The sequence below is a fragment of the Faecalibacterium sp. OF03-6AC genome, from assembly GCF_003478175.1.
Lineage (GTDB): Bacteria > Bacillota > Clostridia > Oscillospirales > Ruminococcaceae > Faecalibacterium > Faecalibacterium taiwanense.
Genome location: NZ_QUEN01000009.1, coordinates 1 through 57,671 on the forward strand (window position 1 = coordinate 1; position 57,671 = coordinate 57,671).

The following is a 57,671-nucleotide window of genomic DNA, read 5'->3' on the forward strand; positions in this document are numbered from 1 at the left end:
TTCGCTGGAAACGGCGCGTGAAAATAGGTAGTCGCCGACTTAATCGTATCCCTGAGAGGTTTCCTTTCAGGGATTTTTTGTTGCGTTTTGGGGCAGAAAATAGTATGATAAAGAAAAACCTTATACTTTCTACAGAATTTCCTGCTACACTGAACGTATAGAGAAAGGAGATTCTGTATGGATAAACTGACGAAAAAAGGGCTGGATAGCACCCAGCTCAAGACCATTGCACTGGTACTGATGGTGCTGGATCACATTCATTATTTCTTTGAATTCACCGGCTGCATCCCGACGGTGCTCAGTATGCTGGGGCGGCTGAGTGCCCCGCTGTTTCTGTTCTGCACCGTGGAGGGCTTTGCCCATACCCATGACCGCAGGCGGTATTTTATCCGCATCTGGGCTATTGGCGCGGCGATGGCGGCGCTGGAATTCTTTATGATCTACGCCAAGGCCTTCCGGCGTGGAGACGGCTTCTACCCCCAGAATGCCATCTTCCAAGATCTGATGCTGCTGTGCGTCGTCTGGCAGGGCATCGACTGGCTGCGGGAGAAGAAGCTGGCAAAGGGTATTGCGGCCATTGCCGCCGTTTTGTTCTGGCCGTTTGTGGTGATAGTATTTCTGCTGCTCTTCCCGCAGGTGCAGGAGATGCCCATCGCTTCGACAGTCGTGGCATTTGTCATCACCAGCCCGCTGCCCATGTGGACAGCCATCACGGACGGCGGCTGGAGCTTTTTGCTGGGCGGCGTGCTGCTGTATGCCCTGCGTGGACGGCGCAAAGTGCAGCTGACGGTATGGGCGCTGACTGTTTTCCTGTGTGACTTTGCGCTGATCTTCGGGATGGCTTGCCGGCAGGCGGGTTTTGTCTGGACGCAGATGTTCACCGACTACTACGAGTGGTTCGGCGTGGCGGCGGTGCTGCTGATGCTGCTGTACAACGGGCAGCGCGGCAGCGGGCACAAGCAGCTGTTCTACTGGTTCTACCCCGCCCATGTGTATCTGCTGTATGGGGCATCCTGCCTTGTTTATAACGTGTTGAGGTGATTTTGTGGCGAATATTCTGGCGCTGGATGACAATCTGGAGCTCTGCAAGCTGATCCGCACCGCCTTGGAGCGGGACGGCCACCGGGTGGAGACGCGCAGCTCCGGACAGGAGCTGACTGAAGCACTCTGCCGCTGGGCGGACTGCATCCTGCTGGATGTGATGATGCCCGGAGAAGATGGCTTTGCGGTGTGCCGCTGCATCCGGGGCCTGACCGAAGCACCGATTCTGTTTCTGAGTGCCCGGACGGATGAAGCCGCTGTGCTGAAGGGGCTGGGCGCGCAGAACATCGGTGCCGGCAAGCACGACCGTGTGGATGCCATTCTGCGCTACGCCATCGGCATTGGCCTGACCTTTGGACTGATCGTGGCAGCAGCAGTGCAGTTCATTGCACCGTCAGTGGTGCGGCCCTTCACCTCGGACGAGGCTGTGGTGCTGGCCGGTGCATCTTACATCCGGGGTTATATTTTTGACTGCCTGTTTGCAGGCGTGCAGTTCAGCTTCAGCGGCTATTTCTGCGCCTATGGCAAGTCCGGGCTGTCCTTCCTGCATAACACGCTGTCCATTCTGCTGGTGCGCGTGCCGGGTGCCTACCTCGCATCCAAGTTTTTCCCGCAGACGCTGCTGCCTATGGGTCTTGCTTCGGCCTGCGGTTCGCTGTTCTCCATTCTGGTGTGCGTGATCACTTACCACTGGCTCAAGCGGCAGCAGAAAGCGGTGCTGTATGGCTGAGCGGGAACCGTTCCAAATCGGTGAGATGGCATAGATGTACCGCCCAAGTGCGGGCGCGCTGCGCCACTATGAGCTGCTGTCAAGCGTACAGCAGCTTTTTTGTTGCACAAAAACCGGCCCTGCGGTACAATAGACCTGTTATTTATTATGCAGGAAAGAGGAGAGAACAGATGCGAGACCACCATATCGACCTGTGCGGCCAGATCGATTTTACCCGTACCGAGGCAATGCCCCTGCTGGCGCGGGATGCACATTTCAGCTTTGCGTGCAATGGCTGCGGCGACTGCTGCCGTGGCAGAGAGGACATTGTACTTTCAGGCTTTGACCTGTGGCGCATTGCAGCCCGGCTGCGCCTGCCGCCGCAGATCGTGGCGCGGGGATATTGCCGGGCCAGCATTGGCACGGTGAGCCATTTGCCGGTGCTGCGTCTGGCCCCGGTGAAGGAGAACCGGAACAACTGTCCCTTCCTTGCGGGAGACCGCTGCGCCATCCACGATGCCGAACCGCTGGTGTGTGCTCTGTACCCGCTGGCGCAGGAGATCAGCAGGAAAGGACAGGTGAGCTATTTTCTGCAGCCCACCGGCTGCGGCGGGCAGGTGATCGAGGCAAGGGTGGAGGACTATCTTGCTCGTTACGATGTCCCGGCCCGGGAACAGACCGATGTACGCTGGGCGCAGACCTGCATGACACTGGAAGACACGGTGGAACAGCTGGAAGCGTTGCTCAGCCCGCTGCTGGTGCGCCGGATGCAGGACAAGCTCTGGCAGGCGCTGTATTTTAGCTACGACTATGCCGCACCGTTTTTGCCGCAGCTGGAGAAAAAACTGCACTGGCTGGATGCTGAATTTGCAAAACTGACGGAATATCAGAAAAAACGAAATAATACATCAAAATAATCGATCGATATATTTGATGCAATCGATAATAAAGGCCGTTTTAGGGCAAAAGTGAGTTGTTTTACCGTGAAAGGTGTGATATACTTCACGAGTGTAAAGCGAGACTGTACGAGCCTTGCATACAAAATATAGCTTTCCGGTGCGGTACCTGTAGGCCGCACACGCAAAGAGATAGAGGAGATAAACATTATGCGTAAAATCACTCGTCGTTCGTTTCTGGCTGCTGCCGCTGCCTGCGGCGCAACTGCTGCCCTGACTGCCTGCGGCGGTTCTTCTGCATCTTCTGCAGCTGCTTCTTCCGCTGCGCCTGCATCCTCCGCTGCTGCTTCTGCTGCAGCCGATGGCCAGAAGTTCACGATCGGCATCTGCCAGTTGGTGCAGCATGCCGCTCTGGATGCCGCTACGCAGGGCTTTGAGGATGCTCTGACTGCTTCCTTCGGCGAGAACGTCACCTTCGATTTCCAGAATGCACAGGGCGATTCCGCTACCTGCGCTACCATCACCAACGGCTTCGTTTCCTCTGGTGTGGATCTGATCATGGCCAATGCTACGCCCGCTCTGCAGGCTGCACAGTCTGCTACCAACAGCATTCCGGTGCTGGGCACCTCTGTTACCGAGTACGGTGTGGCTCTGGGCCTGACCGATTTCGACGGCACCGTGGGCGGCAACATTTCCGGCACCTCTGATTTGGCCCCGCTGGATCAGCAGGCTGAGATGATCGTGGAGTGGATGCCGGAGGCCAAGAAGGTTGGCCTGCTGTACTGCTCTGCTGAGGCAAACAGCCAGTATCAGGTGGATGAGGTCCAGAAGTATCTGGAGGAAAAGGGTGTCACCGCTACCCAGTACGCTTTCTCTGATTCCAATGACCTGTCCTCTGTCTGCCAGAAGGCTGCCGACGAGAACGACGCACTGTATGTGCCCACCGATAACACGGTTGCTGCAAACACCGGCATTGTGGACGGCATCTGCCGCCCGGCCAAGAAGCCCGTGTTCGCTGGCGAAGAGGGCATCTGCGCCGGCTGCGGTGTGGCTACCCTTTCCATCAGCTACTACGATCTGGGCTACACCACTGGTGAGATGGCAGTGAAGATCCTGAACGGCGAGGCTGATATCTCCACCATGCCCATCGAGTACACCGATGTGACCAAGAAGTACAACAAGACGATCTGCGACGATCTGGGCCTGACCGTTCCCGACGGTTACGAGGAGATCGAGGGCTAAAATACTCCGGGAAACCAAACAGAAAATCAGCGGAGAAGGGTAAAAAGTGCTCTTCTCCGCTTTCCCGTATCAAACGGGAAGTAAAAAAAGTGTAACGTTTAGGAGGAATTGTTTTGGAAATCATTGCAAGACTGGCAAACCTGCCGGGCGCTTTGCCGGGTGCCTGTGCACAGGGCCTTATCTGGGGTATCATGGCCATTGGCGTGTACCTGACCTACCGTATTCTGGATGTGGCCGATCTGACCGTGGACGGCTCCTTTGGCACCGGCGGTGCAGTGTGCGTCATGTGCCTGCTGTCCGGCCAGAACGTCTGGGTCTCCCTGCTCATGGCGCTGCTGGCAGGCCTGCTGTCCGGCCTCGTCACCGGTGTCCTGCACACATTTATGGGCATTCCGGCCATCCTTGCCGGCATCCTGACCCAGCTTTCGCTGTATTCCATTAACCTCAAAATCATGGGCAAGGCCAATCAGGCCATCAACGTGGACAAGTACAACCTGCTGATCTCCCTGCGCTGGGTCAAGGAGTTCGCTCTCCACAACCCTATCGTTATGATCATCATTGTCACAGCGGTGCTGATCGGCATTCTGTACTGGTTCTTCGGCACCGAGCTGGGCTGTGCCATCCGTGCCACCGGCTCTAACCCCGCCATGTCCCGTGCGCAGGGCATCAACACCAACTTCAATATCGTGCTGGGTCTGGCTGTGTCCAACGGTCTGGTGGCGCTGTCTGGCGCTCTGCTGAGCCAGTATCAGGGCTTTGCAGATGTCGGCATGGGCCGCGGTGCGATCGTCATTGGTCTGGCTGCTGTCATCATTGGCGAGGCTCTGTTCAGCCGCATCTTCCATAACTTTGCACTCAAGATGGTTTCTGTCTCTCTGGGTGCCATCATCTACTACATTGTTATCCAGCTGGTGCTGACTCTGGGTTTCGATGCCAACCTGCTCAAGCTGCTGAGCGCTTCTGTGGTGGCTGTTTTCCTTGCCGTGCCGTACTGGAAGGGCAAGTACTTCTCGAAGCCGGTGAAGAAGGCAAAGGAGGATGCAAAAAATGCTTGAGATCCAGAATGTTTCCAAGACCTTTAACGCTGGCACGGTCAACCAGAAAACTGCCCTGAACGGCCTGAACCTGAAGCTGAACGAGGGCGATTTCGTTACCGTGATCGGCGGCAACGGTGCAGGCAAATCCACCATGCTGAACGCAGTTGCCGGTGTGTGGCCGGTGGACGAAGGCAAGATCATTATTGACGGTGTGGATGTGACCCGCCTGAGCGAGCATCAGCGTGCCGCTTACATCGGCCGCGTGTTTCAGGACCCCATGACCGGCACTGCTGCCACCATGCAGATCGAAGAGAACCTTGCCCTGGCTGCACGCCGCGGCAAGCCCCGCACCCTGCGCATTGGCATTACCAAGGCAGAGCGCGAGCAGTACCGTGAACTGCTCAAAACGCTGGATCTGGGTCTGGAAGACCGCCTGACGGCCCGTGTGGGCCTGCTTTCCGGCGGCCAGCGTCAGGCACTGACCCTGCTGATGGCTACCATGAACAAGCCAAAGCTCCTGCTGCTGGACGAGCATACCGCTGCGCTGGACCCCAAGACCGCGCTCAAGGTGCTGACCCTCTCGGCCAAAATCGTGGAGGAAAACCACCTCACCACCATGATGATCACCCACAACATGAAGGATGCCATTAAGTATGGCAACCGCCTGATCATGATGTACGAAGGCCATATCATCTATGATGTTTCCGGTGAGGAAAAGAAGAACCTGCACGTCTCCGACCTGCTGGCAAAGTTCCAGATCGCCAGCGGCGGCGAGTTTGCAAATGACCGCATGATTCTGTCCTGATAAATTACAAGGTTAAAATGCAAAGCGCCTGTCCCGGAAAAAACCGGGACGGGCGCTTTTTATGTATGTTTACCAATTCAAGAGCAAGGCGGTTAACTGGAGTTTTTGAGAGATAATTTTCTTTACATCTTTTGAAGAATGCGGGGCACCGTCCTGAGTCGCAAAGAGGAACAGCGAGTAAAGTTCATTATATTTTGGAATAGCCATTTTTCAAACCTCACACCTTGGAAAGGCTCAGCACACATTCGCAATGCCGTGTTCTTGGAAATAGATCCACCGGCTGCACCTTCTCTGCGTGATATCCATTTTGTTCCAGCCATGCAGCATCTCTTGCGGCGGTGGCGGGGTTGCAGCTGACGTAGACCACCCGGCGGGGAGCCATGCGCACCACGGCGGAAAGGGTGGCTTCGTCGCAGCCCTTGCGGGGTGGATCCAGCATTACGATGTCCGGGTGAAGGCCCTCAGCGGCAAGGCGGGTGGCGGCCTGACCGGCATCTGCGCAGAAAAATCGGCTCTTTGAGGCCACATCTGTACCCATGCGGGCAGCGTTAGCCTTGGCACTTTCAATGGCTTCCGGTACGATCTCCACACCGATCAGCTCACGGCAGTGCGCTGCCATGGAAAGACCAATGGTGCCCATGCCGCAGTAGAGGTCCAGCAGCAGGTCGTCCGGGGTAAGCTGAGCATACTGGGCGGCAATGCCGTAAAGCTGCTCGGCAGCAAGGGTATTGACCTGATAGAAGGAAAGCGGGCCAAGCTGCACCGGAACGCCGCACAGGGTGTCCTCAATATAGCCCGGGCCGTACAGAGTGTGGGTCTCGGTGCCAAGGATCACGTTGGTGTTTTTTGCATTTACGTTCAGCAGGATCGTGGTGATCTCTGCAAATTGAGCTTTCAGCCGGGTACAAAGCTCCTCGGCGCAGGGCAGCTTGGCACAGGTGCAGACAAGGCAGACCATGATCTGACCACTGTGAGCGCCGCGCCGCAGAAAGATATGACGCACAAGGCCCCTGCCGGTCTCCTCGCTGTACGGCTGGATGCCCTTTTCTGCAAAAAAAGCGCACAATGCGTTGCCGATCTCATTCAGCACACCGGGCTGCAGGCGGCAGTCCGGGCAGGGGACGATACGATGGGTGCGCCCGGCGTAGAAGCCGATACAGGGCTTGCCGCTTTTGTCCACGCCCACCGGGAACTGCACCTTATTGCGGTAGCGGTTCACTTCCGGCGAACCCACAATGGGCAGAACAGGCACATCCAATCCTCCGATGCGGGCAAAGGCATCTGCAACATTCTCCTGCTTGGCGCGCAGCTCGGCAGCATAGTCCAGATGCCGCAGGCTGCAGCCGCCGCAGGGGCCTGCCACGGCACAATCCACCGGAATACGGTCCGGCGAAGGAGTGAGCACCTCGTCCAGAATACCGAAGGCGTAGCGCTTGCAGTCCTTAACGATGCGCACCCGGGCTTCGTCGCCGGGGGCGGCACCGGGAATAAACACGGTCTCACCGTCGGGGCTGTGTGCTACGCCGCTGCCATCGCTGGAAAGACGCTCTATGCGCAGGGTGAGAACTTGATTTTTCTGTAAGGGCATAAAGTGTCTCCTTTACTGGTGGCCGGGGTCGTCGGCGGGAGCATCAGCCTGCGCCGCAAAATACTTGCTGGGCGGCACGCCCTTGGCGCGCTTGAATACCCGCGAGAAATAGAACTGGTCAAAGAAGCCTACCGACACCGCGACCTCGGCAATGGAAAGGTTGCCTGCGCGCAGCAGCTTGCAGGCTTCGTTGATGCGGTATTCGGTAAGATAATCGATGGGGCTTTTGCCTACGTTCAGCATGAACACGCGGTACAGGTGACTGCGGGAGACACCTACGCTTTTTGCCACATCATCAATGGAAATATCGTGTGAATAATTGAACTGGATGTACTTGATGGCGTTGAGCACATACTGGCTGGAAGAGGAAGCTGTGTGCGGTTTGCCAGCGCTGGTCTCCTTCATCAGAGAAGCGATGAAGAGATAAAGGTAGCCCACCATGGTGGCTTCATCCTGCGGCTGCAGCCCGCGGGAGGAATAAATGTTGGCCAGAGCGGCACGCATCCCATCGGGGTCGTGGGTGTGATGCACCGGCGAGTCGTCGGTGAAGGGAAGCTGCGCGGCCAGTTTGTGGGCACACGCACCGTTGAAGCCTACCCAGCTGTACTCCCAAGGCTCCTGCTCATCGGCAGTATACCGGATCAGCTGGCTTGGCCGGGCAAAAAACAGCTGACCCTGGCTCACTTCCCAGGTGCGTCCGCCCACCTCGAACACGCCCTTGCCGGAAAGTACCAGATGGATCAGGTAATGGTCGCGGATACCCGGCCCCCATGTTTGGCCCGGAGCACAGCGTTCGATGCCGCAATTGAAGATGGAAAGCTCAATATTATTGGTATAATTTTGTTTGAAGGATTGCTTATATACATCTGCCATAGCCGCGTTTCCTCCGCTCTGTCACGTTGCGGGCAGCTTTGTGCCCGATCTTTGGTATAGTATACCACACATCTGCCCGCAAATTCAACAAAAGTACATCTTATTCTTTGAACTGGGTGCCAAAATTCGCGCTTTTTCAGCGTTGGAAATTGAAAAAAGCGGTTGGATGCATTACAATAGACGTAACATACCCATCTATCCCAAAGCAGCATATTGAGGGAGGAATCGTTATGGCAAACAGTGCGCAGCTCCGAAATGAGATCGCGGCGGGCAAATGGGACGATAAGCTCCGGGCACTGTATGGCGATGCGGCGCAGGAGATCTGTCGGCAGCGGGCACGCTACTGTGCTGCGCTGGAACAGTTTGAGCTGTACTTTGGGCCGGGCAGGCAGGTGCAGGTTTATTCGGCACCGGGCCGCGCAGAGCTGGGCGGCAACCACACCGACCACCAGCACGGTTATGGCCTTGCGGCGGCTGTCACGCTGGATCTTGTGGCCGTGGCTGCGCATAATACAGACGGCTACGTGCGGGTCAAATCCCGCGGGTTCAACAAGCTGGATGTGATCGACCTGACCGTGGAGGGGCCGCAGGAAGGGGAGAGCACCCACTCGGCCAGCCTGATCCGCGGCATTGCCGAGGGCTTCCGCGCGGCAGGCAAAGCGGTGGGTGGCTTTGATGCATACACGGCCAGTGATGTGCTGCGCGGCAGCGGCCTTTCCAGTTCTGCTGCCTTTGAAATGGGCATGGCTGCCATCTGGAACGGAGAATATGGCTGCGGTCTGGCCCCGGCGGAGCTGGCAAAGATCTGTCAGTATGCGGAGAATACCTATTTTGGCAAGCCCAGCGGCCTGCTGGATCAGCTGACCAGCGCAGTGGGCGGCATTATCTTTGCGGATTTTGCAGACCCCCAGCAGCCGGTTCTGGAAAAGATCCACGCCGACGGCCTGCTGCCGCCGGGCATGAGCCTGTGCGTTACCGATACGCGCGGTAGCCACAGCGAATTGACCGGTGAGTTTGCAGCCATCCGGCAGGAGATGGAGCAGATCGCAGCGTTTCTTGGCAAAAAGGTGCTGGGACAGGTGACGGAGAGCGCATTCTGGGCAGCACTGCCTGCACTGCGCAAAGCCTGCGGCGACCGCGCGGTGCTGCGCGCCATCCACTATTTTGAAGAGAACGCTCGCACCCTTGCCCAGAGGGACGCGCTGCAGGCCGGGCAGTTTGCTGCCTTTGCAGCGCTGGTGCTGGAAAGCGGACGCGCATCCTTTGCACTATGCCAGAATGTCTACTGCAGCACCGATGTGCGGCATCAGGGGCTTTCGGTGGCACTGGCGCTGAGCCAGAGTATCCTGCAGGGCAGCATGGGAGCCTGGCGGATGCAGGGCGGCGGCTTTGCAGGCACCATTCAGGCGTATGTTCCCCAGAGCCTGCTGGAACGCTATCACAGCGAGATCGAGCGGGTATTCGGCAAGGGCAGCTGCTACATTCTGCGTCTGCGGGAGCAGGGGGCAGTGAAAGTGATCTGAAAACAAAAACGCATCTGCAAGATTTTGCAGATGCGTTTTTTGCTATGCTTTATACTGCTGGGAAGGTTCAGAAAACCGGTTTCGGGCCGGGAGCGGACTGAGCCTGCTCCTGCTCTTTTTCCTCTTCCCGGCGCTGCTGCTGATCCGAGATATACTGCACCATGTCCCGCTCCTCGTGGGAAAAATGGAACAGGTCTGCGATGGTATCGTAGGCGCTCACCACGAAGTTGAAGCCTGTCTTTACCACATTGAACAGCAGCATGGGCACAAAGGTGAAAGAAAGTGAGATCAATCCGCCGCTAAAGAAAAGATCGTCCAGACGCAGATTGCTGAAGAAAAGATCCAACGCATCGCCCAGCGGCCCGCCGCCGGAAATACTGTGCAGCTCTTCTTCGGAAACAGAAATGTATGAATGCGGCATCTGAAGGTTTTTCATGGAGAAAGCTCCTTTCTGACAAGATCGTTCCGGGAATGGGATCAAACTCAGGCGGCAGCGGTTCCCTCGGCCTGAGCGGCATCAAAGCTCGGCATGGGGTTCACGATCTGATCGTAGATGCTTGTAACGGTACGAATGACGTTCATGACCTGCGAATAGACATAGACACCGGCCAGACCGGCAACGCCCACAGAAGCGATACGGCTCCAGGTGTTCATCTTATCCCAGGTGTGATAGAAGGTGCCGGACAGGCTCAGACCATTCGACAGACCGGACTGCACACGGCCTGCGATGTACCGGAAGGAATAGTTGGTCATCAGCACGAACAGGTTGATCGCTGCATTCTGGCAGAATGTAGCAAACTGATCGGTGTTGAAATAAATATCGTGATTAAAGGCTGAGCCAAGGTAGATGGACTGACCGCCATCCAGATAGGTCATTTCCTCTTCGGAGATAACGGCATAGGAAGCCGGTAAAAGCATGGTATTCTGATTGGGATGATCCATGATGGAAGAACTCCTTTCCGTAGTGGAATCTGCACAAAGGCAGACAATAATACTATCTGAATTGTAACATAACTGTGTCCAAATAACAAGAGCAGAGATGTGCAAAATCATGATACATTTGTGAATAAACTGTTACGGAAAGACGGTAAAATCACGGATATCAGCCAAAAAATGCGCAATATGTCCATAATCTGGTCCTGAAAAAATGTTCTGTAGAAAAAGCAAAAGCGCCTGCAGATTCCGGGTGCAGGCGCTTTTATGGGGAGAAAATGATCGGGGAATTACTGTGCCCGTTCGTAGAGCACGGTCAGCTGCGCAATGTGCCCGGCCAGTGCTTCCGGCAGGGGACAGGTGAGCCGCCACTGCCAGTTGGAGCCTTGGGTGCTGGGAGTGTTGATGCGGGCCTCACTGCCCAGATGCAGCCAGTCCGCCAGAGGAATCACAGCGGTATCCGATACACTGGCAAGGCAGGCACAGATCATGGCCTCGGTCAGCTCTTCCGGCTGGCAGCGCAGGTAGCGGCAGGCATAGGCCACATCCTCGGCACTGGCGTTGGTACGCCAGCCTTCGGTGGTCACATTGTCGTGGGTGCCGGTGTACACCACGCTGTTGCGGTGGTAGGTGTGGGGCAGGTAATTGCCGGATTCCCGGCTGTCAAAGGCAAACTGCATGATCTTCATGCCCGGGTAGCCGCTGGCAGAAAGCATGGCCTTGACCTCCGGGGTCAGGTAGCCAAGATCCTCGGCAATGATGCCGCCCTCGCCAAGGTTTTCGTGCATGGCGTTGATAAAATCGCGGTCAGGGCCTTTTTCCCAGTGGCCGCCCGCCGCCGTTTTGTTCCCGGCGGGAATGGAGTAATAGCTCTCGAAGCCGCGGAAGTGGTCGATGCGCACCACATCGTAAATGGAGGTGGCGTGCTTCATGCGCTGCTTCCACCACGCAAAGCCGGTGGCCTTGTGAACAGGCCAGTCGTACAGCGGATTGCCCCATAGCTGACCATCCGCTGCAAAGGCATCCGGCGGGCATCCGGCAACCTGCGTCAGGTGCATCTGGCCATCGGTCTGGAACAGTTCCGGGTGGGTCCACAGATCGCTGGAATCCGGGCTGACATAGATGGGAATATCGCCCACCAGTTTGATGCCCTTGCTGTTGGCGTAAGCCTTCAGGGCGTTCCACTGGGTGTAGAAGAAGAACTGCACCGCCTTGTAGTAGCCAATGCTTCCGGCAAGCGCTGCTTTGGCTTCGGCAATGGCTTCCGGCTGTCGGCAGCGCAGTGCATCCGGCCAGTCAGCAAGGCCGGCCTGACCCTGTGTAGCCTTCACAGCCATGAACAGGGCGTAATCCTCCAGCCAGAAAGCCTGCTCTTTGCAGAAGGCTTTGTAGGCGGGGGAGAAAGCTGCCAGCAGACGGTCAGCAGCCTTTTTCAGGATAACAGGCCGCTCGTTGTAAAGGGCACCGTAGTCGACAGAACCGACCGGCTTTTCAGTGGGGATCTCGTCGGCGGTCAGCAAACCGTCCGCAGCCAGCAGGCGGTAATCGATAAAATAGGGATTTCCGGCAAAGGCGGAGAAGCTCTGGTAAGGGCTGTCGCCGTAGCCGGTGGGGCCGATGGGCAGAATCTGCCAGTAGGTCTGCTTTGCATCGGCCAGAAAATCCACGAATGCAAAGGCCTCTTTTCCCAGCGTACCGATGCCAAAAGGCCCCGGCAGACTGAAAACGGGCATCAGAATGCCGCTTGCACGCATAGTGTGCGCACCTCCTTAGCCCTTCACAGCACCTGCAACCACGCCCTCGATGATGTACTTCTGGCAGGTGATGTACAGGATGATGATGGGGATGATGGCAATGATGATGCAGGCCATCATGGGAGCCAGCTCCACACGGCCGTAGCCGCCGCGGAAGTACTGGATGGCCATGGGAATGGTGCGGTATTTCTTGATGTCCAGCACCAAAGTGGGCAGCAGGTAGTCGTTCCACACCCACATAGTCTCGAGGATGGCGGTGGAGATCATGGTGGGCTTGAGGATGGGGAATACGACCTTGAAGAAGATCTGAATGGGGTTGCAGCCGTCGATCATGGCCGCTTCCTCAATTTCCATGGGCACGCTCTTCATGAAGCCGGTGAACATGAACACGGCCAGACCGGCACCGAAGCCCAGATAGATGATGCAGATGTTCCACGGGGTGTTCAGATTGAGCTGGTCAGCGGTCTTGGACAGGGTGAACATGACCATCTGGAAGGGCACGACCATGGAGAACACGATCAGCAGGTTCATGAACTTGCTCAGCTTATTGTTCACGCGGGTGAGGTACCAACCGGTCATGGAGCAGCACAGCAGGATCAGCGCCACACTGGTAACGGTAATGACAAGGCTGTAGCCAAGGCTGGAAAGAAAGCCCATCTTGGTGACACCGTAAACGTAGTTGCTCAGGCCCGCAAAGGTCTCGGCGGTGGGCAGCTTGAACACAGTGGAGGTGGTAAAGGTGCCCTCGATCTTCAAGCTGTTCAGCAGGATCAGCACGATGGGGTAGATCCACAGCAGACTCAGCAGCGTCATGATGACGGTGAGGGTGTTATCCCACATTTTTTTCTGTTTAGGCATTACTGCTGCACCTCCTTGGAACGGGTAAAGTGGAGCTGGATCAGAGAAATGACCACGACGATCAGGAAGAACACCACAGCCTTCGCCTGACCAATGCCCTTCCACTGGGCACCGGAACGGCCATAGAAGGTGTTGTAGATGTTCAGGGCCAGCATTTCACTGGCGTTGGCGGGTTCGCCTGCAGTCAGGGCAACGTTCTGGTCGAACAGTTTGAAGCTGTTGGTCAGGGTCAGGAAGGTGCAGATTGTCACGCTGGGCATGACCATGGGAATCTTGATCTTGAACAGGATCTCGCGGTCGTTGGCACCGTCGATCTTAGCGGCTTCGATCAGGTCGCCGGGCACGCTCTGCAGGCCGGCAACGTAAATGATCATCATATAGCCGATCTGCTGCCAGCACATCAGGATGACCAGACCGACGAAACCGGCCTTGGCATCCAGCGCCAGCAGGGGTTTCTGCAGGTTGGCCAGCACACCGTTGAGCAGAATCTGCCAGATGTAGCCCAGCAGGATGCCGCCGATCAGGTTGGGCATGAAGTAGACGGTACGGAAGATGTTGGTGCCGCGGATGCCGCGGGTGAGCACCAGCGCAATGGCAAAGGCGCAGACGTTGATGAGCACGGTGGATACTACAGTGAAGGCTGCGGTAAAGCCGAAGGCGTGCAGGAAGGTGGAATCCTGAAATACGCTGATGTAGTTCTGGATGCCCACAAAGGTGGTCTTGCTAACAGTAGTGAACCGCTGGAACGAAAGGTAAATGCCCCAGATAAAGGGCCAGATAAAGCCGATGATGAACGCGAGCAGCGTGGGCAGCACGAACACTGGCCAATATTTGCTGATGGCTTTTTGCATGATGTACCTCCTATATGCGGAGTGGTTAACAAAAAAGGGGAGGCGGGGCGAACTTCTTCGCCCGCCTCCCTGTTCAGTTCTTTTTTTATGGAGCAATCAGGAGCTTAGCCGTTTGCCAGCTTGTATTCCTTGGCCCAGCCATCGACGAAGGCGGTCACAACGCCGTCCCAGTCGCCGGTGCCTGCTGCGTAAGCGGTCAGAGCGGAACCAACGCCGTTCTTCCACTCTTCAGAAGGCATAGTGGAGAAGCACCAGTCAACACTGGTCTTGCCCGCAGCAACGTAGTCGTTTGCAATGGCGATCAGAGGATTGGTGGAGTCCTTGGCAGCCTTGAAGGGGATCACGAAGCCCATGTCGTCGGCCATTGCGCTGGTGCCGGCCTCAGAGGTGACGCACCAGTACAGGAAGTCCAGAGTAGCCTGAATGTCGGCATCAGAAGAGGTGTTGTTCACGCACCAGAAGTTCTCGGAACCGGTGCACAGGCCCTGATTCTCCTCGCCATCCACGCCGATGTAGATGGGCAGCATACCCAGATTGTCGTCACCCAGATCCTTCACATCGCTGTAAGCCCAGGTACCGTTCTGGTAGAACACAGCTTTCTTGCCCACGAACTCAGCCACAGCGTCGTTGCCGGTCTTGGAAGCCAGCAGGGTGGGGTCGCAGGTGGAATCGGTGATGTACAGATCCCAGATCTGCTTGTAGTTGTCCAGATAGGTGCCCTTGATGGCATCGGTGGAGCTGATACCGTCTGCCTTGTACTCGTAGTAGATGGGCAGGTTTGCCAGATGGGTCTTGAAGCGCCAGTCAGAAGAACCGTCCATGCCGGCAGAAGTGAAAGCACCGTCCACGCCCAGCTCAGCCTTGCGTGCCTGAATATCGTCAGCGACCTTCTTCAGATCAGCAAAGCCCTTGATATCGTCCTGCGTGTAGCCGGCGGCGCTCAGCAGTTCCTTGTTATAGATGATGCCGTAGGTCTCGATGACATATGCAATGCTGGTAACAGCGTCGCCATCCTTCAGTGCGAAGGAGTCGCTGGTCAGCTCACCATAGACCTGACTGCCGGACAGATCGTAGCAGTAATCCTTCCAGTTTGCCAGACCCACAGGGCCGTTCACCTGGAACAGGGTGGGAGCTTCGCTCTTTTCCATCTCGCTCATCAGGGTGGTCTCGTACTGGCCGGAAGCAGCGGTAACGACAGTCACAGGCACGCCGGTCTCCTTGGTGTACTCGGCGGCCAGATCCTGCCAAGCCTGATCCTGCTCGGGCTTGAAGTTCAGGTAGTAGACCTTGCCGTCAGCCTTTGCAGCAGTGCTGGAAGCAGCAGCAGAACCGGCAGCAGAGGAAGCGGTGCTGTTGGAAGAGCCGCCGCAGGCAGCCAGACCCAGAGCAGCGGCGGAAACGCCAGCGGCCTTCAGGAAGTTACGACGAGTGATCATTTTCTTCATAATAAGTTCTCCTTCTTATTAAAAATAAACAATTTTAAAATCTCCGTCCCCTGACGGAGGGAATACAAAGTTTAGATGCTCCTCACGCTCTCACCCTGCTGCAGCTCCGGCTGCAAGGTGATGGTCTGGGCCGGGGCACCGTGCTCGATCTGCCGCACCAGCAGCTCAATGCTCTGCAGTGAGATCTGCTCGCTGGGCTGCACAACGGTAGTCAGAACAGGCACACAGTAACGGGACATCGTGATGCCGTCAAAGCCGATCACCGAAACATCCTCCGGCACCCGCAGCCCGGCGCTCACCAGCGCACGGATGGCACCTAAGGCGATCACATCGCTCATGGCGAACAGGGCGGTGAAGTCGGCCCGGCGGGCCAGCAGGCTGTTCACGGCGTGATAGGCAGACTCAAAATCGTAGTTGGAAAGGCCATACAGCTTGTCGCTGAACAGGATGCCTGCGTCCCGCATCGCCTGCTGTGCACCCTCGCGGCGCATCACGCTGGGATAGCTGGTGACAGGACCGCCCAGCACTGCGATCTTGCGGTGCCCCTGCTGGATAAGGTAGTCCACAGCAGCGTAGGCTGCGGCGCGGTCATCCACGCCCACCATGGAAAGATTGGGAAAGTCCAGCTCGTCGGAGACCAGTGTGGTCAGCACCGAGGGGACTGTGATATTGGCAAAGCCTTTTTTGAAGTTGGCTACGCTGCCGCCCAGAAAAATCATGCCTTTGGGCTTGATCTCCCGCAGGATCTTTTCGGCGGCATCGATCTCGTTGGCGTTTTCATCCAGATAGGAAACGATGCCATTGTAGCCATACAGGGTAGCGGCCCGCTGCAGCTGGACTAAGAAGTCCGAGAAGAAGAGATTGCGGGTGCCTTTGACCACAAACACCAGACTGCGGGACTGCTGGATCTTCAGCTGCCGTGCATTGGTGTTGGGCACGAACCCGGCCTCCCGCATTACCTTAAGTACATGTTCCTTGGTCTCGGGCCGGACATCGGGCCGGTCGTTGATGACACGAGAAATGGTGCTTACCGAGCAGCCGCTGATCCGGGCAATGTCCTTAATGGTCAGATTCGGCATTTTGTCGGAGCACCTCACTTTCGGTAATAGATTCGGGAACGTTGTCGGGAACGTTTTCAGTGGCTATAGTATGGCATAATTTGTATAAAAAATCAATAACCTAAAAGTGTTTTCGTGAAAATTGCACAGCATCTTGAGCTGTTTTTGTGCAGATTGAATTGCGTACAAATCAAAATATGCCGACAGTTCCGCAAATTCCCGGTACAAATCAGAAACAACCGGTAAAACCGTACCAATTTGTAACTTTTCAACATAGAGCAGTGGTTTTATAAAAGGAGAAAGAAAAAAGCAATGCCCGGCAGATAACACAGCCTGCCGGGCATTGCATGGTTTTGAAATGGTTTATCCGCTTTTTCAAAAATACGGGTGCTGATAGGGTTCGGGTTCCGGGCCGCAGTACAGGCCAAACGCATCGCAGATCCAGTAGCTGCCGTCCTCCATGGGCACGCGGCACCACTGGTGGCTGTACTGGTTCTCGTTCACATGCTCATAGGGGATGCCCAGAATGTCCAGACACAGAGCGGTGGCCCGGGCACACCCGGCACAGGATGCTGTGCGCAGTACAAAATAACCGTAGGGGTCGTTGTAATGGTTGGCTTCCATAGAGTAAGCCATGGAGCCATCATCCACCACCGCACGCAGGGCAGAGGCAATGCCGTAAAGCTGGTCTTCCCGGCTCATGAGCGCCAGCGGTGTGACCACCTTCAGCGCTTCCTGATATGCCTGCGCAAACTCCTCATCGGTGCATTTGCGCTTGAGAGACTTGTAGTGGGCCAGCTTGTTGATGGCCACCGGCGACCAGACGGAAGAAAACTGCGCTTCGGTCAAAGAAAGCTCGTCATCACCGGCAATGCCGTCCGCAGAAGGCTTGCGGCCTTCGTCAATGCCGTGGTCCAGATAATGACGCAGCAGCGCATCTTCGTCATTGCCGCATACGGCCGCAACATCCGGATACTGTGCAGCGTAGTATGCTGCATCAAAGGTAGAAAGCGCAGCAGCGGAAAGACCGGTCTGTGCGGCCAGTAGCACAGCGGCCGTCAGCGCTGCAAGTCTAAGATACCGTTTTTTCATGACAAAAAACCTCCTCAAAAAATAATAAAACGCCTCCTGAACTCAGTATAGCACATCCGGGCCGGAAGGAAAAGACAAAAAAGCGCTTCCACCTTGTCATCGGTGAGAGCGCTTTGCTGATTGCTGATTATTCTGATCGGGTTTGATTATTTTGATTAGTCGCTGACGTAGGGCATCAGAGCAACGTGACGAGCACGCTTGATGGCGATGGTCAGTGCGCGCTGATGATAAGCGCAGGTGCCGGTCACACGGCGGGGAATGATCTTTGCACGCTCAGAGACGTACTTACGCAGACGGGGCACGTCCTTGTAATCGATGGTGTCGATACGATCGACACAGAAGCTGCAAACCTTCTTGCGGCCGCGACGCATGGGGCGTGCGGGGCGAGAGCCTTCGGTTCTTTCAAAAGCCATTGCTTATTACCTCCTATTGGATTTTTAACGGATTGACCGTTTCGTGTCAGAACGGCAGGTCGTCGCTGTCGTCGATGACGGCGAAGTCGTCTGCACTGCCGGCAGAGTAGCTGGGAGCTGCCTCCACAGCGGCCGGGCGGGCAGGCGCTGCATTCTGGTAGGCGGGAGCAGAATTGTTCTGATAATTTGCTCCGCCGCCTGCATTGCTGTTTTTGGAGCCTGCAAAGTTGATATTGTTGGCTACCACTTCCACAGCGGTGCGGTTGTTGCCGTTCTTATCCTGATACTGGCGGGTCTGAAGACTGCCTTCAATGGCGATCAGACTGCCCTTCTGGAAATACTTGCAAACAAACTCGGCCTGCTGACGCCATGCAACGATATCGATAAAATCGGCCTGACGCTGCTCGCCCTGACGCGCAAAATTGCGGTCACAGGCAATGCGGAAGCTGCACACATTGGTACCCTGCGGGGTGGTGCGCAGTTCGGGATCCGCCACAAGACGGCCCATGATGGCAACAACATTCAACATTTTACGGTCTCCCTTTCTGTCACAGAAGGATTACTCCTCGTGAGCAATGATCAGGCTGCGCATAACGCCTTCAGTGATCTTGTACACACGGTCCAGCTCAGCAGGGAAGCTGGGCTCGCTGGTGAAGTCGATCACGGTGTAAACGCCTTCCTCCTCGTCGTTGATGGGGTAGGCCAGACGGCGCTTGCCCCACTCGTCGATGGAATCGATCGTACCGTTAGCCTCGATCAGGGACTTGAACTTACCAACCAGAGCGGCGGTAGCCTCCTCGTCGAGAGCGGCGCTGGTAATCAGCATGGTTTCGTACTTTGCCATTTTGTAGCACCTCCTTTTGGACTTAAGGATCCTGCAATCACAGGACCAAGGGTACACACAAAACGCGGCATCGCGTCTTGTGTGCGGCGTGTCTGTTCAGACAGCAATTTATTATAGCAAGCTGTGTGGATTCTGTCAAGCTTTTTCCGAAAAAAGATATAATAAAAAATATTTTGATTTTTTTGTGAAAGAGGAATATAATATAGTCGCTTTCAATGGATGAACGGCAAAGCAGCCGGGGATCGGCCGTCTCTCTGCTCTTTGTTATCCGTCTTCGAAAGGAATGTATATATGGTTCTGGGAATTTTATAGAAAAGGAAGGATTCTTTGTGTATTCGGTTTTCCGTAACCTGGCAATCATCATCCTCAGCGCAAAGTTCTTTGGCCTGGTGGCCCGCAAGTGCAAGGCCCCGCAGGTGGTGGGTGAGATCCTTGCCGGTTTGATCATCGGTCCGTGCATCCTGAACCTCGTGCAGACCAGTGACGCCATCTCCACCTTTGCGGAGATCGGCGTGGTCATGCTGATGTTCACCACGGGCCTTGGCACCAATCTGAAGGAACTGATCAAAGCTGGCCCCATCGCCACCCTGATCGCCTGCGTGGGCGTAGCCGTTCCGCTGGTGGGCGGCACCCTGCTGTACAGTGCGTTCTACGGCTTCTCTGCCGTGGGCAGCCCTGAGTTCTACCGTGCCCTGTTCATCGGCACCATCATGACCGCCACCAGCGTGTCCATTACGGTGGCAACCCTGCAGGAGATGGGCCACCTGAAGAGCTTTCTCGGCACCACCATCGTCAGTGCCGCCGTCATCGATGATGTCATCGGCATTGTGGTGCTGACCTGCGTGCTGGGCGCAAGCTCCGGCACCGGCACGGGTCTGGGCAAGGTGCTCATCAATACGGCACTGTTCTTTGCCACTGCTGTGGGCGTGGGTGTTGTGGCTCACTTTGCTATGACATGGCTGGACAAGCGCAATCCCCACACCCAGCGCATCACCATCGTGAGCATGGCGTTCTGCTTTGCCATGGCCTACATCGCCGAGGAATACTTTGGCATTGCCGATATCACGGGCGCATACATTGCAGGCATCGTGCTGTGCACCATGGACGATGCCTCCTACGTGGAGCGCCGCGTGGATATCAGCAATTATATCATTTTTGCGCCCATCTTCTTTGCATCCATCGGCTTGAAGACCGACATCAGCGGCCTGACGCCGGAAATCTTCCTGTTCTGTGTCTGCTTCGTCATTGTAGCACTCATTACCAAGATCATCGGCTGCGGCCTTGCGGCCAAGATCTGCCGCTTCAACTGGGGCGACTCCCTCAAGATCGGCGTTGGCATGATGACCCGCGGCGAGGTGGCACTGATCGTGGCCCAGAAGGGCCTGGATGTCGGCGTGGTGGATTCGGTCTACTTTACCGCTGTAATCCTGCTGATCGTGGTGTCCAGCGTGGCAACTCCGCTGGTGCTGAAGGCGCTCTTTACCAAGATGCCGCCGCAGAAGCACCCCAGTCAGGTAAATGGGTAAACAATAAAAAAGATCCTCCGACAGGTCTGCCGGAGGATCTTTTATTTTCAGGATAAGTTACAGCGTCTTGCAGAACTCCTTCAGGTAAGCGCGGAATTCTTCGCCGATCTCCGGATGCTGCAGGGCCAGCTCCACCTGCGCCTCTACCACCTTGAGCTTGTTGCCCATGTCGTAGTGCTTGCCGGTAAACTCAACGGCGGTCATGCCGCCGCGGGTGCGGGCATACTCGGCCATGGCATCGGTCAGCTGGATCTCGCCGCCTGCGCCGGGCTTGGTGTGGGCAAGGATCTCGTAGATCTCCGGGGTCAGCAGCACGCGTCCCAGAATGGAGTAGTTGCTGAACTCCTGTCCCTTCTTGGGCTTCTCGATCATGTCGTCCACAAAGAAATAGTTGTCGTGGATGGGGGTGGTCTTCAGGCTGCAGTACCGGCTCACATCTTCCCATGGCACTGCGGAAACGCCTGCCGCCGGGCGGCCGAACTCCTCATAGGCGCGGATCAGCTGGGCACAGACCGGGTCCTCGCCCCAGATCACGTCATCGCCGTAGATGACAACAAAGGGATCATCACCGGTGAAGGCCTTGGCGGTGTTCACAGCATGGCCCAGACCCAGCGTTTGCTTCTGGCGCACAAAGAGGATGTTTGCCATGTTGGCGATGCCAAGGCACTCTTCCAGAGCCTTTTCCTTGCCGGGCTTTGCCAGCTTTTCTTCCAGCTCGGGGCTGCGGTCGAAGTGATCCTCGATGATACTCTGGTTGCGGCCCAGAATGATGAGGATATCGGTGATGCCAGAGCGGACGGCCTCTTCCACCAGATACTGGATGGCGGGCTTGTCCACGATGGGCAGCATGCCCTTGGGCATAGCTTTGGTGGCGGGCAGCACGCGGGTGCCAAGACCAGCAGCAGGGATGACGGCTTTGGTGACTTTCTTCATCATGATTCGTTTCTCCTTACTATTTCAATGCCTGCGACACCGGCCGTGCAGGCCGACCGCCGCAGGACCCCAATGCGTTTTCAGATCATGCCGGCCAGTGCATCCAGGTTGGGACCCATCAGCACGGTAGCACAGGCACCCAGCACCATCAGCAGTACAAAGGCACCGATCACACCGGCGATGCTCACGCCGCCCTGCGCAGACAGGACCGCACGGCGCTGGGCAGCGTCCGGGAACTCGGCGCGGATGCGGCGGATACGCTCGGCTGCGCTTTTGCGGTACAGCCACTTGGCGTACAGGGTGCGCAGCATCACCAGTGCAAAGCTGAACACCGTCATAATGCGGGAAAGCACGACGATGGCAGTGCTGCTGATGCCCGCGGTGAGCGGACTGCCGGTGGCCTGCATCATGCTCAGCAGGGTGGGCAGGGCCACCACCAGCTCTGCGGCCAGAAAACCAAAGGCCGGCTTCCACGCCTTGCGGTAGAAGAAATAGAACGGGCCGAACACCAGCGCCGAGAAGCACATGGAAATTTTGGTGTGCTGCAGCTGCATCCGGCTGTAATCGTTCAGGTAGACGGGCGCGGCCTTGCCAATATAATCGTTCCAGTCGCTGTATGGGATGCCGTCGATCAGCTCTTCCTTGCCAAAGGCCGCCTGCACGTTGCGGCGGGTGGGTTCCTCCACCGTCTGCTGATACTGGCGGTAAAGGTCGTTGTAATCAAAGCGTCCGTCTGCGTCGGTGCCGGGCTGGCTCTGGGTGGGCGGCTCCGGGCACTGGCTCTCTGGCGGAAGAACGGCACCACAGCAGCGGCAGCGCTCTTCGGTGCGCAGGGTGCGCTCACCGCAGCTGGGGCAGGTGCGCAGAGCATCGTCTTTGTACGGGAACGTCCATTCATAGCCCGCGCCATGGGCGGGGGTGTGGATGCAGCGGCCAAGCTTTTCGTAGCACTCGCGGTGATAGGGTGCGCCGCAGTCCGGGCAGACCACGATATCATCGGTCAGCGCCAGCGGTCTGCCGCAGCCTTCGCAGGGACAGCCATAATATTTCGGCATGATTTCCTCCTGTTGTATGGTTCATACTGGTATTATACTCCCCTGAAAGAGAAAAGAAAAGGTGAAAATCTTCAAAATTCCAGCAGGATAATCCATTTACCCCTTTACTTTAGCATAGATTCTCGGTATACTAATGAAGTATCTGTGTATAAACTGTGTCTTTTGGCAAGTACAAAGGACTTTACCTTATTTATCATTTCGAGAGGGATTTAGAGAATGATCACGATTGACGAACTGAAGGTGCAGCTTGCCGATTACGGCAAGGCGGTCAAGGACTTGGAAGAAGCTCTTGCCATTGATGCCTCCCGCAAGCGCGTGCAGGAGCTGGAGCACACCATGAGCCGCCCCGGCTTTTATGATGATGCAGACCTGAGCAAGAAGGTCTTTGACGAAGTGGGCGACCTGAAGGGCAAGCTGAGCCGCTTTGAAAAGCTGCAGGGCCTGTACGATGATGCCGAGACCATGCTGGAAATGCTGGATGAAGAATACGACCCCGCCATGATCCCCGAAGCAGAGGAGTCTGTGAACGCTGTGGGCAAGGCTGTGGACGAGCTGCAGCTGATGACCATGCTGAACGGTGAGTACGACCACAGCAACGCCATCCTGACCTTCCATGCCGGTACCGGCGGCACCGAGGCACAGGACTGGGCCGAAATGCTGTACCGCATGTACAACAAGTGGGCTTCCAACCACGGCATGACCGTGGAGGTTCTGGATTATCAGGACGGTGATGAAGCCGGCATGAAGAGCGCCTCCATGATGGTGAAGGGTGCCAACGCCTACGGCCTGCTCAAGAGCGAGAACGGTGTGCACCGTCTGGTGCGCGTGTCGCCCTTTGACGCCAACGCCCGCCGCCAGACCAGCTTTGCTTCGCTGGAAGTGATGCCTGAGCTGGATAACACCATTCAGGTGGATATCCGCCCCGAGGACATTGAGATGCAGGTGTACCGTTCCTCCGGTGCAGGCGGCCAGCACATCAACAAGACCTCTTCCGCTGTGCGTCTGATCCACAAGCCCACCGGCGTCGTGGTCAGCTGCCAGACCCAGCGCAGCCAGTTCCAGAACCGTGACTACGCCATGGAAATGCTGAAGGCAAAGCTGTATCAGATCGCAAAGCAGCAGCATATGGATAAGATCGACGACATCAAGGGCGTGCAGAACGAGATCGCATGGGGTCACCAGATCCGCAGCTATGTGTTCATGCCCTACACCATGGTCAAGGATCACCGCACCAACTACGAGACCGGCAATGTGGATGCCGTGATGGACGGCGATCTGGACGGTTTCATCTTCGCATACCTCAAGGCTGCAAGCCGCGGGGAGCTGCAGGATACCTGATCTTGAACGTATAAAATGCAAAGGCCGTGCTTCCTTTTATGGAGGCACGGCCTTTTTTGTGTTCTTACGCCAGATCGGGCAGAATGGTATCCCAGAGATTTTCCTCCTGCCGCAGGGCGTTGAAGCAGCAGTCCAAGTACATTTTGTTTGCCGCTGCAAGGATCGTGCTGCGGAGAAGCAGCTTTTCATCTGCGGCATCCACGGCAAGGTCGCGGATCTCCCTGGTGCAGCCGAATACAAACGGCAGGCAGTTCTCCATCTCGTCGCAGAAGTAGTCGTAAGCTGCCCCGGCGGAACAGTGCGCCCGCTGCATTTTAAACAGGGCATCGATGTTTTCCATTGAGAGCACCGTTTTGGAGACTGCAATGTACATCAGGGATGCGATCTGATCGCGGGCGTACTTCTTGCGCACCGGGTGGGACAAAATGCCCTTTTTAACGTAGTTGCTTACCATGGAAGAGGTGAGCTCCACGCCGCAGAAGGTGCGGAAATAGCTGTTGACGTACTGCACGGTCTGGTCAAGATAAAGCCCCATCTGCGGGAGATCGGCGTACCGGGGCAGGGCAAACCCGGCGGCGCAGGCCGCAACGCGGCATTTGGTTTCAGTTTTCATATCGTAAGCAGTTTTCTAAGGTTGGCGCAGCTGGGCTGCGCGGGATACAGAAAATGGTTTTCTGGCGGTATTATAGCGCAAATCGGTTCTCTGGTCAACGGATTTTTAAAACTTTTGAAAGAATGCATAAAATCCCTTGACAGGTTTTTGAAAAACTGCTATGATGTCTGCAGTGAACCGAAAACCATGCAGGCGGAAGTGCGTGTAAGGCACGGAAAATAAAAAAATGACCTGCTATCACAAAATAGATTTGGAGCGTGCATTTTATGAAAACCAAGATCGTTGTGGATTCTTCGTCCAGCCTGTATGCCCTGCCGGGCGTGGATTTTGCCTGTGTGCCGTTGAAGATCGTCACGGATGAACAGGAATATCTGGATGACGGTACTCTGGATGCTGTGGACATGGCCCGGTCTCTGCGTACTTACAAGGGCAAGACCAGCACCTCCTGCCCCAATGTGGCAGACTGGCTGGCTGCTTATGAGGGTGCGGAGCAGATCTTTGTTGCCACCATCACGGGCACACTGTCCGGCAGCTACAATGCTGCACTGCTGGCAGCGGAAGAATACAAGGAAACGCACCCGGAGGCCCGTGTTTTTGTTCTGGACAGCCTGTCCGCCGGGCCGGAGCTGCGTCTGCTGGCAGAGCGTCTGCGGGATCTCGTCCGGATCGGGATGGAGTTTGACGAGATCTGCGAGGCGATCCTGGCTTACCACAAGCACACACATCTGCTGTTTTCGTTGGAATCGCTGGCCAATCTGGCCCGCAATGGCCGTGTGAAGCCTGCTGTTGCCGCTGTGGCACGGATGCTGGGCATCCGGGTCATTGGTCAGGCCAGTGAGAGCGGCGAGCTGGAGGTACTGTGCAAGACCCGCGGCGAGCACGGTGCACTGGAGCGCATCGTGCTGGAATTGAAGGATCACGGCTTTACCGATGGCAAAGTGCATATTGCCCACTGTGATAACCCGGAAGCGGCCAAGCGCCTGAAGCTGATGATCCACGCGGTGTTTGCAGGGGCGCAGGTGGATGTGACCGAGTGCGGCGGCCTGTGCAGCTACTATGCTGAGCTGGGCGGGCTGATGGTGGGCTTTGAGGACGGAGAAACAGAGTAAAAGAGTTTTTGATATTGCAAGCAAGCCGGGCCTGTGGGTCTGGCTTGCTTTTTTTGAACAATGCAAAACTTGAAAAAGTTGTAAAACCGCGCTATACTTACACATATTATAAATGGGAATGGAGGGCAGGCCCATGCTTTTTCGTTCACCGATCGTGCGCTTTTTCAGCCGCATTCTGAACCGCGTCACCATCACGGTTGTGTTGGTGGCATTGCAGCTGCTATGGCTGTGCTGGGTGGCGTTTGCCATCACCACCGGCACGGGCCGTGTGTGGGTGAACGGCCTGCTCAACGCACTGAGCCTGCTCATCGTCCTGTACCTTGTGCGCAAGGATGAGAACAGCGCCTACAAGGTGGGCTGGATCGCGCTGATCGGCATTCTGCCGCTGCTGGGCGGTGCGCTGTATCTGGCCTTTGGCAACAAACGCCCGGCCAAGCGTCTGCGCCTGAAAATGCAGGCGGTGGAGGATGCCCACAAAAAAGACCTTGTACAGGAGCCGGGTGTGCTGGAAGGTCTGGATGCCCGCGAGCAGGGGCAGAGCCGATATGTGGCAAAGTACGGTCCCTATCCGGCGTGGCAGAACACTCGCACGCAGTATTTTGCCTGCGGCGAAGCCATGTATCCGCAGCTGCTGGCCGATCTGGAAAAGGCTGAAAAGAGCATCTTTCTGGAATTTTTCATCGTGAGCCACGGCTGCATGTGGGACGGCGTTGAAAAGCTCCTGCGCCGCAAGGCTGCGCAGGGCGTGGATGTGCGCCTGATCTACGATGATTTTGGCAGTCTGCTGGGTCTGCCCGCCGATTTCATCGTGCGCATGGAGCGGGCGCACATCCGCTGCATCCCGTTCAACCCGGTGGTGCCGCTGCTCTCGCTGGTGATGAACCACCGCGACCACCGCAAGATCGTAGTCATTGACGGTACGGTGGCCTACACCGGCGGCGTGAATCTGGCAGATGAGTATATCAATGCGGAGCAGCGCTTTGGCTACTGGAAGGATGCAGCCCTGCGTGTGGAAGGCGATGCCGCGTGGAATTTTACGGTGATGTTCCTCAACTTCTGGAACGCCTTCCGCTCCAGCGAGACGGATTATGATGCATTTCGTCCCATGCCGCTGGTGCCGCCGGTATCGGACGGCATCGTGCAGCCCTACGCGGACAGCCCGCTGGACGAGGAACCGATGGCCGAGACGGTGTACCTGAACATCCTTGCGCAGGCACAGCGGTATGTTTATATCTACACGCCCTACCTTGCCGTGGGCGAGGAAATGCTGGACGCACTGAAAAACGCGGCCAAGCGCGGGGTGGACATCCGGCTGGTGCTGCCGGGCATCCCGGACAAAAAGCTGGTGTTCCGGCTGAGCCGGTCGTACTATCTGCCGCTTTTGAGGGCAGGTGTACGCATTTACGAATATACGCCTGGCTTTCTGCATGCCAAGTGCTGGGTAAGCGACGATGTAACTGCCGTAGTGGGCAGCATCAACATGGACTACCGCAGCCTGTTCCTGCACTTTGAGTGCGGTGTACTGCTGCAAAAGAATAGTCAGGTGGCAGTTCTGCGGGACGATGTACGGGCCACGCTGCCGCAGTGCCGCGAGATACAGGTGACGGAATGCCACATCAGCCTGCCCGGCACGGTGCTGGACAGTGTGCTGCGGCTGCTGAGCCCCTTGATGTGATAAAAACTCCCTTTCCGGGTAAACTAGCCCAAAAGCCCCTTTACGATGGGGGCAGGAAAGGGAGCGTTTTATTATAATGAAAAAGATACCTCGCATGATCCTGGGCTGCACGCTGGCGGCAGCTCTGGCCCTGACCGCCTGCAGCCGAAGCGATTCCGGTTCCTCCGGCAGCATGAGCACGAACATGGGAGGCAGTTCGTCGCAGACGGGGCAGGCGGGCCAGAACACTGCATACCGCACCGGCCTTGGCATCCTGACCGAAGCGTCTGATCAGGAACGCACGGGCAAGATCGATACCATCGCAGCTGCCGTTCTGCTGGATGCCGAGGGCAGGGTGGCAGATGTGATGCTGGACGAGGTGGAGATCTCGGTCACAGGGGACAGCACCGGCAAGGTGACGATGCCCACCGACGATCGCACTAAGCGCCAGAAGGGCGACGATTACCCGCTGGCGGCGGTGTCCTCGCTGAAAAAGGGCTGGGCAGAGCAGGCGGATGCCTTTGGCAATTATCTTACCGGCAAAACCCCGGATGAGGTGAAGAAGCTTGCCACCGACGATGACGGTAAGCCGAAGGATGCTGACCTGCTCTCCACCTGCACCATTGCGGTGGACGGCTATCGGGATGCTGTGGTGCGCGCCTGCGAGAATGCAAAGGCAGTCGGCTCGGCCCGCGGCGACCGCGCTGTGCTGGGCGTGTCAGTGCGCAATGACACCAAGGAACTGACCGCCGACGATGACCACGATGTGACCGCGCAGGTGGACATCACAGTGGCAGCCCTGACGCTGGATGCTGACAGCCGTGTGACCGGTGCAGTGGCGGATGTGGCAGAGCCTGCCCTTACCGTGGGCGCGGATGGTACGGTGTCGGCACCGGAGATGGTCAAAACCAAGGTGGAACTGGGCGACAGCTACGGGATGCGCGGGGCATCCAGTCTGGATAAGGAATGGTACGAGCACAGCGAGGGCTGGTGCGATTACCTGAAGGGCAAGACCCGTACTGAGATCGCAGGCATCCCGGACGATGGTTCGGATGCCGACCTTGCGGCACTGTGCACCATCTCGGTAACGGAGCTGCAGAAGGCTGCGCTGGCGGCGTTTGCGGAAGAGTAAAGCGGAGAAAAGAGGAAAGGCGCAAAGCTTTTCCTCTTTTCTTTGTGCAACCAGACCAAAGAATTGGCGCAGAAAAGCCTTGAAAAAGACGAACTGCACTAACTTTTGCATTTCCTCTTGCCAAATGGCTGCAAACGCGCTATTCTATAGTCACAGTTTAACACTTTAGCATGATAAAATGCTAAACCGAGAGGGAACACATTTGGGAAACAAAAAAGGGAGGAACCTTTTATGAAACGTCTTGTGTCCGCTTTTCTGGCTGGTGCCATGGCACTGAGCCTTGCCGCCTGCGGCGGTGCCGCATCCACTTCCACCGTGGCATCTTCTGCCTCTGCATCCGGGAGCGCAGCCGCCTCCGAGACCGCAGCCAGCGATCTGGACTACATCAAGGAAAAGGGCAAGATGGTCATTGGCTACACCGTCTATGAGCCGATGAACTACACCGATGCCGACGGCAACTTTACCGGTTTTGATACCGAGCTGGCAACTGCCGTGTGCGAAAAGCTGGGAATCGAGCCGGAGTTCGTGGAAATCAACTGGGATACCAAGGTGGTGGAGCTGGATGCCAAGAGCATCGACTGCATCTGGAACGGTATGACCCTGACCGATGACATCATGGCCAACACCGCCACCACCAAGGCCTACGCCAAGAACGCACAGGTCGTGGTCGTGAGGGACGGCACCGACTACAGCTCCACTGCGGATCTGGTGGGCAAGACCGTGGTTGCCGAGGCTGGTTCTGCCGGTGAAGCCGCCATTGAGGGCGACGAGAACCTTGCACAGGCCGATTACGTCTCCAAGAGCGTGCAGACCGACTGCCTGATGGAAGTTGCCGCAGGCACTGCTGATGCCGCTGTGCTGGATCTGACTCTGGCCAACGCCATGATCGGTGAGGGCACCGACTATGCAAGCCTGAAGATCGTGGACGAGCTGAACGCTGAAGAGTACGGCGTGGCCTTCCGCAAGGGCAGCGATGCCGCCGCAGCTGTGGATGCCGCCTTTGATGAGCTGAAGGCTGACGGCACCATGCAGGCTCTGGCCGACAAGTACGATCTGGCTCTGGCCGACTGAGTTCTATAAGAATGTAATTACTCCTTCCGTCATCGCTGCGCGATGCCACCTCCCTCGGTGAGGGAGGCTTTTTGTTGCCGATATGCGTGAGGCTCCCTCATTGAGGGAGCTGTCACCGAAGGTGACGGAAGGAGTTCAAAAAACGGATTGATGGGTGTGTTCTTGTGTCTGTGATTCTGAGTCGCCTTTCCGGCGCGTTTCTGCTCAACTGTGAGCTGTTCGCTCTGACCCTGCTGTTTGCGCTGCCGCTGGGTCTGGTGGTGGCTTTCGGCTCCATGAGCCGGTGCAAGCCGCTTTCCGGCGCGGTAAAGACCTTTGTGTGGGTCATCCGCGGCACGCCGCTGATGCTGCAGATCATCGTGATCTACCTTGGCCCCGGCCTGCTGGGCATGAATAACCCGTGGCCCTCCGGCTCCGGCGGACGCATGGTGGCGGCGGTGGTGGCTTTTGCCATCAATTACGCCTGCTACTTCTCCGAGATCTACCGCGGCGGCATCGAAGCCGTTCCCAAGGGCCAGACCGAGGCCGGTCAGGTGCTGGGCATGACCAAGACCCAGATCTTTTTCAAGGTGACGCTGCTGCAGGTGGTCAAGCGCATTCTGGCCCCCATGGGCAATGAGGTGATCACCCTCGTCAAGGATACCTCGCTGGCAAACACCATTGCCAACAAGGAGATCATCATGATGGCCAAGGAGTACAGCGCAAAGGGCTTGATCTGGCCGCTGTTCTCCACTGCCATCTTCTTCCTGGTGTTCGTGGGCGCACTCACCCTGCTGTTTGGCTGGGCCGAAAAGAAACTGGATTATTTCCGCTGATGAAAGGGAGGGAATTGGATCATGGCACTGCTTGAAGCCTCCGGCATCGGCAAAAACTTTGGCGATACCAAAGTACTCAAGGATATCTCACTCACGCTGGAACAGGGCGAAGCGCTGGCGATCATCGGCTCGTCCGGCTCCGGTAAGACCACCCTGCTGCGCTGCCTGAACTTTCTGGAACGGCCGGACACCGGCATCATCAAGGTGAACGGCGAGACCATGTGGGACGCTGCCGACCCCGCCACCCAGCGCGAGAGCGAGATCCGCAAAAAGCGGCTGCACTTTGGTCTGGTATTCCAGAACTTCAACCTCTTCCCGCAGTACACCGCCCTGCAGAACGTAATGCTGGCGGGTGAACTGCTGGCGAAGGAACGCCCGGACTACAAGGCTGACAAAAAGGCCATCCATGCCGAGCTGGAACAGCAGGCACAGGAACTTCTGGCCCAGATGGGCCTTTCTGCCCGGGCAGGCCACTACCCGCACCAGCTTTCCGGCGGTCAGCAGCAGCGCGTGGCCATTGCCCGCGCACTGGCTCTGCACCCGGACATTCTCTGCTTCGACGAGCCGACCTCGGCCCTCGACCCGGAGCTGACCGGCGAGGTGCTGCGCGTCCTGCGCGACCTTGCCGACCGCAAGACCACCATGATCATCGTCACCCACGAGATGCACTTTGCCCGTGACGTGGCCGACCGCATCATGTTCATGGATGGTGGCGTGGTGGTGGAGGAAGGCCCTGCCAAGCAGCTCATTGAGCACCCGCAGGAGGAGCGCACCAAACAGTTCCTTTCGCATTACGGAGAATAAGCAAAATCACCAATTCTTACGGCAAAAATTTTGAAATGTTGATGCAATGCAAATCTTGTAAATCCCGCGTCACTCCACTATAATATCATTCATGAATGTACACGACGTCCTGCCCCTTTCCGGCAGGACGTTTTTCACGGCAAAAATCACGACATCAAGCCGGTTCCCAGTGTGGCAGGAGGATTTTATACGATGACAAAGGATATGACCCAAGGCAGTCCGCTCAAGCTGATCCTTGCGTTTGCGGTGCCGCTGATGCTGGGCAGCCTGTTCCAGCAGTTCTACAATCTGGCCGATACCATCATCGTGGGCCGCTTTGTGGGCGTGGAAGCGCTGGCGGCGGTAGGCAGCGTGGGCGGTTTGAACTATCTGGTGCTGGGCTTTGTCAACGGCATCGCCTGCGGTTTTTCCATCCCCATCTCGTGGACTTTCGGCGCAAAGGACTACAAGGAGATGCGCCGCTACACTGCCAACACCGTGTGGCTTTCCATCTTCTTTGCCGTGGTGCTGACCATTGTTACTGTGGCGCTGACCCGCTCGGTGCTGGTGTGGACGAACACCCCGGAAAACATCATCGACCTTGCGGATATCTACATCCGCACCATCTTCTGGGGCATCCCGTTCACCCTGCTTTATAATGTTACCAGCGCGCTGATGCGTGCGCTGGGCGACAGCAAGCGCCCGCTGTATTTCCTGCTGGTGGCAAGCTTTTTGAACATCGGGCTGGATCTGGTGTGCATCATCGTGTTCCATATGGGCGCGTTCGGCGCAGCCTTTGCTACCGTGTTCAGTCAGGCTGTGGCGGGTCTGGGCAGTCTTTTGTACATCCTGCGCCACTACCCGGAGCTGCGCTGGAGCAGGGAAGAGGGCCGCTTCAGCCTGGCCCACTGCGCAAAGCTGTGCAGCATGGGCATTCCCATGGGCCTGCAGTGCAGCATTACGGCCATTGGCAGCGTGGTGCTGCAGGGTGCCGTGAACGGCCTTGGCAGCGACATCGTGGCTGCACAGACCGCCGGCAGCAAGGCCGCACAGTTCCTGAGTGTGCCGCTGGAAAGCATCGGCACCGCCATGACCACCTACGCCAGCCAGAACATGGGCGCAAAAGACCTTGGCCGTGTGGACCGCGGCGTGAACACCGCACTGGGCATCGGCTGCGTGTACAGCATTGCGTCCTTCCTCATCCTGCGCGTGACGGACAAGCTGCTCATCGGCCTGTTCCTGGATGCCAGCGAGACTGCCATCATGGCCAATGCTCAGAGCTTTATCTTCTGGAACAGCGTATTCTACATCCCGCTGGCGGTGCTCATTATCTACCGCTACACCATTCAGGGCCTGGGCTTCTCTGGCCTTGCCATGTTTGCCGGTGTGGCCGAGATGGTGGCCCGCGCCATGGTGGGCTTTTGGTTCGTGCCGCTGTGGGGCTACTTTGCGGCCTGCATCGCAAGCCCGGTGGCATGGTTCTTTGCCTGCTTCTTCCTCATTCCGGCCTACTTTGTGGTGCGCAAACGCCTGCAGAAGGAAAAGGACGTCGAGAAGGAACACGATGCCCGCACCGCAAACGCTTAAAGAATGTTCGCAAGCTCTCCTGCAAAGGGGAGCTTTTTTGCTGTTCGGGCTGTAGAGTAGGCCGCGTGCTGGGAGCTTTCTCCGCGAACAGCGACGGGTTGCGGCACCCAGCAGCCGCGTCGCATTCGCTTGCGTCTCGCTGGCCGCGGCCCCAACGGCAACTCCCTGTTTCCGCCATTGGCGGCGGTCGTTGCAGTTGCAGAACCCACGGTTCCGCCCCTGTGCTTACGCACGGGGCCCCACTTCCCGGACATTCGCTGGAGAAACTCCCAGCCCACAGCCCTTGGCTACAGGGAACTTTATCAGGTGCTACTGTGGGAGTGTTATCTGATACAGTGACGGATTATTAACGCTGATGCGATGAAAAATACAGTGTATCAAGCTGATACAGTGCCCCTTGATTGATACAGTGAGTCAGTGTATCAGGGCAGGCCAGTGTATCAACCTGATACACTGGCAAAAAGAAACATAAGTAAGTTATATATTTCTCACTGTATCATGTGTTTCTCCACGGTAGAGCTGCACTGCAGTCTGCCCGGATGATTTACAAATCCCGCCAAAAGCGTTATACTACTTATAATTGTGTAATTTGGCAGGAGGTGAGCGCATGGCAGAGCAGCAGCTGGAACAGATCGAGGGCACCGTGGAGGACATCATCTACGAGAACACCGACAACGGCTATATGGTGTTCGAGGTGTCCGGCGGCGGTGTGGTCACAGTGGTGTGCGGCATTGTGGGTGAACTGCACGCGGGCGAAAGCGTGGTCTGCCGCGGCCGCTACGAGAACCACGCCACCTATGGCCGCCAGTTCCACGCACAGGAGTGCGAGACCGACATGCCCAAGGATCTGGAAGCGGTGTACGCCTTCCTTGCCAGCCGGTCACTGCCGTACATCGGGGCCAAGACGGCGGATAAGATCATCGACCTGTTCGGTGCCGAGGCGCTTGAGGTGATCGCCAACGACCCGGCCCGGCTCACGCAGGTGCCCGGCATCTCGGCGGACAAAGCCGACCGCATCCAGCAGGAGTTCAAGCGGATGTTTGGGATGCGGGAGCTGATCGCCTATCTGGCGCAGTTCGAGATCAGCCCGCGCCGCGCGATGGAGGTGTTCCGCACCTTCGGCCCAGGGGCCATGCAGGCCATTGCGGCAAATCCCTATCTGCTCTGCGGCGAACCGCTGCAGCTGGATTTCCGCCACGCGGACAGCATTGCCCAGTATTACCACATGGAAGGCGACTGCGCCCAGCGGCTGGAAGCGGCCCTGCTGCGCACCCTGCGCCACAACGCGGGCAACGGCCACACCTGCCTGCCGCGCACCCAGCTGCTGGAAACGGCATCCAATTTTATCCATCAGCCGCCGGAAAAGCTGGCTGCTGCGCTGGACGAGTGCATCCGCACCGAAGAACTGCGGGTGAAGCTGTTTGACGGAACACCGTATATTTATCTGCCTGACCTGCTGGAAGCCGAGGAGGACATTGCTGCCCGGCTTGCCATGCTGACAAAACGGGGCAAGAATACCGCCCACGGGCTGGATAAAAACATTCAAATTCTGGAACTGACGCAGGGCTTTGCCTATGCGCCCCTGCAGAAGGAAGCCATCCGCAAAGCCATGACCGAGAACTGCCTTGTGCTCACCGGCGGCCCCGGCACCGGCAAGACCACCACCGTCAACGCCATTCTGCAGCTGCTGGAAGATCAGGCGGAACGGGTGGCCCTGTGTGCGCCCACCGGCCGCGCGGCTAAACGGCTGAGTGAGCTGACCGGCCGCAAGGCCAGCACCATCCACCGTCTTTTGGAGGTGGACTACACCGGCGGCGTGGTCAGCTTTATCCACAACGACAAGAACCTGCTCAAGTGCGATGTGGTCATTCTGGACGAAATGAGCATGGTGGATGTGAAGCTGTTTCAGGCCCTGATCGCAGCGCTGCGCTACAGCTGCCGCATTATCATGGTAGGTGATGCCGACCAGCTGCCCAGCGTCGGCCCCGGCAATATTCTGGGCGAGATCATCCGCTCCGGGCTGGTGCCCACCGTGTGCCTGAACGAGATCTTCCGGCAGGCAAAGCGCAGCCTAATCGTGGAGAACGCCCACCACATCATCTCAGGTGAACCGCTGCAGAAGGGCGGTAAGACCGACGACTTCTTCTTTTTGGAATCGGATGGCGATGCGGCCCAGCGGTTGGTGTGTGATCTGGTCACCACCCGCCTGCCGCGCAGCTACGGCTTCGATCCGATCCGGGACATTCAGGTGCTGTGCCCCACCAAGCTTGGCCCTACCGGCACACAGGCACTGAATGTGGAACTGCAGAACCTGCTGAACCCGGAACAGACGGGCAAGCCCCAGCTGCAAAGCGCCGCCCGGGTGTTCCGCGTGGGCGATAAGGTGATGCAGGTGCGCAATAATTACGAGATCATCTGGAACCGCATTGGCGGGGAGCAGGGCGTGGGTGCCTACAATGGCGACATCGGCATTGTGGAGAGCATCAACACGCGGGATCGCTCCATGGTGGTGCGCATGGATGACAAGCGGCTGGTCTACCCGGCAGAGAACCTGGGCGAGCTGGAGATCGCCTATGCCATCACGGTACACAAAAGTCAGGGCAGCGAGTTCCCGGCGGTGATCCTGCCGGTGGCGCAGGTGCCGCCGCGGCTGTGCTACCGCAACCTGTTCTACACCGGCGTTACCCGTGCACGGAAGCTGTGCATCGTGGCGGGCCGCAGGGACGTTGTGAACCGCATGATGGGCAACATCCGCCAGAACCTGCGCTACAGCGGCCTTGCCTATCTTTTGCAGGCAGAGCTGCCGCCGGAACAGACGGAAGCGGGGGATGCTTCTGCGGAGCAGACGATTTGAAATGCCCTCCGCTGTGCTCTGGGCATTATTAGCGGAAAAATATTTTTTATTTTGCGTTTGTCGCGGCCTGCGGGCCGCTCCAAACGCTTTTTCACAGGAAAGGACGTTTCGGATAGCTGCATCTGCTGCTGCCGGACTTCTGTCCGTCGCGCAGCGACTCCAAATCGGCGGAACTCAAAAAAGCGGTGAAAAGATCTTCACGCCGAACAGGCGTGAATCTTCAGCTTTTTTGAGCGGAGCCTACTTCTTTGGGGTTGAAAGGGGCGAGCAGCCCTTTTCTCGTGCCTCCCGCGCTTCGAAAGTAGCGGGTGCTTTTCTGGTTCTCTTTTGGCACGCAAAAGAGAACATATCTAAACTTCTATACTTTTCCCCTCAATTATGCTATACTGTAAAATGGTATGATTTCCGGCCTGCATCAACAGGCCGTTGTTTCGATAGAGGAACCAGAGAAAGGAAAAAAGAACTTATGGCACAGAACGATATCGGTATCGATCTTGGTACCACTACCATTATCATTGCGCAGGAGGGCAAGGGCGTTGTGCTCAACCAGCCCAGCGTTGTGGCAATGGATACCCGCAAGAAGACCGTGCTGGAAGCAGGCGATAAGGCCCTTGCTATGGTGGGCCGCACCCCGAACTATATTTCTGCCATCTTCCCGCTGAAGGACGGTGTGATCAGTGACCATACCATGACCCGTGAGCTGATCTGCCGTTTTGTCAAGCAGGTGTACAGCTCCCACATGGTCAAGCCCCGCGTGGCTGTCTGTGTGCCCGCCGCCATTACCGGCATTGAAAGCGATGCCGTGGTGGAGGCTGTGGTGGCCGCTGGTGCCCGTCAGGTGTACCTGATCGACGAACCCATTGCCGCTGCCCTTGGCTCCGGCATCGACATCACCCAGCCGGAGGGCCGCATGATCATTGATATCGGCGGCGGCACCACCGATATTGCAGTGCTTTCTCTGGGCGGCAAGGTCAAGGCCACCAGCGTACGCGTGGCCGGCAACCACTACGACGAGGAGATCCTCAAGTTCGTGCGCAACAAGTACAGCGTTGCCATTGGCCAGCGCACCGCCGAAGAGCTGAAAAAGAACGTGGCCTGCTGCCCCCAGAAGACTGATTTCCACGAGACCATGGAGATCAAGGGCCGCAGCCTGCTCACCGGCCTGCCGGTGCGTGTGAATGTTTCCACTGACGACCTGTACGAACCGGTCATGATGCTCAGCGAGCAGATCGGCACCGCAGCCCATCAGGTGCTGGAAAAGACCCCTCCGGAACTGGCAGGCGATATCTTCCGCAATGGTGTCATGCTGACCGGCGGCGGTGCACAGCTGCACGGCCTTACCGAATACCTGAGCGAAGAGCTGAAGGTGGAGGTGACGGTTTCGCCCGATCCCGTCAACTGTGTGGCACTGGGCACTGCCATGAGCCTTGGCCTGAACGACAAGCTGGAAACCGGCTTTTTGGATGCAACGCCCCGCATTGGCCGCAGATAATCAAAGCTGCACCATTTATCCATGAATCTGAACAAAAGCGCCAAAAAGAAAAAATATCTATTTTTGTTGAAATAAATTGGAAAATAAGGTATAATGTACCCAAATTGATTTTCTGCTGACGATCTTGTATCGGACGCAGTATACAAGAAACAGGAGGAAAACCATGGATTTAGGTTTTGACGTGGTCGTTACCATTACCGGCATCGTACTGGTGTTCTTGATCCTTATCCTGCTGATGGCGATTATCACGCTGGAAGGCAAGATCTTCGATTCGATGAACGCAAAGAAGAAGGCTGCCAAGGAAGCCGCCAAGGCTCCCGTTGCACAGCCCGCTGCACCCGTGCAGCAGGCCGCAGCTGCTCCCGCTCCTCAGGTGGAAGAGGGCATTCCCGGTGATGTGATCGCCGCCATTATGGCAGCAATCCATGCAATGGGCAACGGCAAGTACACCCTCAAGGCTGTGCGCCGCAGCAAGAACGGCTGGGGCAATGCGGGTGTAAACGACACCACCGCACCGTTTTAACAGAGGAGGAAGAGCATGACACAGTTTATTGATACTCTGGTCGGTATTTTCCAAAGCTCCGGCTTTGCGCAGTTTGGTGAGCCGGGCGGCTACCTGTACGCAATTATGATCTGCGTGGGCTGCTTTTTGCTGTACCTGGCCATCGTCAAAGAGTTTGAGCCGCTGATCCTGCTGCCCATGGCATTTGGCATGATCCTGGCAAATCTGCCCGGAAGCGGCGTTATCCACATGCAATATTTCGTCGGTGACGGTCTGGAACACCCCATGTGGGTGGAGATCCTGAACAACGGTGGTCTGGCCGATATGCTCTACATGGGCGTTAAGCTGGGCGTCTACCCGCCGCTGATCTTCCTGGGCATCGGCACCATGACCGACTTCGCACCCCTGATCTCCAACCCCAAGAGCCTGCTGCTGGGCGCTGCCGCTCAGTTCGGCATCTTCGGTACTTACATGGGCGCTCGCCTGCTGACCGCTACCGGTCTGGTGGACTTCACCCAGAAGCAGTCCGCTGCTATCGCCATCATCGGCGGTGCAGACGGTCCTACCGCTATCTTCGTTACCTCCCGTCTGGCTCCTGAGCTGCTTGGCTCCATCGCCGTTGCAGCATACAGCTACATGGCTCTGGTGCCTGTGATCCAGCCGCCCATCATGAAGGCACTGACCACCAAGAAGGAACGTACCGTCGTGATGAAGCAGCTGCGCACCGTCTCCAAGACCGAGAGGGTCATCTTCCCCATCATGGTCACCATCATCGTTTCCCTGATCGTTCCGGATGCCGCCGTTCTGGTGGGTATGCTGATGCTGGGCAACCTGATGAAGGAGTGCGGCGTTGTGGATCGTATCCAGAAGACCGCCGGCAATGAGCTGATGAACATTATCACCATCTTCCTGGCACTGTCTGTCGGCTGCACCACCTCTGCAAACACCTTCCTGAACACCCGCACCCTGTTCATCATCGTGCTGGGCCTGATTGCATTCTCCTTCGGCACTGCTGCCGGTGTGCTGTGCGGCAAGGTGATGTACAAGCTGACCGGTGGTCAGGTGAACCCGCTGATCGGTTCCGCAGGCGTTTCCGCTGTGCCTATGGCCGCTCGCGTTTCCCAGAAGGTTGGCCAGAGTGAGAATCCCTCCAACTTCCTGCTGATGCACGCAATGGGCCCCAACGTGGCCGGTGTTATCGGCTCTGCCGTTGCTGCTGGTATCCTGATCAACATTTTCAGCTAAGCGCTTTCTGAAAAGCATTTTTTCCGCCCGTCGGTTCGCAAGAGCTGCCGGGCGGTTTTTGTTTTACGATTTGAAATGCCCGCCGCGTTTGCTTTGGGCATAAAATAAGGAAATTATATTATTTATTTCGTGTTTGTCGCAGCCTGCGGGCTGCTCCAAACACATTTTCACAAAAAGGCCGTAACGAAAAACGGCTGCTGTTTTATCAGATGCAATTTTTCTCTACGACCTCTTTCGTGAAAAAGTAACTCCGAAAAGCCCGCAGGCTTTTCGGAGTTATAAATTATAAAAATATTTTTTCCGCTGAAAATAGCCAGAGCGAACGCGGCGGCTATTCTCAATCGTTTTGAAATGTGGTATACTGTACTTTGATAGTATAAACATAAAAGGAACAGGGGAAACCATGGCAACAGATCTCACACAGGAATTCTGCGCTCTGCGCGATACCTATATTGAAAAACAGTTTGGCCGCCTGAACGATATGCAGCGGCAGGCAGTGTTCACCACCGATGGCCCGCTGCTCATCCTTGCTGGTGCAGGCAGCGGCAAGACCACCGTGCTGGTAAACCGCATTGCAAACCTCATCCGGTTCGGCTCGGCCCACGGCTCCAAACAGACACCGCGCCCGGCCACCGAGGACGATATCAAGGCTCTGCGCAACGCCATCATGACCGGCACTGCCGCGCCCGGCTGGCTGGACGGGATGCTGCGCCAGAACGCTGTGCGCAGCTGGAATGTGATGGCCATCACCTTTACCAACAAGGCAGCAGGGGAGCTAAAGGAACGTCTGCGCCGGATGCTGGGCGGCGAGGAGGGCGACGAAGTGTTCGCTTCCACCTTCCACTCGGCCTGTGTACGCATCCTGCGCCGCTGGGCGGAGGAGATTGGCTACCCGCGCAGTTTTACCATCTACGATACCGATGATTCCCAGCGCGTGATGAAGGCTGTCTACAAAGACCTGAATGTGGACGATAAGTTCCTGCCCATCAAGGCTGCGATCAACCAGATGAGCCGATGGAAGGATCAGCTTGTCAGCCCGGAACAGGCCCTTGCCAGCCCCGCAAAAGATACCAAAGGCGCGCTGACGGCCCGCATCTACGCGGCCTACGAAAAGCGCCTGAAGGAAGCCGGAGCATTCGACTTTGACGACCTGATCTACCAGACTGTGCAGCTGCTGGCCGAGCACAAGGATGTGCGGGATTTCTACCAGAACAAATACCGCTATCTGCTGGTGGACGAGTATCAGGACACCAGTGTGGCGCAGTTCCGTCTGGTGAGCCTCCTCACCAGCCCGGAAAAGAACATCTGCGTGGTGGGCGATGATGACCAGAGCATCTACCGCTTCCGCGGCGCTACCATTGAGAACATCCTTAATTTCGAGCGCATTTACCCGGGCACCAAGACCATCCGTCTGGAACAAAACTACCGCTCTACGTCCAATATCCTGAACGCTGCGAACTGTGTCATTCAGCACAACACCGAGCGCAAGGGCAAGACCCTGTGGACCAGCAATGGCGAGGGCGATAAGGTGCAGGTGTACACCGCCGAGAACGAGCAGGACGAGGCCAGCCACATCGCGGATGTGATCGGCCAGCACCTGAAAGAGGGCGGACATCTGGCCGACCACGCCATCCTCTACCGCATGAACGCCCAATCGGCCCCCATCGAAAGCTACTTTACCCGTGCAGGCATCCCCCACAAGATCGTGGGCGGCCAGCGCTTCAACGACCGCAAAGAGGTCAAGGATATCCATTCCTACATGTCCATCGTGGCGAACCCCCGCGATGATGTGCGCCTGCGCCGCATCATCAACGAGCCTGCCCGCAAGATCGGTGCCACCACCGTGGAGGTCATTGCCGATCTGGCCGCGCAGGAGGGCGTGAGCATGCTGGACATCATCGGCCATGCCGACCAATATGCAAAGCTCAGCCGCGCCGTAATGCCGCTGCTCAAGTTCTGGCAGATCTATCAGCGACTGCAGGATTCTTTGGAGACCCGCACGCTGGACGAGTTTGCAGCCGATGTGATCGAGCTGACCGGCTATAAGGCCATGCTGGAAGCCGATGCAGCCAAGGGCCACGAGGATGCGGCTGACCGCCTGCAGAACCTTGGTCAGCTGGTCAACAACGTCAAGAACTACTGCGACCAGCACGGTGAGGAAGCCACGCTGGAAGGCTATCTGGAAGATATCGCCCTCATCAGCGATATCGACAGCTATAACGAGAGCGCCGATCAGGTGGTGCTCATGACCATCCACTCCGCCAAGGGTCTGGAATTTCCGTATGTATTCCTGATTGGCATGGAGGAGGGCGTGTTCCCCAGCGAGATGAGCAAGTATTCCGAAGCTGATCTGGAAGAGGAGCGCCGCCTTGCCTACGTGGGCATCACCCGCGCCAAGAAGGAGCTGTACATCTCCAACAGCGTTTCCCGGATGCTGTATGGCCGCACCCAGCGCAACGAGCCGAGCCGTTTTTTGCGAGAGATCGAGCCGGAGTATATCGAGGAGACCCGCAGCCCGGTGCTGGAACAGCGCTCCCGCTTTGGCGGCTGGGGCGACAGCTATCGTGATACGGTGCCCGGTGGTGCGTCCGGTTACTCCGGGCCGTCCGGATGGGGCCGCAGCGCCAGTGGGTATGGTACGGGCGGCTACGGAAGCGGCTATAGCAATCGCAGCGGCTACCTGAACCGCGAATACAACGTGGGCGAGGGCCGCGGCTTTGGCTCGACCTATGCAAACCGGGGCCAGAGCCAGAGCGGATATGGTTCCGGCTATGGCCGCAGCGGCGCAGTTACGGGATATGGTTCTGGTTACAGTTCTGCATATTCTGACGGAACAGCGCAGAAAAAATCTGCAAAGCAAATCTCCTTTACAGGCACACTGGCAGCAAAACCCGCTGCAAAAGGCGCAAAACACTATGAGCCGGGCGATCTTGTGGAGCACAAGGTGTTCGGACGCGGTCAGGTAGTGGCTGTGAAGCCTGCCGCCGGAGATCAGATCGTGGAGATCAACTTTGAAAAGGTGGGCATCAAAAAGACCATGGCCAATTTTGCGCCCCTGACCAAAATCACTGCGGAGGAATAACACACTTATGATGACTGTTCGTTTGATCGCACATACCCCGGAACCGGAAAAGGTGGTGGCTGCAGCGGCAAAGCTCTGCTATTCCGATGCGCACATCACCGACCTGCTGGACGGCCTGACCGAGGAAAAGACCGCGAAGTTCCTGACCATGCTCAGCGATCTGGGCCATGCCAGCCCCATTGAACATGCCAGCTTCACCTTTGGCATTGAGGGGGTCAGCCGCACTTTGCTGGCGCAGATCACCCGCCACCGCATTGCATCCTTCAGTGTGCAGAGCCAGCGCTATGTGCGGCTGGACGATTTCCGCTATGTGGTACCGCCCGAGATCGAAGCCATCCCGGAAGCAAAGGAAGCTTTCCTTGCCAGCATGGAAGAGGACGCAAAGCGCTACCTCGACCTTGCCCACAAGCTGGAAGAAGGCCACACCGCCCGCCTGATGGCTGAAGGAATGCCGGAAAAGCAGGCCCGCGCCAAGGCCAGCAAGCAGGCCAACGAGGATGCCCGCTTTGTACTGCCCAACGCCTGCGAGACCAAGATGGTGGTCACCATGAATGCCCGCAGCCTGCAGAACTTTTTCCACCTGCGCTGCTGCAGCCGCGCCCAGTGGGAGATCCGGGAGCTGGCCGAAAAGATGTTCGAGCTGGTGTACCCGGTGGCACCGCATATCTTTGCAAAGTCCGGCCCGGCCTGTGTATCCGGCCCCTGCCCGGAAGGCAGGATGTGCTGCGGCAAAACCGCCGAGGTGCGTGCAAAATATGCCGCAATCAAAGAAGGTGCCGAAGCATGAGCAAGGGAAAACTGATCGTACTGGAAGGGCTGGACGGCAGCGGCAAGGCCACGCAGGCAAAGCTGCTGGCAGCACATTTAAAGGAACAGGGCTTTTCTGTGCGGGAGATCACCTTCCCGAATTATGAGAGCGACTCCAGCGCCCTTGTAAAAATGTATCTGGCAGGGCAGTTCGGCCAGCACCCGGACGATGTAAACGCCTATGCAGCCTCCAGCTTTTATGCGGTGGACCGCTATGCCAGCTACAAAAAGGACTGGGGCAGTTTTTACGAGAATGGCGGCATCGTCATTGCCGACCGGTACACCACCTCCAATGCGGTGCACCAGTGCTCCAAGCTGCCGCCAGAGCAGTGGGAGAGTTTTCTCGGCTGGTTGTTTGACTACGAATTCCATCTGCTGGGCCTGCCTGCGCCGGATGAGGTGATCTACTTACAGGTAGACCCCGCCGTGAGCCAGAAGCTTATGACCCAGCGTTACCACGGCGACGAGAGCAGGAAGGATGTGCACGAGAAGGATACCGAGTATCTTGCCCGCAGCCGCTGCGCCGCCGAGTATTGTGCCGCGCACCTTGGCTGGGCCGTCGTGCATTGCACCAGCGGGGACAACATGCGCAGCATCGAAGACATTCAGGCCGAAGTGCAGGAGATCGTGTTGAAGCAGCTGACATAATTTTCGATAAGAGGGGGCATCCTGACAGATGTATCGTTTGATGCAGCCGGAAGACAAACCGGCAGTGCTGGCCTTGTGGCAGAGCCAGCGCAATGAATCAGAAGAATTTGCCAAAAAGGCCATTGAGCAGTTTGCAGGCGAGCAGAACGTCTATGTGGCCGAGGAAAATGACGAGATCGCTGCGGTGGTGCTGGCTGTGCCGGTCACGCTGCAGGGCCGCAGCGGCACCTACCTGTACGGTCTGTGCGGCGAGGGCAGCCTGATCCTGGCGGGCCTTGTGGACTATCTGTGTGCCCAGCAGAAGCTGCGCGGCGCAGGGTTTACGGTGGCAGTGCCCACCAGCCCGAAGCAGGCCGCACTGCTGCAGGATAAGGGCTTTGCATGGGCCTTCGCCCTGCGCTGCCTGCCGCGCGAGGTGGAGCGCAACCTGTGGAGTCAGGCGGAGTTTGACTCCGTCACCGCCAAAAAGCTGTGTGAGCTGCGGGAGCGCTTCTGGCCCGATACTGTGCAGCTGATCCCGGAGCGCATGGCCGTGGTGCTGGGAGATCTGTACTCCTCCGGTGCCACCATCGTTTCCAGCGCCCACGGCTATGGTATTTACTTCCGCAAGGAGGATACGCTTTACTTTGTGGAGCTGCAGGCCGATAATGACCGCGCCGCTGAAGTACTGATGGAAGCCGCCCGCGAAAAGGAAGTCATCGTGGAAAAGGCGGTCATTACCGTAGGCGCATCCCAGCCGCTGTTCCTCGGCGAGGGCACCCGGCAGGACTACGGCATGATCCGCTTTGATGCCGAACCCTTTGATGTAGCCGAAAGCTACATGCGCCTGATGCTGGAAAACTAAGATAAAAGGAAGGTGCTTATGGCACACGAAAAAAACACCCGCAAAAAAGGCGGTGTAGGGAAAATCCTGCTGGTGCTGGTGGTACTGCTGGCACTGGCCGTTGGCGGGGCACTGCTGTTTGCGCACAACGAGATCAGCGGCAATGGCAGACCCGGCACGGAGGTAACGGTGAGCATCCCGCAGGGCAGCGGCGTTTCCGTCATTGCGCAAAAGCTCAAGGATGCGGGTGTGATCCGCTCGGCCTATCTGTTCCGCTGGTATGTGGGGCAAAAGGGTGCGGCATCAAAGCTGCAGTATGGCGATTTTACCCTGCAGAAGAGCGCCTGTTCTTACGATGCCATCATTGCGGTCCTGTCCACCTACGCCAAGGCCGAAACGGTGCGCGTGACCATCCCAGAGGGAACCACGGCCATTGCCATTGCCCAGAAGATGGAAGCCGCCGGGTTGTGCAGCGCCGAGGATTTCCTGAAGGAAGCCAACGAGGGCGATTTCAGCGAATACACCTTCTGGCAGCACGTGCCGGACGATGCCGACGCGCCGGACCGCTTTATGAAGTGCGAGGGCTATCTCTTCCCGGAGACCTACGAATTTTTAAAGGATGACACCGTGCACAACTATGTAGCCACCTTCTATGCCCAGTTCGATGCACAGATCACCGATGCGATGTATGCAGAACTTAAAAAGCAGGATATGACCCTGCCCCAGCTGATCACACTGGCATCCTTTGTGCAGGAGGAAGCAGGCAACAGTCAGGACTCAAACGTGGCACAGGTGTTCCGCAACCGTCTGGCTGCGGATTCACCCTACCCGCGCCTGCAGAGCAACACCTCCAGCTATATCCAGAGCGACAGTGACAACAATTACCTCTGGAACTGGGTGGCACCCTACTATGGCGGCTGGGATAATATCCCGGGAAATATCGTGGCTGCGTATGATACCTACAGCTGCAAGGGTCTGCCTGCTGGGCCGATCTCGAACCCCGGCATTGCGGCCATCAAGGCAGCGCTGGCCCCCCAGCCCAATGAGGAAGCCAAGGATGCCTATTTTTTTGTGACCGACCTCAAGGGCAGCTATTATTATGCCCGCACCCTGAGCGAACACAACGCAAACTGCCAGAAGGCAGCACAAGTGAACAAAACTGTGAATACGGAAAAATGAGAGGAATTTGAACTATGCTGCAAATCCCGGAACTGCTGGCCCCGGCAGGCGATCTGGAACGCCTGCGCTATGCCATCAACTACGGTGCCGATGCCGTTTACTGCGGCCTGCCTGAATTTGGAATGCGGTCTGCTCCGGCCAACTTTACGCCGGAACAGCTGGCCGAGGGTGTCATCTACGCTCACGCCCGCGGCCGCAAGGTCTACCTGACCATGAACACCCTGCCCACCAACGAGGAAGCCGACCGCCTGCCCGAGGCCATCAAGGAAGCAGCCAAGGCCGGTGTGGATGCCTTTATCGTGGCAGACCTTGGTGTGCTGGATGCCTGCAAGACCTTTGCACCGGACATCGATGTGCACATGTCCACCCAGACAGGCATCACCAACTGGGCTGCGGCCCGTGCCGCCTACAATATGGGCGCAAAGCGCGTGGTGCTGGCCCGTGAGATGACCCTGCAGGATATTGCGATCCTGCGCGATAAAACACCACCGGAGCTGGAGATCGAAGCCTTTGTGCACGGTGCTATGTGCATGAGCGTTTCGGGCCGATGCCTGCTTTCCAACTACATGGCGGGCCGCGACGCGAACCGCGGCCAGTGTGCCCAGCCCTGCCGCTGGAAATACTATCTCAGCGAGGAGACCCGTCCGGGACAACTGTACGAGATCGGCGAGAACGAGAACGGCAGCTACATCCTCAACGCCAATGATATGTGCACCGCGCCGTTCCTTGACCTGATCTGCAAGGCAGGTGTGGACAGCCTGAAAATCGAGGGCCGTGCCAAGACCTTCTACTATGTGGCAAGCGTTACCGCCGCCTACCGCAGGGCGCTGGACGCTTATCTGGCCGACCCGCTCAACGACAACTTTGAGCTGCCTGCTGAAGTGTACGAGGAGCTTACCCGTACCAGCCACCGCCATTACTCGCCGGGCTTCTACTTTGGCCGCGAGCAGGCCAGACAGGCCACCGACAGCGCTACTTACATCCGCGAGTGGGAGTTTGTGGGCACGGTAGACGGCTGGGAGAACGGCGTTGCCTCCTGCCAGCAGCGCGGCAAGTGGAGCCTGGGCGACACTCTGGAAGCCCTCTGCCCGGATGGCCGCAGCATTCCGCTGAATCCTGAGTGGATCGAGAACGAAGCCGGTAAGCGGGTGGAGAGCACCCCGCATGCCATGGAAAAATACACCATTCCCACGCCGGAGCTGCCGCCCATGAGCCTGCTGCGGCGCAAAACGGTATAAGGAGACCACAATGGAAGCAACACGCCTGTGTCCATACTGCCTGCAGCCGCTGCCCGGAGCAGCACAAAGCTGCCCGCACTGCGGCAAAAGCTTTGCCGGGCGCAACCCCGGCGGCACCCTGCCGGTGGGCACCGTGCTGGCCGGGCGCTACACCGTAGGGGAAATGCTGAGCATCGACGGCGAGGGCATCCTCTACCGCGGCGCAGAGAATCTGGGCCGTTTCCGGGTGACCATCAAGGAATATCTGCCCATTACCCTCACGGCGGAGCGCACGGCAGAAAGCACCCTGCGGCCCAAGACCGGCAGTGAGGTGCTGTTCAAGACCACCCGCATGGATTTTGCGGACCTGTACCGCTCCATCCAGCGCATCACTCCGGCCAATGGTCTGGAAGCCGTGCTGGATGTGGTGGAAGCCAATAACAGCGTTTACGCCATTCTGGAAAATCTGGGCGGTACCCCGCTGGATCAGTGGCTGGAAAACCACCCCGGCACCATCCGCCCGGACGATGCCTGCACCATGCTGCAGCCGGTGTTTGAAGGCGTAGCCGCCATGCACAAGATCGGTCTGGTGCACCGCGGTATCTGCCCGGAGAACATCCGCGTGATGGAAAACGACCGCTGCCGTCTGGCAGGCTATGCCACGGTGGGCCTGCGCACGGCGGGCAGCGGCCTGCGCGAACAGCTGTACGAAGGCTATTCCGCCCCGGAGCAGTATTCCACCGCAGAGTTCGAGGGCCGCTATACCGATGAATACAGCCTTGCGGCCGTGTTCTACCGCATGGTGTGCGGGCAGGCCCCGGTGCCTGCAGCGCAGCGCATGGTGGCAGACTCCAACCCACGCGCAAAATCGGTGAACGGCAGCCTGCCGCTGTACGTCTCGCAGGTGCTGCAGCTGGGCCTGCGCCTGCGGCCCATGGAGCGCATCCAGACCGTGCCGCAGCTGTATCAGGCCCTTTCTTCCAAGGAATACACCGCCGAGCTGACCCGCACCATGAAGCCGGAGACTCCGGTGCGCACAGCCCAGCCGGAGCCGGAACGCAAGGAGCATCTGCTCAGCTTAAAAGCGCTGCTGGCGGGCATCGTGATCCTGCTGTCCATCCTCATTCTGCTCACGCTGTGGAGCGTGCTGAGCCAGCACATCCACCAGCCTGCCGCGTCGGCTGCGGAGTCGGAACCGGCCAGCAGCGAGGTGATGGTGCCGCAGAACCTTGTGCCGAACTTTATTGGCATGGACTACACGCAGGTGCAGAACAACCGGGAATATACCAGCATGTATCTGTTCTACGTCACCGAGGAATACAGCGATACCGCCCCGGCGGGCCAGATCATCCAGCAGGAGCCGAGCGCGGACACTGTGCTCAAGGCAGGGGAGACCATACGGCTGGTGGTGAGCAAAGGCCCGCAGATGGCCGAGATGCCCAATATCATCGGCTTTACGCAGGATGGCGCGGTAAAGGAACTGGAAGCCCGGGGCCTTGTGGCCAGCTGCTTTATGGTGGTGAACGATGGCTCCTATGCATCCGGCTGCGTGGTGCGTACCAGCGAGGAGCCGGGCACCAAGGTGGAAGTGGGCACGGTGATCACCGTGTATATTGCGGCAGACCCCAGTGTGCAGATCACGGTAACACCGGAGGAACCCGCCGCTACCGAACCCACCACGACAGAGCCGGCCCCTCCGGAAACAACAGATCCTACCCCCACGGAACCGGAACACAATACAGACTAAAAAACAAAAGCAGAAGCGGGAGCCTTGCAAAGGCCCCCGCTTCTGCTTGTTTAGGATAGGAAAGAGAATGGCTTAGTTAAAGGTTGGTGTAGCCCATCAGGTAGCGGTCTACCTCGGCGGCGCAGTCGCGGCCTTCGCGCAGGCCCCACACCACAAGGCTCTGACCGCGGCGCATATCGCCGCAAACGAACACCTTTTCCACGTTGGTCTTGAAGCTGTGGTCTGCCACGTTGCCGCGGGCGGTCAGCTCCACACCAAATGCATCGGCCACGTAGCTTTCGCAGCCGGTAAAGCCTGCGGCGATGAACGCCAGCTGGCAGTTGTAGGTAAATTCTTCACCGGTGGGCACCATGCTGGTACGGCCGGTCTCGGGGTTCCGTTCCGGCTTCAGGTAGGAGATGATAGCACCGGTCAGATTGCCTGCATCATCCTTCAAAAATTCCTTCACGGTGGTCTGGTACACGCGCGGGTCCTTTCCAAACTTTGCAAGGCACTCGGTCTGGCCGTAGTCCACCTTCAGCACACGGGGCCACTCCGGCCACGGGTTGGAGGCTGCACGCTCCTTGGGCGGCTGCGGCATCATTTCCAGTGCCACCAGATCGGTGCAGCCCTGCCGCAGGGCCGTGCCCTGACAGTCGTTGCCGGTATCACCGCCGCCGATCACCAGAACATTCTTGCCCTTGGTATCGATGGCCTTGCCGTCCGCGAACTGGCTGTCCAGCAGACTTCTGGTCACGCTGGTCAGGTAGTCCACGGCAAAGTGCACGCCGTTTGCATCGCGGCCGGGCACATTCAGGTCGCGGGCCTTCTTGGCACCGCAGCACAGCACCACGGCATCGTAGCCGTTCAGCAGCTCTTCGGCGGCAACCGCCCCGCCCACATCCATGTTGGTGCGGAACTCCACGCCCTCGGCCTGCATGATCTTGATGCGGCGCTCGATGACGGATTTGTCCAGCTTCATGTTGGGAATGCCGTACATCAGCAGGCCGCCCACGCGGTCGGCACGCTCGAACACAGTCACGGCGTGGCCGCGCTTGTTCAGGTATTCAGCCACCGAAAGGCCGGAGGGGCCGCTGCCCACCACAGCTACGCTCTTGCCGGTGCGGGAGGGCGGCGGTGCGGCGTGCAGCCAGCCCTTGGCGTAAGCCGTTTCGATAATGGCGTGCTCGTTCTCGCGCACGGTCACGCTGCTGCCGGTCACATCGCCGCAGGTGCAGGCCGCTTCACACAGGGCAGGGCACACCCGGCTGGTGAACTCCGGAAAACGGTTGGTGGCCATCAGCCGATGCATGGCCAGCTCCCACTTGCCATGATAAACAAGGTCGTTCCACTCCGGGATGAGGTTATTCAGCGGGCAGCCGGAGGCCATGCCGCCGATCATCATGCCGGCCTGACAGAAGGGAACACCGCAGTCCATGCAGCGTGCTGCCTGCGTCTGCTGCTCCTCGCGGGAGAGCCAGACATGAAATTCGTTAAAGTTTTCAATGCGTTCCAGCGGCGGAACATCCGTGCTGGTTTTGCGCGTATAGTCGATAAATCCAGTTGTCTTACCCATGACGCTGCCCTCCTTACTTCTTCTTCTGCACCGTGTAGAATGCTTCGATCTGCGCCTGCTCGCCGTCCAGACCGCGCTCCTCAACGGATGCGATCACACGCAGCATACGGTCATAATCGTAGGGCAGAACTTTCTTGAACTTGGGCAGGAATTCGCTGAAGTTGTCAAGGATCTCTTTGCCGCGGGGAGAGCCGGTGGCCTCCACATGTTCGCGGATCAGCTCTTTCAGGGTGGCAACATCGTACTTGTGCTCCACAGGCTCCAGACTGACGGTCTCCTTGTTCACGCGCTGGTAGAAGTCCCAGTTCTCGTCCAGCACGTAGGCGATACCGCCGGTCATACCGGCTGCAAAGTTCTTGCCGGTCTGGCCCAGAACCACCACCGTGCCGCCGGTCATGTACTCGCAGCCGTGGTCGCCAACGCCCTCCACAACGGCGGTGGCACCGCTGTTGCGCACGGCGAAGCGCTCACCGGCCACGCCGGAAATGAACGCCTTGCCGCTGGTAGCACCGTACAGGGCCACGTTGCCGGTGATAATGTTCTCCTCGGGCTTGAACGTGATGCCCTTGGGCGGGCGCACGACGATCTTGCCGCCGGAAAGGCCTTTGCCCATGTAGTCGTTGCAGTCGCCCACAAGGTCCAGCGTCAGGCCGCCCGGGATGAAGGCACCAAAGCTCTGGCCGCCTGCACCCACACAGTGGGCGGTGTAAACATCATCCGGCAGGCTGTTGCCGTATTTGCGGGTGATCTCGCTGCCAAAGATGGCACCAAAGGCGCGGTCGGTGTTGGAGACATCCAGCGTCACGCTCTGGGCATTCTTGCTGCTGAGCTTGAACTTCTTCATCAGCACCTTCATATCGAGGGTATTTTCCAGATGGAAGTCGTAGGTGTCCTCCTTCACGAAGTGAACATTGCTGTTCTCGATGGCAGGGTTGTGCAGGATGCAGTCGAGATCCATCTTGGAAGCGCGGCTGCCGGGTGCGGCAGGCTTGACCTTGAGCAGGTCGGTGCGGCCCACCAGTTCATCGATGGTGCGCACGCCCAGCTTTGCCATGTACTCGCGCAGCTCCTCGGCCACAAAGGTGAGGTAGTTGATGATGTATTCCGGCTTGCCCTTGAAGTTCTTGCGCAGCTCCGGGTTCTGGGTGCAGATGCCCATGGGGCAGGTATCCAGATTGCACACACGCATCATCACGCAGCCCTCGGCCATCAGCAGGGTAGTTCCGAAGCCGAACTCCTCTGCGCCCAGCATACAGCTGATGGCAACATCGCGGCCGGAGAGCAGCTTGGAGTCGCTCTCGATGCGCACGCGGGTGCGCAGGCCGTTCAGGATCAGGGTCTGATGGGTCTCGGCGATGCCCAGCTCCCACGGCAGGCCAGCGTGCTTGATGGAAGTACGCGGTGCTGCACCGGTGCCGCCGTCGTAGCCGGACACCAGAATGACCTGTGCGCCGCCCTTGGCAACACCGGCCGCAATGGTGCCAACGCCGGCCTCACTGACCAGCTTGACATTGATGTTGGCGCTGCGGTTGGCGTTCTTCAGGTCGTAGATCAGCTCTGCAAGGTCCTCGATGGAGTAGATATCGTGGTGCGGCGGGGGAGAGATCAGGCCCACACCGGTGGTGCTGTGGCGGGTCTTTGCGATCCACGGATATACCTTGGCACCGGGCAGGTTGCCGCCCTCACCGGGCTTTGCGCCCTGTGCCAGCTTGATCTGGATCTCTTCCGCAGAAACGAGGTATTTGCTCGTTACACCAAAGCGTGCGGAAGCCACCTGCTTGATCTTGGAATTGCTCTCGCTGTGGTAGCGCTCTTCGGGTTCGCCGCCCTCGCCGGTGTTGCTGCGGCCGCCCAGACGGTTCAGGGCGATGGCAATGGTCTCATGGGCTTCGCTGCTCAGGGCACCGTAGCTCATGGCTGCGCCCTTGAACCGCTTGACGATGGAGCTTACCGGCTCCACCTCTTCCAGCGGGATGCCGCCGTCAGGAGCATAGTTGAAGTCCAGCAGGCTGCGCAGATGCACGCCGTCAGCACCCATATTGTCCACGGTGCTGGTGAACTGCTTGAAAGCCGAGTAGTCGTTCGTCCAGCAGGCTTTCTGGAACAGGTGGATGGTCTGGGGGTTGAACAGGTGTTCTTCCTTGCCGCTGCGGAACTTGTGTGCGCCGCTGTCGGCCAGCTCCATGTTGATGTCCAGACCCAGCGGGTCGAAGGCTGCGTTGTGCTGGGCTTCCACATCGGCCTGAATGTCCGAAAGGGTAATGCCGCCCACACGGCTCACCGTGCCGGTGAAGTATTTGTCGATGACATCCTTGGAGATGCCCACAGCCTCAAAGATCTGGCTGCTCTGGTAGCTCTGGATGGTGGAAATGCCCATCTTGGAGGCGATCTTCACAATGCCGCTGAGGATGGCGTTGTCGTAGTCCTCCACGGCTGCATAGTAATCTTTGTCCAGCAGGCCTTCGTCGATGAGCTGGCCGATGGTCTCATGTGCCAGATAGGGGTTGATGGCGCAGGCACCGTAGCCCAGCAGGGTGGCAAAGTGGTGCACCTCGCGCGGCTCTGCACTTTCCAGGATTAGGGCCAGTGCGGTGCTCTTCTTGGTGCGGATCAGGTACTGCGAAACCGCGGAAACAGCCAGCAGGCTGGGAATGGTCACGTGGTATTCATCCACATCGCGGTCAGAAAGGATGATGATGTTTGCACCATCCTTGTAGGCGCGGTCGACCTCCAGAAATACACGGTCGATGGCCTTTTCCAGACTGGTATTCTTATAGTAGTTGATGGACACCGTGGCTACCTTGAAGCCGGGCACGTTCATATATTTGATCTTGAGCAGGTCGGTGCTGGTCAGGATGGGGTTGTGCACCTTGAGCACCTTGCAGTTCTCGGGCTTGTCCTCCAGAAGGTTGCCGTGTGCGCCAATATACACGCTGGTGGAAGTGACCACCTTTTCGCGGATGGCATCGATGGGCGGGTTGGTGACCTGCGCAAAACGCTGCTTGAAGTAATTGAACAGCGGCGGATGCTGGTTGCTCAGCACAGCAAGCGGGGTGTCGGTGCCCATAGCGCCGGAAGGCTCTGCGCCTGCCCGTGCCATGGAGAGGATCATGGTGTTCACATCCTCATACTTGTAGCCGAACACCTTTTGCAGGCGGGTGAGCTGATCGCCGGTGTAGCTTTCCACCTTCACGTTGGGAATTTTCAGTCTGGCCAGCTCCACAAGGTTGCGGTCGATCCACTCGCCGTAAGGCTCACGGCTGGCGTAGAACTCCTTGAGCTTTTCGTCGTCCACCACTTCGCCCTTCACGGTGTCCACCAGCAGCATTTTGCCGGGGCGCAGACGATCCTTGACCAGAATATTATCCGGCTCGCATTCCAGCACACCTACCTCGGAGGACAGGATCATGCGGCCGTCCTTGGTGATGTAATAGCGGCTGGGGCGCAGACCGTTGCGGTCCAGCACAGCGCCCATCACGTCGCCGTCCGAGAAGAGGATGGCAGCGGGGCCATCCCAAGGCTCCAGCATGGTGGCATAATACTGGTAGAAATCGCGCTTTTTCTGGCTGATGTTTTTGTTGTTCTCCCACGGCTCGGGAATGGTGATCATCACGGCCAGAGGCAGATCCATGCCGTTCATCACCATGAATTCCAGCGCGTTATCCAGCATGGCGGAGTCGGAGCCGGAAGTGTTGATGATGGGCAGGATCTTGTTCATGTCGTCCTGCATGATGGAGCTGGAGATGCTCTCTTCACGGGCCAGCATGGCATCCGTGTTGCCCTTGATGGTGTTGATCTCGCCGTTATGCAGGATGAAGCGGTTGGGGTGTGCGCGCATCCAGCTGGGGTTGGTGTTGGTGGAGAAGCGGCTGTGCACCATGCCGATAGCGGATTCATAATCCTCGTCCTGCAGGTCGGTATAGAACAGGCGCAGGTCGTGCACAAGGAACATGCCCTTGTACACGATGGTGCGGCTGGACAGGCTGGGCACATAAGTGCCGTTGCTGGCCTGCTCGAACACGCGGCGCACAATGTACAGCTTGCGGTCAAAATCGATGCCCTTGCTCACCTTGGCGGGCTTTTTGATGAAGCACTGCCAGATAGCAGGCATACAGTCGCGGGCTTTCTGGCCCACGGCATCCGGGTTCACGGGAACCTTGCGCCATGCCAGAAATTCGAGGCCTTCCTTGCGGGTGACCACCTCGAACAGCTTCATGGCCTGCGCACGCAGGTGTTCGCTCTGAGGGAAGAAGAACATGCCCACACCGTACTCGCGCTCGTTGCCAAGGCTGATGTTCAGTTCTTCGGCCACCTTGGAGAAGAACTTGTGGCTGATCTGCAGCAAAATGCCCACACCGTCGCCGGTCTTGCCCTCGGCATCCTTGCCGGCACGGTGCTCCAGCCGTTCCACAATGGCCAGTGCATCGTCCACGGTCTGGTGGCTTTTGCGGCCCTTGATATCCACCACAGCGCCAATGCCGCAGGCATCGTGCTCAAACTGTGGATCGTACAGACCAAGGGTGTTTTTCTGCTCTGTAAAGTTTTCCATAGACTTTCCCATCCTTATCTAAAATCCTCACCGGTGCGGCACCCTCCGCATTTTGACAAAAAAGAAAAAGCGCCCCGCAAGGGCATACTTTACCCTTGCGGAACGCCTTTGTTCCGGTACTTATTATTATAGCGAGCCGTGAAGAATCTTCAAGTGACAGCTGCACCAAATATGACAACTGCTTTACACCACTTCTTGTGCGAAACGCCGCGCACGGCGGTCAGTTGTAGCTATAGTGAGAACAGTGCAGGCTCAATGTCTGCCCAGAATGGCCTGCAGGTCGGCTTCCGGGGTGGCAATGGGCTTGAGACCGTACCGTTCCTGCAGGGTGCGCACCACCCCCGGCGAGAGGAACGGGGGCAGGGTAGGCCCCAGCCGGATGTTCCGGATGCCCAGCGCCAGCAGCGCGATGAGGATGCACACGGCCTTCTGCTCAAACCAGCACAGCACCAGCGAGAGGGGCAGGTCGTTGACGCCGCAGCCAAAGGCGTCGGCCAGCGCCAATGCGATGCGGATGGCGCTGTAGGCGTCGTTGCACTGGCCCACGTCCAGGATGCGGGGCAGGCCGGTGCCCGGCACGGTGCCAAGGGGCAGGTCGTTCAGGCGGAACTTGCCGCAGGCCAGGGTCAGCAGGATGGTGTCGGGCGGGGTAAGGCGGGCAAACTCGGTGTAGTAGCGGCGGCTGGGCCGGGTGCCGTCGCAGCCGCCCACCAGAAAGAAGTGCCGCAGCTTACCGTCCCGCACCGCCTGCACGATCTCGTCCGCGTGCTGCAGCACGGCGGTGCGGGCAAAACCGGTGGTCACCGTGGAGCCGCCGTTCAGGCCGGGCAGCAGGGTGTCCTGCGCGTAGCCGCCCAGCTCCAGAGCCTTTTCGATCACCGGGGAAAAGTCGCGCCCTTCGTCGATGTGGGGCACGCCGGGGTAAGCCACCACCGAGGTGGTGAACACCCGGTCGGCGTAGCTGGCGCGCAGGGGCATGATGCAGTTGGTAGTGAACAGGATGGGCGCGGGGATGTCCTCGAACTCCCGCTGCTGGTTCTGCCATGCAGTGCCAAAGTTGCCCTTGAGGTGGGGGTAGCGGCGCTTCAGCTCCGGGTAGCCGTGGGCGGGCAGCATCTCCGAGTGGGTGTAGACGTTGACGCCCCGGCCTGCGGTCTGTTCCAGCAGCTGCTGTGCGTCGTAGAGGTCGTGGCCGGAAATCACGATGAACGGCCCCTTTTCAATGGTCAGGGGCACCTGCACCGGTTCCGGATCGCCAAACGCGCTGGTGTTGGCCGCGTCCAGCAGCTCCATGCAGCGGTAGCTGGCTTCTCCTGTGGCCTGCACCAGCTGCCACAGGGCGTCGGTGGTCTGGCCGGGGTCGCCCACGGCCTGCAGGGCGGTACAGAAGAACCGGTCCAGCTCCGGGTCGATGCGGCCCAGCACTCGGGCGTGGTAGTTGTAGGCGGCCATGCCCCGCAGGCTGAACAGCACAAAGCATTTCAGGCTGCGCCGGTCGGCGTCCGGTTCCCGCCAGAGGGCCTGCATGTCGTAGTCCGGGCCGGTGCCGGGGCTGGCGTCGTGCACCCGGCGGGTCAGTGCGTCCACGGCGGCGGTGTCAAAGTTCACGTTGGTAATGGTGGTGAACAGCCCCTGCATCAGCAGCCGGGCCTGTTCCGGGGTCGGGCCGCGCCCCGCCGCGATGAGCTGCCCGGCAAACGCGATGAGCGCCCCGGTGAGCCGGTCCTGTGCGGCGGCTGTCTCGGCCGACTTGCCGCACACCCCCGCTGCGCCGGTGCAGGCGGTGCAGCCCGCCGCCTGCTCACACTGAAAACAAAACATCTGCTCGTCCATACAAAACTCCCTTTCTGCCATAAGATACTGCCAGTGTGGGCAGAGCGGGGCGGGGTTATACCAAAAAAGAGCCGCACCCCTGCGGGCGCGGCTCTTAGACGATGCGGTATGACTTAGTAGGTGATGCCCTGAGCCATCATGGCGGTAGCGACCTTCAGGAAGCCGGCGCAGTTTGCACCGACCATCAGGTTGCCCTCGGAACCGGCAGCCACAGATGCATCGTAGGAAGCATGGAAGATGCCCTCCATGATGCCCTTCAGCTTGGCATCCACTTCCTCAAAGCTCCAGCTCAGGCGCTCAGAGTTCTGGCTCATCTCCAGACCGGAGGTAGCCACGCCGCCTGCGTTGGAAGCCTTTGCAGGTCCGTACAGGATGCCGTTGGACAGGTAGACCTCGATGGCCTCCGGGGTGCTGGGCATGTTGGCGCCCTCGCACACGACGGTGCAGCCGCCCTTCACCAGAGCCTCAGCGGACTCCTTGTTGATCTCGTTCTGGGTTGCGCAGGGCAGGGCGATGTCGCAGGGGACAGTCCAGACCTTGCTGCAATCTGCAACATAGGTTACACCCTCGTGGGTCTCGGCGTACTCCTTGATGCGGCCGCGGCGGACTTCCTTCAGATCCTTGACGTAGGCCAGATCGATGCCGTTGGGGTCGTAGACGTAGCCGTTGGAGTCGGACATGGTCACGACCTTGGCACCCAGCTGGGTAGCCTTCTCGCAGGCGTAGATTGCCACGTTGCCGGAACCGGAGATGACCACGGTCTTGCCCTGGAAGCTGTCGTTGCGCATGCACTTCAGAGCTTCAGCGGTGAAGTAGCACAGGCCGTAGCCGGTAGCCTCGGTACGGGCCAGAGAACCACCGAAGGTCAGGCCCTTGCCGGTGAGCATGCCGCCCTGGAAGCTGTTGGTCAGGCGCTTGTACTGGCCGAACATATAGCCGACCTCGCGGCCGCCGACACCGATATCACCGGCGGGGCAGTCCACGAACTGGCCGATGTGGCGGTACAGCTCGGTCATGAAGCTCTGGCAGAAGCGCATCACTTCCATGTCGCTCTTGCCGTGGGGGTCGAAGTCGGAGCCGCCCTTGCCGCCGCCCATGGGCAGGGTGGTCAGGCTGTTCTTGAAGATCTGCTCAAAGCCGAGGAACTTCAGGATGCCCTGATTGACAGAGGGATGGAAGCGCAGGCCGCCCTTGTAGGGGCCGATGGCGCTGTTGAACTGTACGCGGTAGCCGCGGTTCACCTGAACCTTGCCCTGATCGTCTACCCAAGGCACACGGAAGGTGATGATGCGCTCCGGCTCGACCATGCGCTCGATCAGGCCGGCCTTCTCGTACTCGGGGTGCTTCTCAACAACGGGCTGGATGCTCTCCAGAACCTCACGCACAGCCTGCAGGAACTCAGGCTCGTTGGCATTGCGCTTTTCCAGACCTTCGTAAACGCGCTTCAGGTATTCATTCGTCAGCATAGTAGAATACTCCTTTTCCCAATTACTCTATAAAATTTGAAAAAGACGAAACCGCCCGGCACACCGCACAGCGGACGCGCTGCTAAAACGCTAT

Annotated in this window: 47 protein-coding genes; 27 read left to right on the plus strand and 20 right to left on the minus strand. The window is 58.0% G+C overall.

What is annotated here, in order from left to right:
- The first annotated feature begins 177 nt into the window (after window positions 1-177).
- The 6 genes from DXA66_RS10550 (at window position 178) to DXA66_RS10575 (ending at window position 5,730) form a co-directional block, all read left to right on the plus strand.
- On the plus strand, window positions 178-1,041 hold the full coding sequence (locus DXA66_RS10550; protein WP_118528773.1) for a TraX family protein: 864 nt from the start codon (window positions 178-180) through the stop codon (window positions 1,039-1,041).
- Window positions 1,042-1,045: 4 nt separating this feature from the next.
- Complete coding sequence (locus DXA66_RS10555) at window positions 1,046-1,771, plus strand: response regulator (RefSeq protein WP_118528775.1); 726 nt, start codon at window positions 1,046-1,048, stop codon at window positions 1,769-1,771.
- Between the two features lie 170 nt (window positions 1,772-1,941).
- Window positions 1,942-2,667, plus strand: a complete 726-nt coding sequence (locus tag DXA66_RS10560) for a YkgJ family cysteine cluster protein (protein ID WP_118528777.1) — start codon at window positions 1,942-1,944, stop codon at window positions 2,665-2,667.
- 189 nt (window positions 2,668-2,856) lie between these two features.
- Window positions 2,857-3,888, plus strand: coding sequence for an ABC transporter substrate-binding protein (locus DXA66_RS10565; RefSeq protein WP_118528779.1), 1,032 nt, complete (start codon window positions 2,857-2,859; stop codon window positions 3,886-3,888).
- 113 nt (window positions 3,889-4,001) lie between these two features.
- A complete protein-coding gene (locus tag DXA66_RS10570) occupies window positions 4,002-4,943 on the plus strand; it encodes an ABC transporter permease (protein WP_005939016.1) in 942 nt (313 codons plus the stop codon).
- On the plus strand, window positions 4,936-5,730 hold the full coding sequence (locus DXA66_RS10575) for an ABC transporter ATP-binding protein (RefSeq protein ID WP_005939014.1): 795 nt from the start codon (window positions 4,936-4,938) through the stop codon (window positions 5,728-5,730). The genes DXA66_RS10570 and DXA66_RS10575 overlap by 8 nt, the downstream gene beginning before the upstream one ends.
- A gap of 217 nt (window positions 5,731-5,947) precedes the next feature.
- Here DXA66_RS10575 and rlmD read toward each other — a convergent pair whose 3' ends face one another.
- Both rlmD and DXA66_RS10585 read right to left on the minus strand, forming a co-directional pair.
- Window positions 5,948-7,318 (minus strand): 23S rRNA (uracil(1939)-C(5))-methyltransferase RlmD, encoded by a 1,371-nt coding sequence (rlmD, locus tag DXA66_RS10580; protein ID WP_118528781.1) that lies wholly within the window; start codon window positions 7,316-7,318, stop codon window positions 5,948-5,950.
- Between the two features lie 12 nt (window positions 7,319-7,330).
- The gene (locus DXA66_RS10585) at window positions 7,331-8,191 is read right to left on the minus strand and encodes an AraC family transcriptional regulator (RefSeq protein ID WP_118528783.1); all 861 of its coding nucleotides are present in this window, start codon (window positions 8,189-8,191) and stop codon (window positions 7,331-7,333) included.
- Window positions 8,192-8,421: 230 nt separating this feature from the next.
- On the opposite strand from DXA66_RS10585, the gene DXA66_RS10590 reads away from it, so the two are divergent.
- Window positions 8,422-9,714, plus strand: a complete 1,293-nt coding sequence (locus DXA66_RS10590) for a galactokinase family protein (protein ID WP_118528785.1) — start codon at window positions 8,422-8,424, stop codon at window positions 9,712-9,714.
- Window positions 9,715-9,781: 67 nt separating this feature from the next.
- On the opposite strand, the gene DXA66_RS10595 is transcribed toward DXA66_RS10590, so the two are convergent.
- The 11 genes from DXA66_RS10595 to rpsF all read right to left on the minus strand — a co-directional run bounded on the left by DXA66_RS10595 (window position 9,782) and on the right by rpsF (window position 18,962).
- Window positions 9,782-10,150: a hypothetical protein gene (locus DXA66_RS10595; protein ID WP_118528787.1), complete on the minus strand. Its 369-nt coding sequence runs from the start codon at window positions 10,148-10,150 to the stop codon at window positions 9,782-9,784.
- Window positions 10,151-10,197: 47 nt separating this feature from the next.
- Complete coding sequence (locus DXA66_RS10600; protein WP_097777666.1) at window positions 10,198-10,656, minus strand: hypothetical protein; 459 nt, start codon at window positions 10,654-10,656, stop codon at window positions 10,198-10,200.
- A 281-nt stretch (window positions 10,657-10,937) separates the two neighbouring features.
- The gene (gene malQ / locus DXA66_RS10605) at window positions 10,938-12,401 is read right to left on the minus strand and encodes a 4-alpha-glucanotransferase (RefSeq protein ID WP_118528789.1); all 1,464 of its coding nucleotides are present in this window, start codon (window positions 12,399-12,401) and stop codon (window positions 10,938-10,940) included.
- 15 nt (window positions 12,402-12,416) lie between these two features.
- Window positions 12,417-13,259, minus strand: a complete 843-nt coding sequence (locus DXA66_RS10610; protein WP_118528791.1) for a carbohydrate ABC transporter permease — start codon at window positions 13,257-13,259, stop codon at window positions 12,417-12,419.
- Entirely contained in the window at window positions 13,259-14,110 is an 852-nt protein-coding gene (locus tag DXA66_RS10615) for a carbohydrate ABC transporter permease (protein ID WP_118528793.1), read from the minus strand. Before DXA66_RS10615 ends, DXA66_RS10610 begins: the two co-directional genes overlap by 1 nt.
- A 104-nt stretch (window positions 14,111-14,214) precedes the next feature.
- Window positions 14,215-15,555 carry an ABC transporter substrate-binding protein gene (locus DXA66_RS10620; RefSeq protein WP_118528795.1) on the minus strand — a complete coding sequence of 447 codons (1,341 nt, stop codon included), beginning with the start codon at window positions 15,553-15,555 and terminating at the stop codon, window positions 14,215-14,217.
- Window positions 15,556-15,626: 71 nt separating this feature from the next.
- A complete protein-coding gene (locus DXA66_RS10625; RefSeq protein ID WP_118528797.1) occupies window positions 15,627-16,634 on the minus strand; it encodes a LacI family DNA-binding transcriptional regulator in 1,008 nt (335 codons plus the stop codon).
- A 354-nt stretch (window positions 16,635-16,988) separates the two neighbouring features.
- Complete coding sequence (locus DXA66_RS10630; RefSeq protein WP_118528799.1) at window positions 16,989-17,705, minus strand: hypothetical protein; 717 nt, start codon at window positions 17,703-17,705, stop codon at window positions 16,989-16,991.
- Window positions 17,706-17,860: 155 nt separating this feature from the next.
- A complete protein-coding gene (gene rpsR / locus DXA66_RS10635) occupies window positions 17,861-18,118 on the minus strand; it encodes a 30S ribosomal protein S18 (RefSeq protein ID WP_015538096.1) in 258 nt (85 codons plus the stop codon).
- Between the two features lie 46 nt (window positions 18,119-18,164).
- The gene (locus tag DXA66_RS10640; protein ID WP_118528801.1) at window positions 18,165-18,647 is read right to left on the minus strand and encodes a single-stranded DNA-binding protein; all 483 of its coding nucleotides are present in this window, start codon (window positions 18,645-18,647) and stop codon (window positions 18,165-18,167) included.
- 30 nt (window positions 18,648-18,677) lie between these two features.
- The gene (rpsF, locus tag DXA66_RS10645; protein WP_005938979.1) at window positions 18,678-18,962 is read right to left on the minus strand and encodes a 30S ribosomal protein S6; all 285 of its coding nucleotides are present in this window, start codon (window positions 18,960-18,962) and stop codon (window positions 18,678-18,680) included.
- Between the two features lie 329 nt (window positions 18,963-19,291).
- On the opposite strand from rpsF, the gene DXA66_RS10650 reads away from it, so the two are divergent.
- Window positions 19,292-20,488, plus strand: a complete 1,197-nt coding sequence (locus tag DXA66_RS10650) for a cation:proton antiporter (protein WP_118528803.1) — start codon at window positions 19,292-19,294, stop codon at window positions 20,486-20,488.
- Window positions 20,489-20,545: 57 nt separating this feature from the next.
- Here the strand turns inward: DXA66_RS10650 and DXA66_RS10655 are convergent, their stop codons facing one another.
- Together DXA66_RS10655 and DXA66_RS10660 are read right to left on the minus strand one after the other, a co-directional pair.
- Entirely contained in the window at window positions 20,546-21,421 is an 876-nt protein-coding gene (locus DXA66_RS10655) for a UTP--glucose-1-phosphate uridylyltransferase (RefSeq protein WP_097775452.1), read from the minus strand.
- 80 nt (window positions 21,422-21,501) lie between these two features.
- Window positions 21,502-22,476 (minus strand): RING finger protein, encoded by a 975-nt coding sequence (locus DXA66_RS10660; protein ID WP_118528805.1) that lies wholly within the window; start codon window positions 22,474-22,476, stop codon window positions 21,502-21,504.
- Between the two features lie 216 nt (window positions 22,477-22,692).
- Between DXA66_RS10660 and prfB the strand changes: the two genes are divergently transcribed.
- Window positions 22,693-23,814 carry a peptide chain release factor 2 gene (prfB, locus tag DXA66_RS10665; protein WP_097775423.1) on the plus strand — a complete coding sequence of 374 codons (1,122 nt, stop codon included), beginning with the start codon at window positions 22,693-22,695 and terminating at the stop codon, window positions 23,812-23,814.
- A gap of 64 nt (window positions 23,815-23,878) precedes the next feature.
- On the opposite strand, the gene DXA66_RS10670 is transcribed toward prfB, so the two are convergent.
- Window positions 23,879-24,427 (minus strand): DUF1836 domain-containing protein, encoded by a 549-nt coding sequence (locus DXA66_RS10670; protein WP_005938962.1) that lies wholly within the window; start codon window positions 24,425-24,427, stop codon window positions 23,879-23,881.
- 266 nt (window positions 24,428-24,693) lie between these two features.
- Between DXA66_RS10670 and DXA66_RS10675 the strand changes: the two genes are divergently transcribed.
- The 18 genes from DXA66_RS10675 to DXA66_RS10760 all read left to right on the plus strand — a co-directional run bounded on the left by DXA66_RS10675 (window position 24,694) and on the right by DXA66_RS10760 (window position 48,174).
- Window positions 24,694-25,536: a DegV family protein gene (locus DXA66_RS10675; protein ID WP_118528807.1), complete on the plus strand. Its 843-nt coding sequence runs from the start codon at window positions 24,694-24,696 to the stop codon at window positions 25,534-25,536.
- Between the two features lie 133 nt (window positions 25,537-25,669).
- Window positions 25,670-27,211, plus strand: coding sequence for a cardiolipin synthase (cls, locus tag DXA66_RS10680; RefSeq protein ID WP_118528809.1), 1,542 nt, complete (start codon window positions 25,670-25,672; stop codon window positions 27,209-27,211).
- Window positions 27,212-27,287: 76 nt separating this feature from the next.
- Window positions 27,288-28,322, plus strand: coding sequence for a hypothetical protein (locus DXA66_RS10685; RefSeq protein ID WP_118528811.1), 1,035 nt, complete (start codon window positions 27,288-27,290; stop codon window positions 28,320-28,322).
- 231 nt (window positions 28,323-28,553) lie between these two features.
- Window positions 28,554-29,393, plus strand: coding sequence for a transporter substrate-binding domain-containing protein (locus DXA66_RS10690; RefSeq protein WP_118528813.1), 840 nt, complete (start codon window positions 28,554-28,556; stop codon window positions 29,391-29,393).
- Between the two features lie 170 nt (window positions 29,394-29,563).
- Window positions 29,564-30,208: an amino acid ABC transporter permease gene (locus DXA66_RS10695; protein WP_005938622.1), complete on the plus strand. Its 645-nt coding sequence runs from the start codon at window positions 29,564-29,566 to the stop codon at window positions 30,206-30,208.
- Between the two features lie 21 nt (window positions 30,209-30,229).
- The gene (locus DXA66_RS10700; RefSeq protein ID WP_118528815.1) at window positions 30,230-31,012 is read left to right on the plus strand and encodes an amino acid ABC transporter ATP-binding protein; all 783 of its coding nucleotides are present in this window, start codon (window positions 30,230-30,232) and stop codon (window positions 31,010-31,012) included.
- Window positions 31,013-31,204: 192 nt separating this feature from the next.
- Window positions 31,205-32,578, plus strand: coding sequence for an MATE family efflux transporter (locus DXA66_RS10705; RefSeq protein WP_118528817.1), 1,374 nt, complete (start codon window positions 31,205-31,207; stop codon window positions 32,576-32,578).
- A 607-nt stretch (window positions 32,579-33,185) separates the two neighbouring features.
- The gene (locus DXA66_RS10710) at window positions 33,186-35,432 is read left to right on the plus strand and encodes an ATP-dependent RecD-like DNA helicase (RefSeq protein ID WP_118528819.1); all 2,247 of its coding nucleotides are present in this window, start codon (window positions 33,186-33,188) and stop codon (window positions 35,430-35,432) included.
- A gap of 466 nt (window positions 35,433-35,898) precedes the next feature.
- On the plus strand, window positions 35,899-36,924 hold the full coding sequence (locus DXA66_RS10715) for a rod shape-determining protein (RefSeq protein ID WP_097775429.1): 1,026 nt from the start codon (window positions 35,899-35,901) through the stop codon (window positions 36,922-36,924).
- A gap of 163 nt (window positions 36,925-37,087) precedes the next feature.
- Entirely contained in the window at window positions 37,088-37,447 is a 360-nt protein-coding gene (locus tag DXA66_RS10720) for an OadG family transporter subunit (protein ID WP_118528821.1), read from the plus strand.
- Window positions 37,448-37,462: 15 nt separating this feature from the next.
- Entirely contained in the window at window positions 37,463-38,671 is a 1,209-nt protein-coding gene (locus tag DXA66_RS10725; protein WP_118528823.1) for a sodium ion-translocating decarboxylase subunit beta, read from the plus strand.
- 403 nt (window positions 38,672-39,074) lie between these two features.
- On the plus strand, window positions 39,075-41,753 hold the full coding sequence (locus DXA66_RS10730) for an ATP-dependent helicase (protein WP_118528825.1): 2,679 nt from the start codon (window positions 39,075-39,077) through the stop codon (window positions 41,751-41,753).
- 7 nt (window positions 41,754-41,760) lie between these two features.
- On the plus strand, window positions 41,761-42,540 hold the full coding sequence (thyX, locus tag DXA66_RS10735) for an FAD-dependent thymidylate synthase (protein WP_005941474.1): 780 nt from the start codon (window positions 41,761-41,763) through the stop codon (window positions 42,538-42,540).
- Window positions 42,537-43,208 carry a deoxynucleoside kinase gene (locus tag DXA66_RS10740; RefSeq protein ID WP_097777683.1) on the plus strand — a complete coding sequence of 224 codons (672 nt, stop codon included), beginning with the start codon at window positions 42,537-42,539 and terminating at the stop codon, window positions 43,206-43,208. Before thyX ends, DXA66_RS10740 begins: the two co-directional genes overlap by 4 nt.
- Window positions 43,209-43,236: 28 nt before the next feature.
- Entirely contained in the window at window positions 43,237-44,052 is an 816-nt protein-coding gene (locus DXA66_RS10745) for a hypothetical protein (protein ID WP_118528827.1), read from the plus strand.
- A gap of 18 nt (window positions 44,053-44,070) precedes the next feature.
- A complete protein-coding gene (gene mltG, locus DXA66_RS10750) occupies window positions 44,071-45,210 on the plus strand; it encodes an endolytic transglycosylase MltG (protein ID WP_118528829.1) in 1,140 nt (379 codons plus the stop codon).
- 14 nt (window positions 45,211-45,224) lie between these two features.
- Entirely contained in the window at window positions 45,225-46,448 is a 1,224-nt protein-coding gene (locus DXA66_RS10755; protein ID WP_118528831.1) for a U32 family peptidase, read from the plus strand.
- A gap of 10 nt (window positions 46,449-46,458) precedes the next feature.
- Window positions 46,459-48,174 carry a PASTA domain-containing protein gene (locus DXA66_RS10760; RefSeq protein WP_118528833.1) on the plus strand — a complete coding sequence of 572 codons (1,716 nt, stop codon included), beginning with the start codon at window positions 46,459-46,461 and terminating at the stop codon, window positions 48,172-48,174.
- 76 nt (window positions 48,175-48,250) lie between these two features.
- Here DXA66_RS10760 and DXA66_RS10765 read toward each other — a convergent pair whose 3' ends face one another.
- The 4 genes from DXA66_RS10765 to gdhA form a co-directional block, all read right to left on the minus strand.
- Window positions 48,251-49,729: a glutamate synthase subunit beta gene (locus DXA66_RS10765; RefSeq protein WP_118528835.1), complete on the minus strand. Its 1,479-nt coding sequence runs from the start codon at window positions 49,727-49,729 to the stop codon at window positions 48,251-48,253.
- A 13-nt stretch (window positions 49,730-49,742) separates the two neighbouring features.
- A complete protein-coding gene (gene gltB, locus DXA66_RS10770) occupies window positions 49,743-54,278 on the minus strand; it encodes a glutamate synthase large subunit (protein WP_118528837.1) in 4,536 nt (1,511 codons plus the stop codon).
- Window positions 54,279-54,530: 252 nt separating this feature from the next.
- Entirely contained in the window at window positions 54,531-56,111 is a 1,581-nt protein-coding gene (gene hcp, locus DXA66_RS10775) for a hydroxylamine reductase (RefSeq protein ID WP_118528839.1), read from the minus strand.
- Window positions 56,112-56,224: 113 nt separating this feature from the next.
- Complete coding sequence (gene gdhA / locus DXA66_RS10780) at window positions 56,225-57,577, minus strand: NADP-specific glutamate dehydrogenase (protein WP_118528841.1); 1,353 nt, start codon at window positions 57,575-57,577, stop codon at window positions 56,225-56,227.
- Window positions 57,578-57,671 lie beyond the last annotated feature (94 nt).

What these genes read in the sequence shown, in the direction of transcription:
- DXA66_RS10550 (WP_118528773.1), top strand. Translation starts at nt 178, where the DNA reads ATGGATAAACTGACGAAAAAAGGGCTGGATAGCACCCAGCTCAAGACC.
- DXA66_RS10560 (WP_118528777.1), top strand. Translation starts at nt 1,942, where the DNA reads ATGCGAGACCACCATATCGACCTGTGCGGCCAGATCGATTTTACCCGT.
- DXA66_RS10565 (WP_118528779.1), top strand. Translation starts at nt 2,857, where the DNA reads ATGCGTAAAATCACTCGTCGTTCGTTTCTGGCTGCTGCCGCTGCCTGC.
- DXA66_RS10575 (WP_005939014.1), top strand. Translation starts at nt 4,936, where the DNA reads ATGCTTGAGATCCAGAATGTTTCCAAGACCTTTAACGCTGGCACGGTC.
- rlmD (WP_118528781.1), bottom strand. Translation starts at nt 7,318, where the DNA reads ATGCCCTTACAGAAAAATCAAGTTCTCACCCTGCGCATAGAGCGTCTT.
- DXA66_RS10585 (WP_118528783.1), bottom strand. Translation starts at nt 8,191, where the DNA reads ATGGCAGATGTATATAAGCAATCCTTCAAACAAAATTATACCAATAAT.
- DXA66_RS10590 (WP_118528785.1), top strand. Translation starts at nt 8,422, where the DNA reads ATGGCAAACAGTGCGCAGCTCCGAAATGAGATCGCGGCGGGCAAATGG.
- DXA66_RS10595 (WP_118528787.1), bottom strand. Translation starts at nt 10,150, where the DNA reads ATGAAAAACCTTCAGATGCCGCATTCATACATTTCTGTTTCCGAAGAA.
- DXA66_RS10600 (WP_097777666.1), bottom strand. Translation starts at nt 10,656, where the DNA reads ATGGATCATCCCAATCAGAATACCATGCTTTTACCGGCTTCCTATGCC.
- malQ (WP_118528789.1), bottom strand. Translation starts at nt 12,401, where the DNA reads ATGCGTGCAAGCGGCATTCTGATGCCCGTTTTCAGTCTGCCGGGGCCT.
- DXA66_RS10610 (WP_118528791.1), bottom strand. Translation starts at nt 13,259, where the DNA reads ATGCCTAAACAGAAAAAAATGTGGGATAACACCCTCACCGTCATCATG.
- DXA66_RS10615 (WP_118528793.1), bottom strand. Translation starts at nt 14,110, where the DNA reads ATGCAAAAAGCCATCAGCAAATATTGGCCAGTGTTCGTGCTGCCCACG.
- DXA66_RS10620 (WP_118528795.1), bottom strand. Translation starts at nt 15,555, where the DNA reads ATGAAGAAAATGATCACTCGTCGTAACTTCCTGAAGGCCGCTGGCGTT.
- DXA66_RS10625 (WP_118528797.1), bottom strand. Translation starts at nt 16,634, where the DNA reads ATGCCGAATCTGACCATTAAGGACATTGCCCGGATCAGCGGCTGCTCG.
- DXA66_RS10630 (WP_118528799.1), bottom strand. Translation starts at nt 17,705, where the DNA reads ATGAAAAAACGGTATCTTAGACTTGCAGCGCTGACGGCCGCTGTGCTA.
- rpsR (WP_015538096.1), bottom strand. Translation starts at nt 18,118, where the DNA reads ATGGCTTTTGAAAGAACCGAAGGCTCTCGCCCCGCACGCCCCATGCGT.
- DXA66_RS10640 (WP_118528801.1), bottom strand. Translation starts at nt 18,647, where the DNA reads ATGTTGAATGTTGTTGCCATCATGGGCCGTCTTGTGGCGGATCCCGAA.
- rpsF (WP_005938979.1), bottom strand. Translation starts at nt 18,962, where the DNA reads ATGGCAAAGTACGAAACCATGCTGATTACCAGCGCCGCTCTCGACGAG.
- DXA66_RS10655 (WP_097775452.1), bottom strand. Translation starts at nt 21,421, where the DNA reads ATGAAGAAAGTCACCAAAGCCGTCATCCCTGCTGCTGGTCTTGGCACC.
- DXA66_RS10660 (WP_118528805.1), bottom strand. Translation starts at nt 22,476, where the DNA reads ATGCCGAAATATTATGGCTGTCCCTGCGAAGGCTGCGGCAGACCGCTG.
- prfB (WP_097775423.1), top strand. Translation starts at nt 22,693, where the DNA reads ATGATCACGATTGACGAACTGAAGGTGCAGCTTGCCGATTACGGCAAG.
- DXA66_RS10670 (WP_005938962.1), bottom strand. Translation starts at nt 24,427, where the DNA reads ATGAAAACTGAAACCAAATGCCGCGTTGCGGCCTGCGCCGCCGGGTTT.
- DXA66_RS10675 (WP_118528807.1), top strand. Translation starts at nt 24,694, where the DNA reads ATGAAAACCAAGATCGTTGTGGATTCTTCGTCCAGCCTGTATGCCCTG.
- cls (WP_118528809.1), top strand. Translation starts at nt 25,670, where the DNA reads ATGCTTTTTCGTTCACCGATCGTGCGCTTTTTCAGCCGCATTCTGAAC.
- DXA66_RS10685 (WP_118528811.1), top strand. Translation starts at nt 27,288, where the DNA reads ATGAAAAAGATACCTCGCATGATCCTGGGCTGCACGCTGGCGGCAGCT.
- DXA66_RS10690 (WP_118528813.1), top strand. Translation starts at nt 28,554, where the DNA reads ATGAAACGTCTTGTGTCCGCTTTTCTGGCTGGTGCCATGGCACTGAGC.
- DXA66_RS10700 (WP_118528815.1), top strand. Translation starts at nt 30,230, where the DNA reads ATGGCACTGCTTGAAGCCTCCGGCATCGGCAAAAACTTTGGCGATACC.
- DXA66_RS10705 (WP_118528817.1), top strand. Translation starts at nt 31,205, where the DNA reads ATGACAAAGGATATGACCCAAGGCAGTCCGCTCAAGCTGATCCTTGCG.
- DXA66_RS10710 (WP_118528819.1), top strand. Translation starts at nt 33,186, where the DNA reads ATGGCAGAGCAGCAGCTGGAACAGATCGAGGGCACCGTGGAGGACATC.
- DXA66_RS10715 (WP_097775429.1), top strand. Translation starts at nt 35,899, where the DNA reads ATGGCACAGAACGATATCGGTATCGATCTTGGTACCACTACCATTATC.
- DXA66_RS10720 (WP_118528821.1), top strand. Translation starts at nt 37,088, where the DNA reads ATGGATTTAGGTTTTGACGTGGTCGTTACCATTACCGGCATCGTACTG.
- DXA66_RS10725 (WP_118528823.1), top strand. Translation starts at nt 37,463, where the DNA reads ATGACACAGTTTATTGATACTCTGGTCGGTATTTTCCAAAGCTCCGGC.
- DXA66_RS10730 (WP_118528825.1), top strand. Translation starts at nt 39,075, where the DNA reads ATGGCAACAGATCTCACACAGGAATTCTGCGCTCTGCGCGATACCTAT.
- thyX (WP_005941474.1), top strand. Translation starts at nt 41,761, where the DNA reads ATGATGACTGTTCGTTTGATCGCACATACCCCGGAACCGGAAAAGGTG.
- DXA66_RS10740 (WP_097777683.1), top strand. Translation starts at nt 42,537, where the DNA reads ATGAGCAAGGGAAAACTGATCGTACTGGAAGGGCTGGACGGCAGCGGC.
- DXA66_RS10745 (WP_118528827.1), top strand. Translation starts at nt 43,237, where the DNA reads ATGTATCGTTTGATGCAGCCGGAAGACAAACCGGCAGTGCTGGCCTTG.
- mltG (WP_118528829.1), top strand. Translation starts at nt 44,071, where the DNA reads ATGGCACACGAAAAAAACACCCGCAAAAAAGGCGGTGTAGGGAAAATC.
- DXA66_RS10755 (WP_118528831.1), top strand. Translation starts at nt 45,225, where the DNA reads ATGCTGCAAATCCCGGAACTGCTGGCCCCGGCAGGCGATCTGGAACGC.
- DXA66_RS10760 (WP_118528833.1), top strand. Translation starts at nt 46,459, where the DNA reads ATGGAAGCAACACGCCTGTGTCCATACTGCCTGCAGCCGCTGCCCGGA.
- DXA66_RS10765 (WP_118528835.1), bottom strand. Translation starts at nt 49,729, where the DNA reads ATGGGTAAGACAACTGGATTTATCGACTATACGCGCAAAACCAGCACG.
- gltB (WP_118528837.1), bottom strand. Translation starts at nt 54,278, where the DNA reads ATGGAAAACTTTACAGAGCAGAAAAACACCCTTGGTCTGTACGATCCA.
- hcp (WP_118528839.1), bottom strand. Translation starts at nt 56,111, where the DNA reads ATGGACGAGCAGATGTTTTGTTTTCAGTGTGAGCAGGCGGCGGGCTGC.
- gdhA (WP_118528841.1), bottom strand. Translation starts at nt 57,577, where the DNA reads ATGCTGACGAATGAATACCTGAAGCGCGTTTACGAAGGTCTGGAAAAG.